The sequence below is a fragment of the Eubacterium sp. 14-2 genome, assembly GCF_000403845.2.
GTDB lineage: Bacteria > Bacillota > Clostridia > Lachnospirales > Lachnospiraceae > Petralouisia.
The window spans coordinates 174,007-223,971 of the sequence record NZ_KE159569.1; the positions used below are offsets into that span (position 1 = coordinate 174,007).

The window sequence follows — 49,965 nt, forward strand, 5'->3', positions numbered from 1 at the left end:
GATTCCACAGGTAATGCTTCCAACTCTTCTGGTCCTCATTTCATCAGCTCCTCCTGCTTTTCTTCTTTTTCCTCAAGTTCCCTTTTCTTGCCGCGAATCAGATAGATTCCGCCCAGTATCATCAATATGCTTACGCATACTCTGGGAACGCTGTCCATAATATTCCAGTAAAGTTCACCCGGAATCAGCCAGCGCAGGTAATCCATCATATATTCCCACAACATGGCTGCCCCGATAATAATCAAAGCTGCTGCCAGAATATTATTTCGCTTTCTGTCCCATTTTGCCATCGGTACCACTCTGTCCAGATGAAACAGATAATCATCTTCCAGTGCATAAAATTCCTCATCTGACATTCCCCGGATATTGTGAACATTGAAAAAGCTGTAGCACCACAGAATAGGCAGTATGAAAAGTACCGGCCCGATATTTAAAAATGCTGCCAGGAAAATCAGCATCCAGAACACTGCCATAATACTGACCCCCTGTTTCATAAACCCCATGTACATTTCTCCTGCTCCCGGTATCAGGGAAAAGCAAAAGGCTAAAAATCCGTTTCTTTTCTTTGTCATCTTGTTACCTCCTGATTTCTTTCATTTACAGAATCATCCATTTCTATGCGGAATAATCCGCTGCTGATATCATTTAACAGTCCTGTAATCTCTTTACTGTGCCGTTTCAGCCTGCCCACAACACTTTCTTCTCTCTCCTGGCTTTCCTGTGCCTGTTCTGTCCGGTAATTTTCCGAAAAGTCCCGATCCATATTCTGTACATTGGCTGTAACTGTCAGCAGAAAAATGGAAGCTGCCACTGCAAGCCCCACTTTCAGGCTGTAAATCATAAGCTGTACCTGCCTGGAAGTTTCCTTCAGCTTCACAGAAGCCTGTACATTAAGCTGTCGGGTTCTGCTCAGTATTTCTTCTTTCAGATACCGGGGCGGTTCTTCTGAAACAGTCTTTCTGAACAATTGGCATTCTTCTGATTCTCCGTCAGAAATCATCTGTCTGCCCGGTTCCTCATATTCCAAAAATCCTTCTTCCATCCAGCTTCCAAACTGTTCCGCACAGAAGGTACAGGCTCCGACATGGGTGAAAAAATCTGTCTCTTCCGGCTCTTTCAGTTTTCCCTCCTGCCAGTCGCAGAACAGGTCTCTGGTAATGTGAATCGTTCTGAGCCCAGGCTCCCTTTGTTCCGTCTGTTCGGTATAAGTTCTTTCTTCCGTATGGTTATTTTTCATCCGGCTGCCCTCCCTTCCACTATTTTACGAATCATGGCTTTGGCCCGGTAAATCTGAGTCTGGACTGTCCTGATTCCTTTCTCTGACTCCTGGGCAATTTCCCTGGCTGTTTTCTCCCGGTAAAAATGTTCTGTGGCAACTTCCTTATAGGGGCTTTTCAGACTCTGACAGACAGTGTAGACATACTCTTTGGATTCCCGTCTTAAATAAGCCTCCTCCGGACTTTCCCCGTGATCCTTTAGCTCTTCAAAATAAGTATCTTCTTTCGGTTCACTGCGCCGTTTTGCACTTTTCAGAAAATCAAGCCCTTTGTTTGTGGCAATTTTACAAATCCATGCCTTTTCATAATCTTTCTGAAAGGTGGCAAGATTTTTATAAACAGATAAAAAAGTTTCCTGTGTCAGATCTTCCGCGTCAAACTGGTTTCCTGTCATCTTAAAGCAAATGGAATATACCAGCCTTTCGTATGTATCCAGCAGGTAACCAAAATATGCTTCTTTATCGATTCTATCCGCCTCCTTTCGATTTCTCACTGTCTGTCATTTATCTATAACGAAGGTACAGGGCAGATGACTTCAATATTTTCAAAAGTTTTCAAAAAAGTTTTTTCAGATGTATTTCCGGTTCTGCATATCCTTCAAATGTTTTTTTCCATAATAACAGCAGTCAGGCTGCAAACCTGACTGCTGTTGTTTCTGATTGTTGTTACGTTCTGCTTTTCTGTCATTTTCCCCTCAGGTCTCTGTTCCTGTCAGACTTTCGGTATCCCGGCGTTCCTCTTTCTTCCTCCGGCCTCGCCAGTTCCTCCATAACTTTCAGCCCTGTGGGCGTTGCGGCAAGGCCTCCTTCTCCTGTCTCTTTCAGGGAACAGGGCAGGGCCATCCCTATGGTTCGCATGGCGTCGATTACTTCGTCCGGCGGTATCCGGCTGGTAATCCCGGCCATGGCCAGATCTGCGCTGGCAACAGCGTTCACAGCCCCAATCACATTCCGTTTCACACAGGGCACTTCCACCAGACCTGCCACCGGGTCGCAGACCAGCCCAAGAAGCCCCTTCAGCGCCATGGCGCTGGCATGGACAATTTCCTGTTCTCCGCCGCCCATCAGATATGCAAGGCCTCCGGCGGCCATGGCACTGGCACTTCCGATTTCTGCCTGACAGCCTCCTGTGGCCCCTGCAATAAATGCCCGTTCTGCGATAACGGTGCCAATACCTGCCGCGGTAAACATGGCTTCTGTCATCTTTTCGTCAGATACATCAAAATATTTCTGATAAGTGAGAAAAACTGCCGGCATCACACCGCAGGAGCCTGCTGTGGGAGCTGCCACAATCCGTTTCATGCAGGCATTGGACTCTCCCATTTTCAGCGCCCGTATCATGACCTCGCTCATAAAACTGCCGGAAATGGTTTTTCCGGCCTTTAAGGCTTCTTCCAGCTTCTGTCCGTCATTTCCCACCAGGCCGCTGGCAGATTTCATGGTTCCGTCATAGGATTCGTCTGCCCTTCCCATGGTGTCATACATGTGCCGCATGGCAGTAAAGGATTCCTCCTCTGATACCATGCGTTCTGACATGTCATCTTCCAGCACAATACGGAAAAAAGGCTTTTTCTGTTCTGCGGCAGCAGTTACAATTTCTTTCAGGGACTGAAAACTCATGATTCTTCTTCCTCTTCTTCCAGACTCAGATAGGTGACTTTATGGATTCCCTCTAATTTTTCCAGCCACTTTATGGATTCCCTGGGAACTTCCTTATCACATTCCAGCACCAGCACCGCATTTCCGCCCCGCTTGTCCCGGTAAAGCTGCATGGTTGCAATATTGACGGATTTATGGGCCAGCATGGAAGTAACCTCCGCCACATGCCCCGGCTGATCCTGATTCCGTACAATCAGCGTGGGATAGTCTCCGCAGAAATTAGCTTCCACTCCGTCAATCTCACAGACTTTAATCCTTCCGCCGCCCAGGGATGCTGCCACGACTTCCAGATATCTTCCTTTTGTTCCGGTCAGCTTCATCAGAACAGAATTGGGATGGGCATCCCTCAGTTCAATTCCTCCAAAGGAATATACAAGTCCCATCCTGTCCGCCCAGGCAAAACTGTCCGGTATTCTTTCATCATCCGTACGCATTTTCAATAATCCTGCTATCAGTGCACGGTCCGTTCCATGGCCTTTCCCCGTCGCAAGAAAAGAACCGTGCAGACAGATTTCCGCTTTTGCCACCGGTTCGTTCAGCAGCCGCCTGCCAATATGGCCGATTCTGACTGCTCCCGCTGTGTGAGAACTGGACGGGCCTACCATCACAGGTCCCACAATATCAAATAAATTCATAATTTCTCCTGTTCCCGCACCTGCAGCAAAATACTATTTTCCCATCAGTTCCTCTGCAAGGGCTTCCATTTCTGCAATATCAGCCTCTTTCATAACAGATTTAATGGAAACTACTTTATCACAGAGAGTAATTTCTTTCATCTGCTCCAGAACAGCTTTCATGGTTTTGGCTGCCACCGGAGCCCAGGTTCCGTTCTCTATCAGGGCAACCGTGCGCTTCTGGAAATTCTTGCTCTTTAAATGGTGCAGGAAGTCCTCCATACAGGGGAACACCCCACCGTCATAGCTGGCTGCTGCAAGAACCATTTTATCGTAGCGGAATGCATCCTCGATGGCCTCTGCCATGTCGTCTCTGGACAAATCGGTGATGGCCACCTTTTTTGCACCCCTGGACTCCAGGATTTCTTTCATTCTGATGGCCGCTTTTTTCGTATTTCCATGAATGGAAGCATAAGCCACCAGAATTCCTTCGTCTTCCGGCTGATAACTGCTCCATATATTGTATTTTTCAATATAATAAGAAAGGTTTTCTTTCAGAATCGGTCCGTGAAGGGGACAGATCATGGCAATGTCCAGTGCTGCCGCCTTTTTCAGCAGAGTCTGTACCTGAGCACCGTATTTTCCTACAATATTAAAATAGTATCTTCTGGCTTCGCAGGCCCAGTCTTCTTCCGCATCCAGCGCACCGAATTTACCAAACCCGTCTGCTGAGAACAGAATCTTCTCTGATTTTTCATAGGAAACCATTACTTCCGGCCAGTGTATCATAGGAGCCATTACAAAGGTCAGCTCATGGGTACCCAGATTCAGGGTATCTCCTTCCTTCACCACCACCGAGCGCTCAGACAAATCCAGTTCAAAGAACTGCTGAATCATCGGAAAGGTTTTGGCATTGCCCACTACCTTCATTTCCGGATATTTCTCTGCAAGCACCTGCACACTGGCCGCATGATCCGGCTCCATGTGGGAAACCACCAGATAGTCCACGGTTCTTCCTGCCAGAGCTTTTTCCAGATTTTCCAGCCATTCGTCCGTTCTTCTTGCGTCTACGGTATCCATAACGGTCGTTTTATCATCCAGAATTACATAGGAATTATAAGATACTCCATTTGGAATCACATACTGGCTCTCAAACAAATCCAGATCTCTGTCGTCTGCGCCAATATATACAATATTATCTGTGATTGTTACATCCTTCATACTTATTACTTTCCTCCTGATTTTTGTATGGATTCTCCCCTGCGGGAAACGGGGACTGCCAGTTCCTGGCAATCCCCATTCCGGCTATTCTATTTTACTTACCGGAAAGGTATTCGTCAATACCTTTTGCGGCAGCTTTTCCTGCGCCCATGGCAAGAATTACCGTAGCAGCTCCCGTTACCGCATCACCGCCGGCAAATACGCCGGGCTTGCTGGTGGCTCCGTTTTCCTCTTCTGCCACAATACACTTCCTGCGGTTCACATCCAGTCCTTTGGTGGTGGATGAAATAAGAGGATTGGGAGAAGTTCCCAGAGACATAATTACCGTATCCAGATCCAAATCAAATTCGGAACCGGGAATCTCCACAGGGCTTCTTCTTCCGGATTCGTCAGGCTCTCCCAACTCCATACGGATACAGGTCATGCCTCTTACCCAGCCATTATCGTCTACCAGAATCTCCACAGGATTGGTCAGCAGATCAAAAATAATTCCTTCTTCTTTCGCATGATGTACTTCTTCCACACGGGCCGGAAGTTCTGCTTCGCTTCTGCGGTATACCACATGCACTTCCGCTCCCAGCCTGAGGGCTGTTCTGGCTGCATCCATGGCCACGTTGCCGCCGCCCACTACTGCAACCTTCTTTCCTTTCATAATGGGAGTATCATATTCTTCCTTAAAGGCTTTCATAAGGTTATTTCTGGTGAGGAATTCATTGGCGGAAAAAACACCATTGGCCTGCTCACCGGGAATTCCCATAAATCTGGGAAGTCCTGCGCCGGAACCGATAAATACCGCCTCAAATCCTTCTTCTTCCATGAGTTCATCTATGGTTCCTGCTTTTCCAATTACCACATTTGTCTCAATTTTTACACCCAGGGATTTTACATTTTCAATTTCCTTTGCCACCACATCATTTTTGGGCAGACGGAATTCCGGAATTCCGTAAATCAGCACGCCGCCCGGCTCATGGAGGGCCTCAAATATGGTTACGTCATAGCCCATTTTTGCCAGATCCCCGGCACAGGTCAGTCCCGCCGGACCGGAGCCGATCACTGCCACTTTATGGTCTTTTTTCTCTGTTGCAGGCTGAGGTTTGATGTTATTCTCCCTTGCCCAGTCTGCGGTAAACCGCTCCAGCTTTCCGATGGAAACCGGCTCTCCCTTTACGCCTCGGACACATTTTCCTTCACACTGGCTTTCCTGCGGACAGACACGTCCGCACACTGCCGGAAGGGCGCTGGATTTACTGATGGTCTGATAAGCCTCCTCGAATCTGCCTTCTTTAATCTGGCCCACAAATCCAGGAATATCAATGGCTACCGGACAGCCTTTGACACACTGGGCATTTTTACAGTTCAGACATCTCTCTGCCTCTTCCATGGCTTCTTCTTTATTATATCCAAGGCACACTTCCTCAAAATTTGTGGCACGTACCTGTGGTTCCTGCTCTCTTACCGGAACTTTCTTCCATACATCCATTATCTGTCACCTCCGCAATGTCCGCATCCGCCGTGGTGGGTATCTCCCTCCGTGAGCTTCAGCATGCTTCTTCCTTCTTCTGTCTTATACATCTGCTGGCGTTTCATGGCCTGGTCAAAATCCACCAGATGGCCGTCAAATTCCGGACCGTCCACACAGGCAAATTTCACCTGGTCTCCCACCGTTACGCGGCAGGCGCCGCACATGCCCGTTCCGTCCACCATAGTGGGATTCAGGGAAACAATGGTGGGTATCTCCAGCTTTTTCGTCAGGAGGCAGACAAATTTCATCATAATCATAGGGCCGATTGCGATACACAAATCGTATGTATTTCCATTCTGAACCAGCTCTTCTAACTGATTGGTGCCCATTCCGTGGAATCCATAGCTTCCGTCATCGGTGGTCACATGGAGATTTCCCGCCACTGCTCTCATTTCCTCTTCCAGAATCAGCAGGTCTTTCGTCTTGGAGCCCATGATGACATCACAGCTTACGCCCTGTTCATGAAGCCATTTTACCTGAGGATACACCGGGGCAGTTCCCACGCCTCCGGCAATAAATACAATTTTTTTCTGTTTCAGTTCTTCTACAGGAGTTTCCGTCAGTTCGGAGGCACATCCCAGCGGCCCCACAAAATCCTGAAATACGTCTCCTTCTTCCAGCGTTTCCATCCGCTGTGTGGATGCTCCCACAATCTGGAAAACAATGGTAACGGTTCCTGCTTCCTGGTCATAATCACAGATAGTAAGAGGGATTCGCTCGCCTTCTTCATCCATTTTCACAATTACAAACTGTCCCGGCAGACAGGATCTGGCCACACGGGGCGCCTTAACATCCATAAGAAAAATCTTATCTGCCAGCTTTCTCTTCTTTACAATTGGGTACATACTTAAACCTCCGCCTGTTTCATCTTCTATGTGTGATGGAGGCAGCGAATCCACGTTTCGCTGCCCGCTGTCAGCTTTTATTCTAATATACTTCCTGAGAAATTTCAATTATTTTGTGCAACAGTTCAGCCATAGACTGCATTGTGGGCGAATCATACTGGTATGAATGAGCTCAAAATGCAGGCTATGAGCGGAACGCACCCAGGTCTCAGACAAGAGCTGCTTCGGCAGCGGTCAGCCTGCCTGTCAGGCGGTCCATGGCCTGTTTTTTGGGGAGCGCGGGATGAACTGTTACTGTTTTGTAAACTTACTGTCGTTCCACAATGGTCCCTTCCCGATATGCACACAGCAGTTTTTCCAGTTCTATGATATTTTCTTTGATTTCCTTGCCCACATCGGTGTCGGCTACGGTTCTTCGCAGATTCACATGCTGTACCAGCATCATATGGGAATGAATGTCGCTTCCGTTCTGCACTGCTTTTTCCACTGATTCAAAAGGCTCGTGGGCGGCAAGCAGCAGACCGTAGGAATTGTAAATCAGGGTATAGCCTGCAATTCCCGTTTTGGGCTGATAGGCCTTGGAAAAACCTCCGTCAATAATCAGCAGTTTTCCATTGCATTTCACCGGAGATTCTCCCCGCTTTGTCTCCACCGGCACATGGCCGTTGATAATATGGGAGTCCTCGTCTTCCAGTCCGAATTCATGCAGAATTTTGCTGACAATTTCCTCCTGCTCCAGCAGACGATAATAGGGATTTTTAGGCTCTTTATGGGTCTTTTTGTCTGCAATAAAATACCGTTCAAAGGTGGTCATTTTGGATTTTCCAAATACCGGGGAATTGGCGTTCTGCCAGATGAACCACAGAATGTCCAGCCCTTTCTGCTTCTCTGTTTTGTCTATGGAATAATATCCTTTCCTGGCATAGTGTTCCAGCACGTCATATAAAGCCTTACCGCTGTATTCTCCATCGTAAATGCGCACTTTCTTAAAGGTTCCGTCCTCATTGAAAGGAACGCAGCCATGATACAGAAGGTTTCCATTGTATACTTTATACAGGCTTCCCTTGGTAAACAGAAACCGGATGTGCTTCTGAAGTTTTTCACAGTTGATAAAAGCAGTCACCAGACGGTCCACCACATCTGCTTCCTCCGGAGACAGCTCATAGGGATTTTTCATATCTATGGTGGGGAAGCAGGTATCTTTCAGCGGATAGGTTTTTCCCTCCACCTCTACGGTTCCCTTCTCCAGATCCATTTTGTCCAGCAGCAGCCGGTGGTCCATCTGAAATTCCGGATGTTTTTTCATAAGCTGGCCTTCCAGTTTGAACTGAATTATGGCTATGGCCTTGTGCATTTTTTCATCTAACTGCACATCTTTCACATCGTATTCGTCTTCCCGATAATCCAGGTGGAAGACGTCACAGGGGTCTTTTGCATACTTGTCCAGCGCAAACCTTACCAGCGGAATCAGATTGATCCCATACCCGTCCTCTAACGTATTCAGGTTCCCGTATTTTGCTGAAATGCGGATGACGTTTGCAATGCAGGCAGGATTTCCTGCAGCCGCCCCCATCCACAGCACATCATGATTCCCCCACTGAATGTCCACGGAATGATGTTCCATCAGGGTGTCCATAATCAGATTGGGATAGGGGCCTCTGTCATAAATATCTCCCACCACATGCAGGTGATCCACAATCAGCCGCCGGATTAAATTGCAGAACGCAACTACCAGCTCCGAGGCTCTTCCGGTGCGGATAACGGAATTGATGATTTCGTTGTAATATGCTTCCTGGTCTGTCACATCCGGCCGCCCGGTGAGCAGTTCCTCGATTACATAGGCAAAATCCTTTGGCAGAGCCTTGCGTACTTTGGAACGGGTGTATTTGGAGGAAGCGCCCTTGCAGATGCGGATCAGGCGGTACAAAGTCACCTTATACCAGTCCTCCAGATTTTCCTCCTGTTTTAACACCTGCTTTAATTTTAATTCCGGATAATAAATCAGAATGGCAATGCTTTTTTTCTCTGCCACAGAAAGGCTGTTGCCGAATTCTTCTTCAATTTTCCGTTTGATTGCTCCGGAACCATTTTTCATTACATGCTGGAACTGGTCGTATTCCCCGTGAATGTCCGTAATAAAATGCTCTGTCCCTTTGGGCAGGCTGAGAATCGCCTGCAGATTCACGATTTCCGTGGCTGCTGCCGGAATCGTAGGATATTGTTTTGCCAGCCCTTTTAAATACCTGATTTCTCCTGTTTCCATTTACTGTTCTCCCTGTTTTCTCACTTTATCTGTTCTCTGTCCCTGCTGTCAGGCACAGTTTCCACAGAACCGTCTTACCGCCGCCTGTGCCTGACACGGGGTAAATTATCCTGCTTCAATCACATCTTTCATGTCATAATTTCCTGCCGGTTTTCCTGCCAGAAACTTTGCCGCTTCCACTGCGCCTTTTCCGAAAATTCCTTTGGAATAAGCAGTGTGGCGGATTTCTATGACCTCGTCCAGTCCGGCAAAAATCACTTCATGTTCCCCCACAATACTGCCGCCCCGGACTGCCTGAATGCCGATTTCATTTTTTTCCCGCTTCTTTCTTTCCTGTGTACGGTCATATTTATACTGATACGCATTTTCCAGTGCTTCGTTGATGGAATCTGCCAGTGCCAGCGCTGTTCCGCTGGGCGCGTCCACTTTCTGATTATGGTGCTTTTCCACAATTTCCATATCAAAACCTGCCGGCGCCAGTATCCTGGCTGCCTTTTGCAGCAGCTCCATCAGGACATTTACCCCCAGAGACATGTTGGCAGACTTCAGTACGGCAGTTTTCCTGCCTGCCTCTTCCACTTTCCTGTTCTGTTCCTCGCTTAACCCTGTGGTACATAAAACCACCGGAAGCTGATGCTGCACACAATACTTAAGCAGGCTGTCCACTGCAGAAGCTGCCGCAAAGTCCACCACCACATCGGCCTCCACTTTGCAGTCTTCAATCCTCTGAAACACCGGATAGGAATTTTCAATTCCATCATACGGGTCAATACCTGCCACAATCTGAATATCGCTGTCCTCCTGGCAGATGGAAGAAATTACCTGTCCCATCCTGCCGTTACAGCCATGCATAATCATTTTTACCATTTCTGTTTTCCTCCTGTGTATAGAACAAAGTGGGCAAGCCCACTTCAGCTCCCCTACCGCCTCGCGGCATTTTTCATATCCGCCTGAGCCTGGCCCCTTTGCGGCATAAAACTGAGCTGCCCTGCAAACGGACAGCTCTTAAAAATGTCAGGCCAGCGGAATGCCAAATTCTTTCATAGCCTTTGATAATTTTTTCACATTCTCAGGCTCCATCTCGCTTAAAGGTGCCCGCAGAGAACCTGTATTCCATCCCATCAGATTCATTGCTGCTTTTACCGGAATTGGATTCACCTCACAGAACAGGGCATCCACCAGGGGAAGAGCTTTTATCTGCATTTCCAGTGCCTCCTTGTGGTTTCCGTTCAGATAATTCATTACCATATCATGGGTGAATTTGGGGGCAATATTGGAGAGAACGGAAATTACCCCGATTCCACCGCAGGCAAGCAGAGGAATTACCTGCCCATCCTCACCGGAATAGACGTCAAAATCTCCCTGTGTCTGCTCCATCAGTTTCAGTGTATAGGAAATATCTCCTACGGCGTCTTTCATTCCCACAATATGCTCCACTTCCCGGTTCAGGAAAGCTGCTGTTTCCGCTTCAATCCTGCAGCCTGTTCTGCCCGGAATATTGTACATGATAATGGGAATATCCACATATTTTGCCACCCGGATATAATGTTCAATCAACCCTTTCTGGGTGGCTTTGTTATAATAGGGGGTTACCACCAGCAGTCCGTCCGCACCCACAAGCTGAGCCTGATAGGAAAGTTCCACGGCTGTCCGGGTACAGTTCGAACCGGTTCCCGCAATCACCGGAATCCGTTTATCCACAATGGCAACTGCAGCCCGTATTACTTCCAGATGTTCCTCCACGGTCAGGGTGGATGCCTCTCCGGTGGTTCCTGTAATAATAATACTGTCTGTTTCATTCTGAATCTGGTCTTCCAGAATTTCCGCCAGTTTATCGTAATCCACTTCCAGATTTTCCTTCATTGGTGTAACAAGCGCTACGCCTGCGCCTTTAAAAAGTGCCATATACTTTCCTCCTTAAATTGATGAAAAACTTCGTCTGCGGGATTCCCCCACTGAGTACGATAATTGTTTTTTATCTTATTAGGAAAATACTTTCACACGTTAGCGGAAAAGGTATTTCCTGTAAGATAAAGAAAGCCGACTGGACAAGTCGGCTTAAAGATTCTGACATTTGCAAAAAACCCTGTTCTCTGCTTATAATCCATGATAGCACTCCATCCACTGATGACAGTCATATAATTATTCACTATATGCCCAAGAATCTCTCTTCAGGAAAAGAACTTCTTTCGGCGTTCTTCCCTTTCAGTTATCATCCTCTGTGCCTGTCACATCCGATAAGCTACTCATGAATCACGCAACCTCTATCTATTCATATGTTCTGCTAACGCTAATATAGCATTTTCCAGTCATAAAGTCAACAGCGATGTCATCAATCTGCATGGATTTCATAAATTTTTTCCGCATATTTACGCAGCGCGTCGTTCATATGTTTTCCGGTAAACAGAATCTCCGTATCCTCCGAACTTGCGTTCATCAGATTATCCAGCTCTTCTGCGGAAATCATTCCGTTGTCCAGAAGTTCCAGAAAACTGTCCAGTATCAGCAGATTACACTCTCCTGTAACCAGAACTTTTCTGGCAAAATTAAACCCGTTGCGTATATTCATGCTCTCTTCCTGCTGCTCCTCACTGGAAAGTTCCGAAAAATCTTTCTCAAATCTTGCAAATGAGAAAAACTTTACTTCCGGTTCCAGCCGGCTCAGCAGCTGTTCTGTCTCTTTTTCTTTTTTTCCTTTCATAAACTGAATGATGATGGAATTTCTCCCCTGGCCTGCAGACTGTATGGCATATCCAAGGGCCGCTGCCGTTTTACCTTTCCCATTACCGCAATAAACAGTAACTTTTTTCTTACACATGTCATTTTCCTTTCTTACAATGCAAATCGTAACGGTGCAAAGCAGTTGCTCCAAATCTTTTCTTAAAATAACACAAACCACTGGAAAATGCAAATTTTTGTCAAATCTATGTCTGTTAATAACGTCTTTTCGTTATGTATAAACTGTTTTTTATTTTATATTTTTATCTTTTTTCAATTATTCTATATATTCCACTTTACTTACAGATACTTCATAGGCAACTCTGTGTTCCACTTCCGTCTCTGAAAGTTTCTTCACATATTCCCTGCTCTGAATCCTTCCGTATACCTGCACATGACCACCCACTTCAAATCCGGAGGCGTATCTGGCATTTCTTCCCCAGCAGATACATGGGATATAATCGGATTTCCCATAAGAGCGGTTCACTGCTATGAGTAAATCTGCAATCTCTCTTCCGAGAGGTGTTTTCCGGTAAATGGGATCTTTACAGATATATCCATCCAGAAAAATCTGATTGCTTTTCTCCCCCTCAGGAATCTCATCTACAAATTCCAGTTCTCTTACAAATACGGACAGTACCAGACGATTCTTTTTCTCCTCGTGTCTGTTGTAGGAGCGGAACTGTCCATCCACCCGGATGTACTGCCCTATGTAACTGCTCTGTGTGTCAATCAGGCGTTCGGAAATCATCATCGGGATAATGTCTGCAAAATTACTCAGCCTGTTTACCGATACTTCTACCATATAAAAGCCTTCCCCAAACACCTCGTGGCTATACTGGAAATCTGAAACGATTTCACCTGTGATTGTAACCTGATTGTTTTCAAATATTTTATCTGCCATGAGTATTAGTCCCCTTTCGTATATCGACGGCACATCGATGAAGTATAAATTTTTCTAAAAGAATACCATTGGCTTTCTGAAAATATTCGCACTTCTTGTCGACAGGATTTACTCTTTACGAAAACAGCAATTCCAGGTATAATATCAGATGTAAGACTGACAGATATACTATATTTCGAAAAGAGGTAACGACTATGGCTCAAAATCCAATTGTAACTTTTGAAATGGAAGACGGCGGCATTATGAAAGCGGAACTTTTTCCGCAGACTGCCCCCAACACTGTAAATAACTTTATCAGCCTTATTCAGAAGGGCTATTATGACGGTCTCTGCTTCCACCGTGTAATCAGAGGATTTATGATTCAGGGCGGATGTCCGGAAGGCACCGGAACCGGCGGCCCCGGCTACAGTATCCGGGGAGAATTTTCCCAGAACGGCTTTGACAATGATTTAAAACACAATGCCGGAGTCCTTTCCATGGCACGTACCATGGCTCCTGATTCGGCAGGTTCCCAGTTCTTCATCATGCACCAGAACTCTCCCCATCTGGACGGAGCCTATGCCGCATTCGGACAGATCACAGAAGGGATGGAAGTTGTCAACGGGATTGCGGAAACCGCAACAGATTATTCCGACCGGCCCATGGAACCCCAGGTGCTGAAAAAAGTTACAGTTGAAACCTTTGGAGAAACCTATCCGGAACCGGAAACCTGCTGATTCCTTCCGGGGCAGGAAATCAGTAACAGTGAGGACAGCCAAACTGTTACTGAATCACTCCCGCCAGTTTTAAAATCAGCCTGGTGGTTCTTATCAGCTCCTGCTCAAAAAACACGCTTTTTCCTCTGATATTTTTCCCCAGATATTTCTGAATCTCCGTTCCCGCTCTGCCGTTTTTTCCGGCAGCCTGCAATCCGGGATGATAGGGCACAGCTCCCACCACATCTGGGTCCACCCGATAAATCCGCTCCAGATTTTTTCTTGTATACAAACCGTTCTCAAAATAATTTCCCACCAGAAAAAAAGTTTTCCCCTGAAATTTCGGCGGATTCCTGTAATACTCTCCGATTAATTCCGACTCCTGATTCATGTTCAGCACACAGACGTCAGCCTCTGACAGAAGATTTCTGGCAACATCATCCTTCCTGCTTCCACAGTCCACAAACATTACATCAAAACAGTGTTCCACCTCATGGAGTACTTGTTTCAGCCCTGCAAAAAGAGGATCTTCCTGCCACCATTCCTGTTCCTTTTTCCGGCTTCCGGGCAGACAGTACAGACTGTCTTTGATAATCTGGCACATATTGTCCCGGATTACCGGTGCAGTCAGCTCCTCTTTCGGCCTGCCCAGCAGACTGTCCAGTCCGCCTGTCAGAAAATATTCCTGCTGATCGGCTGCCAGCAGGCTGTCTTCTGTCTGACTTCCTGTAAGAAAACTGCTGTCTTCAGACAGCTCTCCTCTCTTTCGTCTTCCTGCAAAGCCCTGCATCTGTTCCGGAAACCACTGTCTGCTGCTGTTTTCCCTGCACAGAAAATTTTTCTCCAGTTCTTCCCCGCTGTAACCGCCGGAAACCACCGCGACACACAGAGGATACCTTAATGCGGAGGCGCAGGCTACCAGTGCCGTATGGTAGGTAGTTGCTGTCCGTTCCTCTTCACTCCAAAACGCTATTTTCATTTTTTCTCTCCTTGTTTTTACAAAAGGGGAGAGTTGCTGCGTCAGGTATCTGAAATAAACGCGGAAACGAATCATGTTTTATCATAATATCTGGAAATTTCGTACAGGGACTCCGGTACGTTGAACAAAAGATATGTTTATCATACAAAAATCCACCGGAATTGTAAATACAGTTTCCCTGATTTTATAAAAAGTTAAGAATAACCGATTTCAGCTACTCCATATTGACTACCAGCGTGTCGTACCCATCCTGCCGAAGCCGGTTCTGAAGGTTCATAGCATCCTCAAGACTGTCTTCCCTTCCTGCAATCACCGCATAATACGGTCCTTCCCGGCGTATGGAGGCCAGATACCCCTGGCTTTCCAGCTGTTCTCTCATATATTCCGCATTGGATTCATAGCGGTACAGTCCCACCTGTACCCCGTATTTTCCGGAAGGCCTGGTCAGAGGAACTGCCTGTTCCACTCCGGTCACTATGGCGTCCACCATTTCATTAAAACGCTGGTCAAACATCTGGTTATCTCCGTCATGGTTGATAAATCCAAGTTCCATCAGCACAGCCGGCATCTGCGTTCTTCTCAGCACCACCAGTCCTGGCCGCTCCACCACTCCCAGATCCTTAAATCCAAACTTAACAAGCTGGTCATTGATGGATCTTCCCAGCCGCTCCGCCTCTGTACCTGTCTCATATACCAGCGCCTGCGTTCCGTTGTAAGTATTTGGCGTGGCCCCGGAATTGCGGTGGAAGGAAATAAAATAATCCGCTCCGGAACGGTTGGCAATCTGCGCTTTTTCAAAAGGCGAATCATAACGGTCTGTGGTTCTTGTATACAATACATTATATCCGGCGTTTTCCAGTTTTTCTCCCACTGCAAGAGCTACCCGCAGGGTATCGTCTTTTTCTCTTCTTCCATTGTAGGAAGCCCCGTTATCATAGCCCCCATGCCCGGCATCCAAAATAATTGTAACTGCCATGGTTTCTCCTTTCTGTACCCGTTCATTTCACGAACAGGTATTTTCCTCTATAGTATGCAGCCACAGGCAAAATGTGCCTGCAGAAACTGCAGGGCCTATGGCTGCCCGCAGCAGTTCCCATCCCATAAGCAGCCCGGAAAACGCTCTGAAACAGTTGCCTGAACTGTGTCCCCGCCCCGCTGAATCCGTAAAATTCCCATTGACAAATTTCCCTCAGACGTTTATAGTAATTGTATATTATTTTGATTATCAAACTATATGGATAAGGAAAAAACTATGAGAGCTAAAATTATCGGAACCGGAAGCTGTCTTCCGGAGAAAATTGTAACAAACGAGACTCTTTCCGCCATCATGGACACCAGCGATCAGTGGATTCGGAGCCGGACCGGCATCCGGGAACGCCATCTGGTATCTTCTGAGACGGAAACTACCCTGTCTATGGCTGTCCAGGCTGCCAGAGAAGCTCTGTCAGATGCAGATATCCTTCCCCAACAACTGGACTTAATCATAGTGGCTACCGTTTCTTCCGATTATATTACTCCGGCCGCTGCCTGTCTGGTGCAGAAAGAGCTGGGAGCCTGTCACGCTGCTGCCTTTGATATAAACGCCGCCTGCTCCGGTTTTCTGTTCGCCCTGAACACAGTGGATGCTTATATTCAGGCAGGCATTTATCAGACTGCCCTGATTATCGGTGTGGAAACGCTGTCCAAAATTCTGGACTGGTCTGATCGTTCCACCTGCGTTCTGTTTGGAGACGGGGCCGGAGCTGCAGTGATAAAAGCTGCGGAAGAAGGAATGATAGCTTCTCTTCAGGGCTCCGACGGGAACGGAAGCGATGTTCTGGTATGCAGAAACCGGACCAACAACAATCCCTGGATTTCCACGGACAAATCCCCGGACTATCTGTATATGAACGGACAGGAAGTTTTTAAATTTGCGGTAAAAAAAGAGACGGAATGTATTCAGATTCTTCTTGAAAAGGCCGGTATGGAGCCGGAAGAAGTAACGTATTTTCTTCTTCATCAGGCAAATTACAGGATTATCTCCTCCATTGCCCGTAAACTAAAACTTCCCCCGGAAAAATTCCCCACAAATGTAGACCACTGCGGGAATACTTCTGCTGCCAGCATTCCCATCCTGTTAGACGAAATTCGAAAAGACAGAAAACTGTCACCTGGAGATATACTTCTGCTGTCAGGATTCGGAGCCGGGCTCACCTGGGGAGCGGCTCTGCTGAGATGGTAAAAAAGAATGCGCCTGGCGCATTCTTTTTTGTCTTACAGGAAAGACCCTGCGAATCGAGGGTATTCTTGCATATCATATTCTGTCGCTAAAGCGACCGCACCCGGCGCAGCAAACTGTCCAGGTCTCTCATGAACGAAGGATTCAGGGAGTTGAAGTTTATTCCAACAGCCCCGTATCTTCCATGATGCTCTGAAACTCCCGTTCTGTCATAATCCGCTCATTCTCTTCAAGTATCTCCAGCTCCCGCAGCAGGTTTATGGTTTTCTCACATCCCCTGGTCAGAGACACCGTCACATACTCCGGGTATTTCCCATCATAAAACTTCTCCTCCATTCCCTGAAATATCCTGGTTCCTTCGGGCACCCTGTAATTAAAAGAAAGAGCATCCGTATAATTTTCCGTATCACGCTTCCGATATTCCCAGGGATAAATCCGAAAATTCCCTGACAGGATATCCTCTTTCAGAGCCTGATACAGTTTCTGTTCTTCCTCCTTTGACAGCTCCCGTCCCCGGTATTCTCCTTTTCCGTTTATATGGAGGAAACTGCCCTCCCCCGTCAGCGTTATCTGCTCCGGTTCAGCAGAAAAATAATATTCCAGATATTTTTCCGGATTGTATTCCAGGGCAAACAGTTTTCCTGTGGCACCCTCTGCATCTTCCACATGGCAATCCTCTAAAGGCAGATCATAGGAACGTTTCATGCTTCTGCCGTTTTTCAGTTTATATGTCAGGCTCCACTTCAAAACAGGAGGTTTCTCCTTTTTCCGGAAATTTTTCTGAAAATACTGCTCAAATTCTTTTTTGGACTGGATGACACTCTGATGCACCTCCATGCAGCGGCGGATTTCTTCCGGCTCTTCCAGATACATCTGGTAACTTCCCTCCAGATAAATACCTGCAATTTCATCTTCCTCTGGCATCTTCTGTTCCAGACCTGTTATATCCTTTTCCACACAGACCAGAAACAAAACCAGAACTGCCAGAAACAGACCGCTTTCCTTCATGCGTCTTCCGGTAAATACCATAAACTTTTTACGGATTATCATCTCGCACAGAAAAAATCCACCCATCCCTGTCAAACCGCCAAACAGCAGTACAAACCCGAACAGATTCCCAAACCGGTCAGGAAACAACGTTTCCCATACCATATAAGTGCAGAATCCTCCCGCAATAACTCCGCCGCACCAGCGAAATACCGGTTTCAGCCAGGAAATGGCAACTACGTCCGACGCTGTCTCCAGAGCCCGGCTCCGATATACTGCCAGAGCCGCTGCGGTCAGCAGACATGCCAGGAGTCCGTACCAGAGCAGACAATCCATTCCCTGAATCTCCGGTATGGGAAATTTCTGGTTTTTCTCTTCCATGGCCAACTGCACATTTTCCTGCAGAAAAGGAATGGGCGAAAGCCAGTCTCCCCAGGATTCTTCTGACCTGCGGTTCATTCCGTATACCAGCATTCCTCTGGTGGCGCTGACGATATTAACCATCCCTTTATAAAGATAATTCAGTCCCGCATAACAGATTACTCCCACAGCAGCCTGCCCCGTAAGCATGGCTGCAAACACCGCCAGGCTGTAAGCCAGAAAGGCTTCTCCTGCTGCCAGTCCCAGCCAGCGAAGCAGATATTCCAGGTGGGTAATCCCGTTTCCAAACCACACAAATACCGTTATCACAAATGCCAGGAACTGGGGCACCAGCAAAAACAGCAGACCTGAAATATAATTTGTCAGAAAAAGAGCTTCCCTCCGTACAGGCAGTGCATGAATCATATTCGCGCTCCTGGACTGATACAGATAGGAAAATACCGCAATTGCGCTGACCGCACCAAAGAAGAATACCGGCCAGGGAGAAATGGCCGGTGAAAGGCTCTCCACTGCAAACCGCAGTTTATCCGCCTGCTGGCGAGCCTGTTCCAGCGTACTTATCTCTGTATAATTATGCATCTGCAGCCAGGTATAAATTGGAAGCGTCCACAGACACACCAGAAACCAGGAGAACCAGACCGGCCAGAAACTTCTGACATTTTTACGGAATATGGTACTGTTAAAGCAGAATTTCCTGAATCCCATAATCGGCCCCTCCCATCTCATAAATGAAAATTTCCTCCAGAGTCAGAGGCAGTACATCCACAAACAGAGGATGCAGCTTTTCCAGCTCTTCCCTGGCTTTCCCGGAGTCCCCCTTTACAATCATGGTATACACCCGTCCCAGATTTGACATGTGAAGTACCTGAAACGTTTCCGGCAATACCGGAACTCCCTGTTCAAAAGCCGTCTGTATTTTGGATACTGTCCCCTGCAGCTCCTGCAGAGAACGCTCCATACGAATTCTGCCCTGATGCATGATTCCCACATAATCACACACTTCTTCCAGCTCCCGCAAATTGTGGGAGGACACCAGTACCGTCATTCCACGTTTCTTTCTTTCTGACAGAAGCAGATTCCAGATCTGACGCCTCATCACCGGATCCAGCCCGTCCACGGGCTCATCCAGAATCAGAATTCCGGGACTGCAGCACAGCCCAAGCCAGAAAGATACCTGCTTTTGCATACCTTTTGAAAGTTTGCGTATTCTCCGCTTTGTGTCAATATTCTGAAATACCTCCTTCAGCTTTTCAAACAGTTTTTCATCAAAACCAGGATAAATCCCTTTGTAAAACCGTTTCATTTCCATGGTATCTGCCTGCTGAAAATAAAACAGGTCGTCCGATATGAAAATCATTCTGTTTTTTACATCCGGCTGTTCATACACGAGTTTTCCCTCCACCAGAACTTTCCCCTCATCCTGCCGATAAATGCCCATAATGTGCCGCAGCAATGTGGTCTTTCCGGCGCCGTTCGGCCCTGCCAGCCCATAAATACTCCCCTTTGGCACATGCATGTCCACACCATCCAGTGCACGGAATTCTCCAAAATTTTTCCTCAGGTTTTCTACTCTAATCATGTCAGTCATCCCTTTTCTGCTTCAGAAATACATATGTATTTTTATCGGAAAATTCTTCTGCGTACTGATAGCCCAGTCCATGAAATTCTTTGATTTCTTCTTTATTTTCCACACAGTTCCCGGCCAGAAAACGTACCATTTCCCCGCGGGCCATCTTGACCTGCGTTCCTTTTTCCACTACTTTTCCATCCTTCAGTTCCCCAAACCGGCAGGTCAGAAAGGTATCCGGCAAAGTCAGGTGCTCTGACAGACAGCGGCTGTATTCCCTGGAAGCCAGATTCAGCACCAGGTCTGCTTCCCGGTATACTTCCTGAAAGATGTCCCGGCCCCAGTAATCATACAGATTCCGGTACTGTCCCATCTGAATCCTGGCCTGCATCTCCAGCCGGTAAGGCACAACCCCGTCAAAAGACTTTAACACTCCGTAAAAGCCTGACAGGATACAAAGATGATTTCTCACATATTCCCAGGACTGGTCCTCAAACACAGCCGGAGCCATATACTGATACTGAATGCCCTCATAGGCCAGCAGGGCAGGCGTCAGATTCTGTTCCAGCTCCATCCCGGCAAACCGCTCAAAATTCAGCTCTGCAATCCTGTCATTGCATTTCCACAGATTTTTCGCTTCCTGATATGTGAGACTCCGGATATAGGTTTTCAGCTGTTCTGCCCTGTTAAGAAATACCGGAAGTCCATGGTACGGAAGCGTATCCGTATCCCGTTTCATTTTCTTCGCAGGAGAGATGATGATTTTCATCATGGCTGCTCTCCGGCCTGAATCTCCGCTTCCTGAGTCTTCATGTTTTTCTCCAGATTCCGATACAGCTCTGCGGGCACAAATGCCTTCACATAAATGCCCTGCTCCCCATATTCCTCCTCCAGCAGTTCTCCGTATTTGCGGATAACCGTCAGCTGGCCGCCCTGGTCATAGGGAAAAATTCCTTCCAGAAGCTGCTTGTCCTCCCGCAGAATTTCCTCCAGCGCCTCTTTCAGTTCCTCCAGGCCCTGTCCGCTTCTGGCTGAAATTTTCAGGGATTTATCCGCCTGGAAATCCTTCTGTCCTTCCTGTTCTTCCACCTTGTCCTGCTTATTAAAAAGGGTTATGGTTTTCTTTCCTGACACACCCAGATTCTGCAGAGTCTCGTATACAATCTCCATCTGTTTTTCCCGCTGAGGACTGGAGGCATCCACCACATGCAGAATAATGTCCGCATATCTGGCTTCTTCCAGTGTACTCCGGAATGCTTCTATCAGATGATGGGGCAGCTTACGGATAAATCCTACCGTGTCGGTGAGAAGAATTTCCTGTCCGCTGTCCAGCTTCAGATTTCTGGTGGTGGGGTCCAGCGTTGCAAACAGCATGTCTTCTTCCAGTACGGAGGCATGGGTCAGACGATTCAGCAAAGTGGATTTTCCCGCATTGGTATATCCCACAATGGCGGCCACCCTGGTCTGATTATGCTCCCGCTGTCCTCTGGTAATCTCCCGGTGCTTCTGCACCTGTACCAGCTCCCGGTTCAGCTGCGCAATCCTGTTCTTAATCAGCCTGCGGTCCATTTCCAGCTTTTTCTCTCCCGGCCCTCTTGTGCCGATGCCGCCGCCCAGCCTGGACAGACTGATCCCCAGGCCCGTCAGGCGGCTCATCCGGTACTTTAACTGGGCAAGCTCCACCTGTATTTTTCCTTCGCTGGTGGAAGCCCTTGCTGCAAAAATATCCAGGATCACCAGAGTCCGGTCCATCACTCTGCACTCTAACACATCTTCCATGTTCCGAAGCTGGGCCGGCGAAAGCTCATCATCGCAGACAATTCCGTCAGCCTCCAGCTCTGAAATCATCTGCTGCAGCTCTTCAAGTTTTCCTTTTCCCACATAAGTTCCAGGATGAACGGATTCCCGATTCTGAATGGCAGTACCCACTACCAGCCCGCCTGCTGTTTCCACCAGTTCCGCCAGCTCTGTCAGGGAATCCTCCGTATCCTCATCATCCTGCCGGCTGACACCCACAAGAATGAGTTTTTCTGTTATTTCTTCTGTTTTGAATGGTTCTGGCATAATCTTCCTCCTGTTTCAATACGGAATCATAGTTTCGTTGAACAAAATATAATATCTCCCTGTTCTGTGACTGCATTGGTTAATGTTTTAATTTTAACAAATCAGGCTGGACAATACAACCAATACCGTTATTGACATATGTTAATAATTGTTTTATACTGTTTTTATCAGACAGTCATCAGGAGGAAATCGTTATGGCACGTCCCAGCAAACCAAGGCGCGTATGCCGCCTGCCGTCATGCACCTGTTTTTATGCAGGAAATCCCGGACATTCTGCAGACTGCCGGGGATTGCAGCTCAGTATCGAAGAATATGAGGTTATCCGGCTGCTGGATTACCAGGGCCTTACCCAGCAGGAAGCTGCCGCGCAGATGAATACCGGACGCACTACCATACAGGTACTGTATACACAGGCACGCCGGAAACTGGCGCGTTTTCTGGTGGAAGGATTTCCCCTTACCATTACAGGCGGATGCTACCAGCTCTGTTCCGGCCAGAACTGCCTGGAAAACTGTCAAAACAGAAAAAAAGGAGAATATATTATGAAAATTGCGGTTACTTATGAAAATGGACAGGTGTTCCAGCACTTTGGACATACCAGCCAGTTTAAAGTGTATGAAGTGGAAAACGGAGCGGTTATTTCTTCTGAAATCGTGGACACCAACGGACAGGGACATGGCGCTCTGGCAGGCTTTTTATTCGGAGGCGGCGTAGATGTGCTGATTTGCGGAGGAATTGGCGGCGGTGCGAGAAATGCCCTGGCGGAAGCCGGAATTGAGCTTTATCCCGGAGCCACCGGAGAGGCCGACGCTCAGGTGGAGTCTTTCTTAAAGGGACAGCTTGTTTATGATCCTGACACGGTATGCAGCCATCATTCCCACGAAGATGGACATGACTGCGGAAATCACGGATGCGGCTCTGAAAAATGTCACTGAACCTTTTTATAAAAAAGTCTGAGCAGCTTTATTTTTACTCTGCAGGAAAATCTTTCGTATTTTCTTCAGAATAAAATAAAACCCCCGCCGGTAAATGACGGGGGTTTTATGCCTCATATATTACGGTAAATGTTTCATCTCCCTGTTATCCGTTCAGGCTCTCTGTGAATTTATCAAAGGCTTTCCGTCCCTCTTCATTTCTCTTATAGACGCCTGCATGTTCCAGCACTTTACTGAATACCAGCGCAATTTCCTTCTGCAGAATATCCATTACATTGTCTTTTGTAATCTCTCCGTATGCGGGAAGGAATTCATCCACCCAGTCCGCATGTTTTTCAATGGTTTCATCTGCACGGATATCTTTTTTATTTACAATGGCATCTGCCAGCTGTTCCATTTCGTCTTTCAGACGTGCCGGAAGCACCGCAAGACCCATTACCTCAATGAGGCCGATGTTTTCTTTCTTAATATGGTGCAGTTCCCCATGGGGATGGTATACGCCCAGGGGATGCTCTTCTGTGGTGATGTTGTTGCGCAGCACCAGATCCAGTTCGTACAGATCTCCCCGTTTCCTTGCAATGGGCGTAATGGTATTGTGAGGTTCTCCCTCAGTCTCTGCAAAAATAAATGCATCCTCATCGGTATATCCTCTCCAGGATACCAGAATCTTATCCGCCAGCGCAATCAGACGTTTTGTATCTTCTCCGGCAATCCGGATCACGGACATGGGCCATTTTACAATACCGGCCTTTATATCCTCAAACCCTTTCACTGTAAATTCCCGTTCTACCGGAGCTTTGGCCATGGCAAATTCATAGCTTCCTCCCTGGAAATGGTCATGGCTTAATATAGAGCCTCCCACAATGGGCAGATCCGCATTGGAGCCCACAATATAGTGGGGGAACTGTTTTACAAAATCAAACAGTTTGCAGAAAGTGCCATGCTCAATTTTCATGGGAATATGCTGAGAATTAAACACAATACAGTGCTCATTATAGTATACATAGGGAGAATACTGGAAGCCCCAGCGGCTGTCCTGAATCGTCACCGGAATTATACGGTGATTCTGTCTTGCAGGATGGTTGATACGTCCGGCATATCCTTCATTCTCCACACACAGCAGGCATTTGGGATATCCGCTCTGCTTTGCATTTTTAGCCGCCGCAATGGCTTTCGGATCTTTCTCCGGTTTGGAAAGGTTTATGGTAATATCCATTTCTCCGTAAGGGGTCTGTGCTTTCCATTTTACATCTTTTACAATCCGGTAACGGCGGATATAGTCGCTGTCCTGGCTTAACTGATAGTAAAAATCAGTGGCTGCCTTTGGGCCGTCTTTGTGATAAATATCCCAGAATCTTCCAATTACTTCACTGGGCCTTGGCATCAGTTTTGCCATCAGTTTCGTATCAAACAAATCCCGGTACACCACACCGTTTTCTTTCAGAACACCACGGTCATACGCATAGTCCAGAAGCTCTTTTAACACCGGCTCCAACTCCACATTGTGGTAAATTTCCTGTGGTTCTTCATATTCTTCCATTTCCAGAGCTTCCAGTAACTGATTGGTGGTAAAAATAACATCTTCCTCCCCGATCAGTCCCCGCTCCAGTCCGTAACAAATCAATTTCTTAACCGCTTCATTTATCATAAGAATTCCCTCCTGATTTTCTGACAATATCCACAATTCCGTTTCAGGCCAAAACTTTAATTCCGCCGAAAGGCCTTACTTTCAGCACATGACAGGAGCCCTCTCCATACAGGCTGTCCAGTGCTTTCCGATATTCTTCCACAAAATCGTCCGCCACAAAGGCCTGAATCGTTCCGGCAAATCCTCCTCCATGCACCCGGCTGACTCCATGGCCAAAAAGAATGCTGTCACTGACTGCAAGCCCCATGGAAACACTCTGGTTCTGCACGTCCTTGTTGGTGTAGATATTCTGGAGATACTTGAAAGAAGAATTTCCCGAAGCCTGCACCGTATCCAGAAATCCCTGGAAATCTCCGTTTTTCAGAGCGGAAACTTCCTTCTCCACCCGTTTATCCTCCTCAAAGAAATGAAGGGCGCGCAGTACGGGACGGTCGCCGCATTTTTTACGGATCTGAGGAATATTTTTATAAAATTCTTCTGCTTTTACTTCCCGCAGAAATCCTTTTCCGAAAAAGTCTGCCACCTGTTTCATTTCCTGCGGAATCAGGGCGTAATCGTCTGTCAGATCCGCATGGGAGCCTTTGGTATCCGTAATGCAGAGACTGTGGTGATATGCACTGAAATCCACCTCCACTTTTTCCACAACGGGATGCTCCGGGTCTGCAAAATCAATATGTATCAGTCCTCCCACAGAACATGCCATCTGATCCATCAGGCCGCAGGGCTTTCCGAAATATACGTTCTCCGCATACTGAGCCACCTGCGCAATTTCCACCGGGCTGATGGCCATCTCATTGTACAGTCCGGAAATTATGGTTCCCACCAGAACCTCAAAAGCCGCAGAACTTGACATTCCCGCACCGTTTAACACATCGCTGGTCACATATGCCTGAAATCCTCCGGTTTTATGACCATTTTTCTTAAGTCCGTATATCATACCGCGGATCAGTCCTGCAGAGGTTCCTTCTTCTGTACTGTCCTTTTCCAGCCTGGAAAGGTCTACGGTAATCATGGGATAACCGTCAGACAGAAGTTTTATCACCGGCTCCTGTAATCTGCCTGCCACTGCAATGGCGTCCAGGTTAATGGAAGCTGCCAGCACTTCCCCGTGCTGATGATCGGTATGATTGCCTCCCACTTCGCTTCGTCCGGGTGCACTGAAGAGTTCTGCCGGCCCTGCCCCGTACAGTTCTTCATACTTGCGGACTGCGTCCTGATAACGCCGGTTCTGGTATTCCAGTACCCCTGTGTCCACATAAATCTCCTGCAGACGCTCCTGATGCTGTTTTGCTGAAAACTCTTCCAGTAATACTTTTGTTTCTTTCATGATAATGCCCCGCCTTTACTTATTATTTATTTTTCAGGTTGCTGTTTCTCTGATTCATCTCAGTGCAAACGCCGCAAAATGGTATCTTTTCCTCTGATGACGCCGGCGCCGCAAATATATTTTTTCACTGTCTTTTTCTATACTCATATTATATATGTTCTTTAGTAAACAGTCAATATATTTAGTAAATTTATTGCAAAAAATTACTGACAGGGCAGAAAACCGGGCAACCTGTGAATTTTTCTGCCGCCAGGGTCCTCTTTCTGAAAAAATCCGCAGCAATAAACTTTATCCCCGCGAGCTGCCCATATCATTTTAGTAAATTTACTAAAATTGTATTTCCCTTTTTACTGATTTTTTGTTATACTGATAACAGAATTACGATGAAGTACATTGGGAGGAATTTATGACAACCATCAAAGATATTGCAGCATCCGCAGGAGTTTCTCCTGCCACTGTTTCCAGAATACTCAACAACGACGCCACCCTGAACGTTTCTCCTGAAACGCGCCAGAAGGTGCTGGATACCGCTCACAGCCTGAATTACAAGAAAAAATCCCGTGCTTCCGGCAAATCCGTCTATACCCTGGGCATTGTTCAGTGGTTTTCTCCCCAGCAGGAAATGGAGGACAACTATTATCTGCTGATTCGCCAGGGAATTGAAGATTTCTGTATGCAGAACTGCATTCACGTGGTGCGCACCTACAAAGCAGATTTAAACTATATGGACGCCCTGAAAAATGTGGACGCCCTGATTTGCGTTGGAAAATTCAGTAAAGATGAAATTCACCGCTTCCGTGAAATGACTTCCAGTATCATTTTTCTGGACATGCCTGTGGAAAATATTGCCATCTCTACCATTACACTGGATTTTGAACATGCCATGCAGACAGGTCTTGACTATCTCACCGCCCTGGGTCATACCAGAATCGGATTTCTGGGAGGTAAAGAATACCTGGCAGACGGCTCTCTGTTCCCGGATGTTCGCAAATCCCTTTTTATCAATTACTGCAGAACGCACAGTCTGGACTGTGAATCTTATATTCTGGAGGATTCTTTCACCATCGAATCCGGCTACCGGATGATGAACCGTCTGCTGGACCAAAATACCCTGCCAAGCGCCATCATTGCTTCCAGTGATCCTATCGCCATCGGTGCGCTTCGGGCTCTGACAGCCAGAAATATCCATGTGCCGGAGGATATTTCTCTCATGGGCTTTGACGATACCAGTCTGTCCGCATTTACCGCACCGCCTCTGACCACCATCCATGCTCCGGCTTATGATATGGGCAGTTTCGGCGCTAATATTGTGTTCAATATCCTGAAACTGCAGCCGGCAACAGCCATGAAAATACAACTTCCCTGCCGGCTGGTGGAGCGTCAGTCCTGCAGAAGAATATAAAAAAGAATGCGCTATGCGCATTCTCCGCGCGCGAGCAGATTGCGCAGCAATAAACATCACCCCCGCGAGCTGCGCATCATTGTTTTTTCTTCTATAGGAAATCCAGAGGAATTTCCTATAGAAGAAAAAATATGCCGCAGTTCCTGATTCCTAAACATCAGGAGCTGCGGCCCTCTTTAAAACTTCCACTTTACAGCTGTGCTTTTTCTGCTCTTTTTCATATCCGATTCCCACAGCCAGAATTCTTCCCGTATACTCCGTTCTTCCTCCTGGTTTTGCCTGGAAACGCAGAGCGTATTTTCGATCTTTTATCTGCTGTATGGCCTCTTCCGGACTGTGATTTACTTTCAGTTCCAAAAGAATACAGTCTGCACTCCTGTCTGTTACCGGATAAAAAATAAAATCCACATATCCAATGCCTGCCTTGTCCTCCCGCTCTACCCGGTACTGGTCTCTCGCAGCCAGATATGCCAGATTTACTACTGCTGTCAGCTCTGTTTCATGATTATAACGCAATAATGGTGTTTCCATGTCATGAACAGCCTCCAAAATCTCTGACATGGTATCCGTATCACCTGCCAGCGTAGCGCTCAGCATCCGGTCTGACTCTTTTGCCAGGCGATATACATATCCCAGAGAGCTTTCTTTCTGCAGCATTTCCGAAAACCGGTCCATAAGTTCTTTATTCGGAATCAGGACTTTTCCATTCTCATAACTCAGGAATCCGTACACAACCATTGCAGAAAAAATCTCATCTTTTGTCTGAAGTTTCATGGAAACTGCCGAATATTCCCTGACTTTCACGGGAACAGCCGTACCTGCCATCATCAATGCAAGTTCTTCCCGGACAGCTGCCACATTATTTCTGATATAATAAAAAATCTCATCATAAGGACCGGAGCTGGTCCAGTAATTGCCCGGATTATTATTGGAAAGGGAAATCACAACAGAACGGGGATTATACAGGCGTTCACCGGATTTTGTATGATACCCATCATACCATTCCCGCAGTCCCTCTCTGGTAACATTCTGTTTTCCTGTCGTATTCTTCCGATACCGTTCAAACAGCTCGTCTGTTTCTTCTTCCGTAAACCCAAAATATTCGGAAAATCTCTGTTCCGTCACCATTGTAAATTCCGAAAACATATTCAGTTCGGAGCCGCTGGAATATTTTGCAATGGGAAGAATGCCTGTCATATATACAAGCAGCACATAAGGCCGGTCCTTTAACAGACTTCGTAAAAATGTGAGATACAGTCTTTTTTCATTTTCCGACACAAAAGGCTGATGAAACAGAAAATCCCACTCATCCAGTACAAAAATAAAGCGAACGCTGCTGTCCTGTGCATAAACATTCAGCAGTGCATCCACCGCTGATTCCTCCTGTTCCAGTTCCACGTCAGGATATGATTTCCTTATATCTTTTACCAGGCGCTTTTCAATCTTTCCAATATACTCCCTGTAGGAAACACACTGGCCGGAAATATCACTGAATGAAATATGAATAACCGCATAACGATTTCTGTAATTCTCATATCCATTTTTACTGCTGATTTCCAGAGAGTCAAAAATATCTGCTGTGTCACACGCCTTTGAAAAAAAGGATGCTATCATATTTGCCATCACGGTTTTTCCAAACCGGCGGGGACGTGTAATACAGATATAATTTGTCCCCTCCTCCACCAGCGGAAACAGTTCCTCCAGTAACCGTGTTTTATCTACAAAATATGGTTTTTTCGTCTCATTTTTATATAAGGTACAGGCTGCTTCACTGTTCAGATAAACACCCATCCGCGCCTCCTCTCACCGGGTCTGCAGAAATATATATTCCTTCTGAGCCTGTTCATCCTCCGGGTAATCTTTCAGATAGGCCAGCATTTTCTCTCTGGCTGCCTCAAAATCCAGCATCCCTTCACAGGCGATGATTTCATTGCGCCGAATCTGCTGTTCGTTAGGAGGATTTTTTACAGACAGCGCCTGCTGGTAAAACTCCAGCGCCTGGCTGTAATTTCCGGCTTCCATCTGGGTATCTCCAAGGGAAACCAGTGTGGATGTATCAGAATTATTTTTGGAAATATAGCTTTCATACAGGGCGTCGGCCTGACTGGAATTGCCTTCTGCATCGTAAACCTGCGCCATATAAAGCAGCGCTTTCACATCTTCCTGGTTGATGGCCTGGTCCAGCTCCTTTTTTGCCTGGGCATAATCCCCCTGCAGCAGGTAGATATGGCCCCGTTCCCGGTAATCCGCTGCTTTTTTTGGTTTCTCTTTCAGAGCTTCCTTCATAACCTCCTCTGCCTCCGGAGCATACCCCGCATTCATGAGATTCTCCCAGGCAGAAACATAAATTTCATAGCCGCCGCTGTTCTCAAAGGCATTCCGGTAATCCTTCATGGCCTTTTCTTTCTCTCCCTCTTTCAGATAGATACAGCCCCGCAGATAACTGGCTTTGGCGTCTTTTTTATCGTAATCCAGCAAAGCCCCGCAGGTAGTCAGGGCCCCTTTGGTATCTCCGGCCTGATACTGGGCCGTGGCCTTATAGTAACAGATATCAATTTCCATATCTCCTACCACTGCCTGGGACTGATCCAGCGCTTTCTGAAAAGCCTCCGCTGCTTCTTCATAATTTCCTTCGCCCAGCTTATTAATGCCAAGCTGCCGGTACGCCTGCTGGTTTTCCAGAGCTTCTTTATCCTGACATCCCGTTAAACCCGTACTTCCCAGCAGGAAAACTGCCAGCAGCAGGGAAAACTTCTTCTTCACTCTCTCTGATTTCATCTGTTCTGCCCTTTCTTTCCGTCTGTTTTTCACCTGCTCTGTCGTTCCGGAACCTTCAGACAGTTCCTGCTCCCCTGCGCTTTTCCTGTGCCGAAGTTCCGGGAATCTGTGCCAGAATAATGGCCGCAAACATCAGCACACATCCAATGGTTTCCTGCAAAGTCATGCGCTGTCCTAACAGTACCAGTCCTGCCAGCACGGAAATCACAGACTCCAGGCTGAGTATCAGTGCCGCCACTGTGGGGTTCATTCCTTTCTGTCCCACAATCTGCAGGGTGTAGGCTACTCCGCAGGACAATACGCCAGCATAGAGAACAGGCTGCCATGCCGCCAGAATATCCGTAAGACATGGTTCCTCAGCAAGGAACATCCCAATTCCGGACAGCAGGCCGGAAACCCAGAACTGAATACAGGACATTTTTACTCCGTCCACCCGTTCCGTAAAATAATCAATCACCAGAATATGCACTGAAAACAGAAGAGCCCCGATAAATACCAGAAAATCTCCTTTTCCAATGGGAATGTCCGTAATCAGCCGTTCCTGTACCTTTTGTCCGGCGGAACCTGACATGCACAGAAAATACAGTCCTGTCAGCGCCAGAACTACACCGGCCCACAGAGTCCATCCGCATTTCTTATGAAAAAACAGCCCCAGAATGGGAACCAGCACAATATAAAAGGCAGTGATAAATCCTGCTTTTCCCACTGTGGTATAAGCAATTCCCACCTGCTGGAAATTGGTGGCCAGGCACAGCAGAATCCCGCAGAGGATTCCTCCTGCTGCCAGTGTTCTGCTGTCAGATTTTTTTTCTGTAATGCCTGACCGTACCTTACTTTTCCATGGCTGTCCCGGCCGGCACATCTCTCTGTTTTCAGACTTTCTGCCCTGGCTGCCGTATTTTTCCAGAAACCAGATACAGGGAATCAGCACCGCGCCGCCCAAAAGGGACCGGACGCAGTTAAAGGTCAGGGGTCCCACATAATCCATTCCCACGCTCTGAGCCACAAAAGCAACGCCCCAGATAAAGGCAGTCAGCAACAGCAGCAGGGAATGTTTTATCTGTAATTTATCCATATATTTCCTTATTTCGGCAGTTCAACTTTTATTTTGTCCAGATGCCAGATATCGTCCACATACTCCTGAATGGTACGATCGGAAGTGAACTTGCCGGAATGGGCTGTATTCAGCATGGCCATCTTCGCCCATCTCTTTTCATCCCGGTATGCCTGCTCCACCTTTTCCTGCGCCTGTGCATAGGAACGGAAATCTTTCAGAATGAAATAGGTATCTGCATACTGAGTATCCAGCTTATTCAGCAGAGAATTATACAGGGGACGGAACAGCTCCGTATCATTATGGGAATACATTCCGTTAATCAGCTGCATCAGTACCTGACGGATATCCTGGTCTGTGTTGAAAATATGCATGGGGTCATAATCACGTTTCTGCTCATGATCAATGACTTCCTGAGAACTCATTCCGAAAATAAAAGCATTTTCCTCGCCTACTTCTTCCACAATTTCCACGTTCGCACCATCCATGGTTCCCAGTGTAACAGCTCCGTTCAGCATAAATTTCATGTTACCGGTTCCGGATGCTTCCTTGCTGGCAGTGGAAATCTGTTCAGACACATCTGCCGCTGCAAAAATCCATTCTGCAGTAGATACTTTATAGTCTTCAATAAACACCACTTTGAGTTTTCCATTGATGGAAGCGTCATTGTTGATTATCTCTGCCACGCTGTTAATCAGCTTGATGGTAAGTTTGGCAATGCGATAGCCTGCCGCTGCTTTTGCTCCGAAAATAAAGGTTCTCGGATAGAAATCCATTTCCGGATGTTCTTTGATTTTATTGTACAGATACATCACATGCAGAATATTCAGAAGCTGGCGTTTGTACTCATGGAGACGTTTTACCTGTACGTCAAAAATGGAACGGGGATCCACATTGATCCCGTTGTGTTCACGGATATAAGCTGCCAGGCGCAGTTTGTTCTGGTATTTGATGTTCATGAACTCCTGCTGCGCTTTTTCATCTTCCGCATAAACAGCCAGTCTGGACAGATGGGGCAGATTGGTTACCCAGTCATCGCCAATATATTTGTTGACCCATTCCGCCAGCAGAGGATTGCCATGGTACAGGAATCTTCTCTGGGTAATTCCGTTGGTCTTATTATTAAATTTCTCCGGGAACATCTGGTAGAACTCATGCAGCTCCTGGTTTTTCAGGATTTCCGTATGCAGTCTTGCCACACCGTTGACAGAGCAGCCTGCTGCAATGGCAAGATGAGCCATTTTTACCTGGCCATCATAAATAATCGCCATCTTCTGGACTTTATAACGGTCTCCTGGGAATTTCTTTTCAATATCCAGAATAAACCGGCGGTTAATTTCCTCGATAATCTGATAAATTCTGGGAAGCAGTCTGGAGAAAATCTCAATGGGCCATTTTTCCAGTGCTTCAGACATAATGGTATGGTTGGTGTATGCACATGTTTTTGTGGTGATTGCCCATGCTTCTTCCCATTCCATATTTTCCTCGTCCAGAAGGATCCGCATCAGCTCTGCCACTGCCACGGTTGGGTGGGTATCATTTAACTGAATCGCCACTTTTTCCGGCAGCTTATGCAAATCCGTATGATATTTTTTGTAGCGGGCCACTGCACGCTGTACACTGGCAGATACAAAGAAATACTGCTGCTTTAAGCGCAGTTCTTTTCCCTGAATATGATTGTCATTGGGATAGAGCACTTCCACCAGATTCCGGGCAAGATTTTCCTGCTCCACTGCCTTTTTATAATCGCCCTTGTCAAATGCGTCCAGCTCAAAATACTTTTCCGGCTCCGCATCCCATGCAATCAGCACATTGACCATATTGTTGTTGTAACCTACCACCGGCATATCGTAGGGAACCGCACGGACAGACTGGTATCCTTCATGGATAAATCTGGTTTTTCCGTTGGCGTCTCCTTCTGAGCGCACATAGCCTCCGAATTTTACCTGGAAGGTATGCTCCGGCCGGCGCATTTCAAAGGGATAACCGTCTTTCAGCCAGTTATCCGGCTCTTCCATCTGAAATCCGTCTTTGATTTTCTGGCGGAACAGTCCATAGCGATAACGAATGCCGCATCCGTATGCTCCATAGCCCAGAGTTGCAAGAGATTCCATGAAACATGCTGCAAGCCTTCCCAGACCGCCGTTTCCCAATGCCGGATCCGGCTCCTGGTCTTCGATTACATTCAGATCAAATCCGATTTCTTCCAGTGCTTCTTTTACTTCCTTGTATGCAGTCAGGTTTATCAGGTTATTTCCCAGAGCCCGGCCCATCAGAAATTCCATGGACATGTAATACACAATCTTCGGGTCTTCTTTTTCAAAAGTCTTCTGTGTTGCCAGCCACTGGTCGATAATAACTTCCTTCACTGCCTGAGATACCGCCTGATATACCTCCTGCTGAGAAGCCTCCTCCAGCGTCTTGCGGTAAAGATTCTTTACGTTGTCCTTAATCTCCTGAATAAACTTTTCCTTTTCAAACATCTTGTTCTGCATTGTTATCTCCTTCCTCTCTGGTGCCTCCGTCTTAAAAGTCACACCTTTTCCACTCCAAGTACCACAGATTCTCCATTGATATCCCATGTTTCCGAATGGCCTTTTATCTCAGACCCGGTAATATCCACAGCCAGCACCTCGGACTGGATCTGTCCGCCGAACTCTCTGAAGATTTTATCTATGGTTTCTTCTGCCTGGTAGAAAACGTGAATCTTATCCATTACTTCAAACCCTGCCTTTTTGCGCATGGTCTGAATCTTACTGATCAGCTCCCGGACAAAGCCCTCTGCTATCAGCTCCGGCGTCAGGCTGGTGTCCAGTACAACAGTCACCTCATTGTCTCCTTCTGTCACATAGCCTTCCTGCTGAGTCATAGTAATAAGAAGGTCCTCCTCACATAATACAACGTCTGCATTTACGCTGTCAAGGGTAATACTTCCTTTGGATTTCAGTTCCGCCATGGCCTGATTGCCGTTTAATTCTCCCAGAGCCTGCTGAATCTGCTTCAAATATTTCCCGTACTTTGGTCCTACGGTGCGAAGCTGAGGCTTGAACGTATAATCTGTGAAGCTGCTCACATCCTCTGTAAAGGCCACTTTTTTGATGTTCAGCTCATCTTTTATAATATCCGTAAACAGCTCCGGAAGTTCCTGAGACGCTTTTACAAACATGGTGCCGATGGGCTGGCGGTTTTTGATATTTGCGGTATTTCTGCAGGCCCTTCCCATCACCACAATTTTCAGTACAGCTTCCATATTTTTCTCCAGCTCCGTATCCATCAGAGCTTTCTCTGCCTCCGGAAAATCACACAGATGGACGCTTTCCGGCGCGGAACTGTCAATGCTGCATACCAGATTCCGGTAGATATCCTCTGACATAAAAGGAATCATGGGCGCCGCTGCCCTGCTGACCGTTACCAGAGCGGTGTACAGTGTCATATACGCATTGATTTTATCCTGTTCCATGCCTTTTGCCCAGAACCGCTCCCGGCTTCTGCGCACATACCAGTTACTCATATCATCCGTAAATTCCTGCAATGCCCTTGCTGCCTCCGGAATACGGTAATTTCCAAGATGACCGTCCACCTGGGCCACCATGGTATTCAGTCTGGACAGAAGCCATTTGTCCATTACAGACAGTTTTTCATATTCCAGTGCATATTTTGTGGCGTCAAAGTTATCAATGTTGGCATACAGTACAAAAAACGCATAGGTATTCCACAGAGTTCCCATAAATTTACTCTGTCCTTCCTGCACCACTTTTCCATGGAACCGGTTGGGCAGCCAGGGTGCGGAGTTGATGTAGAAATACCAGCGGATGGCGTCTGCACCGTAAGTTTCCAGCGCCTCGAAGGGGTCAACGGCGTTTCCTTTGGACTTGCTCATTTTCTGACCGTTTTCATCCTGTACATGACCCAGAACAATTACATTTTCATAAGGGGCTTTGTTAAACAGCAAAGTAGACTCTGCCAGCAGAGAATAAAACCATCCCCTGGTCTGATCCACCGCTTCGGAAATAAAATCTGCCGGGAACTGCTGTTCAAATACTTCCTTATTTTCAAATGGATAATGATGCTGGGCAAAGGGCATGGCTCCGGAGTCAAACCAGCAGTCAATCACTTCCGGTACACGATACATTTCCTTCCCGCATTCGGGGCATTTGATGGTCACTGCGTCAATATAAGGACGGTGCAGTTCTATTTCTTCCGGACAGTTTTCTGACATCTCTTTTAATTCCGCAATGCTTCCGATGGAATGCATATGGCCGCATTCGCATTCCCAGATGTTCAGAGGAGTTCCCCAGTAACGGTTTCTGGAAATTCCCCAGTCCTGTACATTTTCCAGCCAGTCTCCGAACCGGCCTTTGCCGATATTTTCCGGAATCCAGTTGATGGTATTGTTATTGCGGATTAAATCCTCCTTCACTTCGGTCATTTTGATAAACCAGGATTCTCTTGCATAGTAAATCAGCGGCGTATCACAGCGCCAGCAGTGAGGATACTCATGCTCAAACTTCGGCGCGTCAAATAACAGTTTCCGGTCTTCCAGATCCTGTAAAATCATGGGGTCCGCTTTTTTGCAGAAAGTACCTGCAAAGGGCGCTCCCTCTGTCAGTTCTCCCTTTCCATTGACAAACTGTACGAAAGGCAGGTCATATTTCCTTCCCACTTTGGAGTCATCCTCACCGAAAGCCGGGGCAATATGCACGATTCCCGTACCGTCTGTCATGGTAACGTAACTGTCGCAGGTTACAAAATGGGCTTTCTTATGCTGCTTTTCGGCTGCCTCTTTCGCTCCTTCATACAGAGATTCATATTCCCGGTATTCCAGATCCGTTCCTTTGAAAGTTTCCAGTATTTCATACGCTTTTGCTCCGGACTCCTGCTGTTCTTTATTCAACAGTGTTCCCATCACTTTATCCAGTAGTGCCTCTGCCATATAATATACCATACCGTCAGCAGCCTTAATCTTACAGTAGGTTTCCTCCGGATTTACACAGAGCGCAAGATTGGAAGGCAGCGTCCAGGGGGTGGTGGTCCATGCCAGGAAGTAAGCATCTTCCTCTTTTACCTTAAACCGTACAATGGCAGAACGCTCTTTTACGGTTTTATAGCCCTGGGCCACTTCCTGGGCAGAAAGAGGCGTACCGCATCGGGGACAGTAAGGCACAATTTTGAAACCTTTGTACAGTAATTTCCGGTTCCAGATTTCTTTTAACGCCCACCACTCTGATTCAATAAAATCATTGTGATACGTTACATAGGGGTCGTCCATATCGGCCCAGAATCCCACGGTGCCGGAGAAATCCTCCCACATCCCCTTGTATTTCCAGACACTTTCTTTACATTTATCTATAAAAGGCTCTAACCCGTATGCTTCTATCTGGTCTTTTCCGTCCAGTCCCAGCAGTTTCTCCACTTCCAGCTCCACCGGAAGCCCATGGGTGTCCCATCCTGCTTTCCGGGGTACCATCTTTCCTTTCATGGTCTGATATCTGGGAATCATATCCTTGATTACACGGGTCAGTACATGGCCGATATGAGGTTTTCCATTGGCAGTGGGAGGCCCGTCATAAAAGGTATAGATCTCCCCTTCCTTCCTGTTTTCCATACTTTTTCGGAAAATATCATGGTCTTTCCAGAACTTTTCCGTCTGTTTCTCTCTTTCCACAAAGCTCATATTTTTTTCTACTTTGCTGTACATGAGTCATTTCTCCTTTCGATAAAAAAGAATCCTGCTTTGCAGGATTCTCCGCGCGCGAGCGGATTGCGCAGCAATAAACATAAACCCCGCGGGCTGCGCATCTTACTTTTATCTTATAGGAAGACACTTTCACGCTTTAGCGTGGCAAGGTCTTTCCTATAAGATAAAAAAGCCCCGTCCTGTAAAAGGACGAGGCCATTGCATCGTTTACCACCTGTTACATCATACTTTGACCGGAAAACAATATGACCGGCCAGCATACGCGATTCCCGTAACGGGGGAATATTCCGGCTCTGCCTACTGTTCTCTCACGGACTGTCTGTCCCGCAGCGGAAGTTCAGCAAAGCGACTGGAAGTGATATTCAGACAGCTTCTACTGATACCGGCTCACACCCGCCCGGCTCGCTGTAACGTTGGAATGCTGTCCTACTGTCTTCGTCATCGTCTTTAAATATCATGTTCCACAAAACCGTAATTATTATAAAGGCTGCCTGTTTTCCTGTCAATACCAAAGTATATATTCCACTGACACAGAAGTGTATCTTATTTTTATTCTACATTCCCTGCATCTGCTGTATCTGCTGCACATACTCCTGCATAAATTCCTGATAGAATCCGGTACTCTCAAGATAGCTGCCCCACAGGGTCAGTGCAATAAACAGAATCAGCCCGATGGAAGAACATACAATACCTGCAATTGCCATTCCTTTGGCTGTACCCTTCTGAATCTGCAGAATACCAAGCACAATGGATACTACCGCCAGCGGAATACAGGTGCACCATATGCAGCAGGTAATCAGTGCAATGATACCACAGACCATGGATGCAATTCCAAATCCGGAACCAGGCGGCTTATAATCCGGCGCCTGAAAGTCGTTATTAAATGTGTTATTTTCGTCACTCATGTCAAATCCTCCTCTATATCTGAGTGCAGCTTTCCTCTCTCTGAGGAAAACCTGATTTTCATACAGGAAATTCTTTCAGATTTCCCATACAAACAGTGGCCGGCGGTGATGAGATTTGCTGCTCCCGGCCGCCCGCACACAGAATGCTCACAGAGCATTCACTCGTATCATGCTTTATTATACCAGACCCAATTTTACAATACAAGAAAAATTTATATGGATTCCCTGGTTCTTTTCGCAGCTTTCATTCTGGCTATCATCATCAGTTCTTCCTGGTCCTCTGCCCCCATAATATTGAAATATTCCAGCAGCAGTTCTTCTCTCCTGGAAAAATCTGCGGACACGCAATTCTCCTGGGCAGAAATATCCCCGGTCAGGAGATATTCCATGGTCACATTAAAATATTGGGCAAATTTATACAGCGTATCACTGGCAGGCATCTGGGTGCCTTTCAAAATCCTGCTGACAGTAGACGTATTAACAGCGACTGCCTGTGCAAGCTCCACTGCTTTTATATTTTTTCTTTTCATTAAACAGGACAATCTATCTGTTATTGATTCCATAATATGCTCCAGATTCCACAAAATATATGCGTACACGCAATTTTATGTTGACATTTTGCGTTTGCGCAACTATAATATTTGTATAAAAGGACAAATTCTCAGGAAAGGAAGTATCATCTATGAAGCAACGCAAACCATTCTGGCGAGTTCTTTTCTTCTGCTTTGCGCTTGTTCTGGCAGTACCCGTTGTTTCCCTGCTTCAGAATCCCATGGAAGCAGAGGCTGCCGCTCCAAAGCTCAGCAAAAAGAAAGCAACTGTCAAAGAAGGAAAAACCATTACTCTGACCGTGAAAAATCCAACCCAGAAGGTAACCTGGAAATCCAGTAATTCCAAAATAGTTAAAATTACAAAAAAAACCGGCTCCAACAAATCCAAAGCCACATTAAAAGGGTTGAAGAAAGGCACAGCCACAATTACCGCCAAAATCGGAAAAAAGAAGCTGACTGCCAAAATCACGGTGAAACATGTACATAAATGGAGAGGCTACGCCACCTGTACCGAACCCGACACATGCAAAACCTGCGGCGCCGGCCGGGGATCTGCTCTGGGTCACAGCTGGTCGCCTGCTACCTGTCTGAGTCCCGCTGCCTGTCAGCGATGCGGTATAACCCAGGGCGGACCAGGCGCCCATGTGTGGGATCAGAATGAAATCTGCACAGTGTGCAACACACTGAACATATCCAGAATTCTGAATATGCGTATTACAAATGTGGGCAGTTTTACTGATAATGCCAAAGTAAGGGTTGAAAACCGCGGAAATCAGCAGTATATGTTATCCAGCGCAGGTTCTTCTTTCCCGGTTCCCGCTACCCTGACCACAGGTGGAAAGATTTATAAAACCTACCTGTGGAATAACAACCTGAGCAGTTTTGTTTCTTCTGCCATGGGCAGCACCGATACTACTCTCTGGTTTGCCATTGAATCCTATAACCCGGACGATTTCTTCACCGTCACCTTTGACTCGTCCATTGTATTTGATATTTCATATTTCAATCAGAACCTTCATCGGTTCGAAACTTATAAAGCTACTGTCACACCATCCGGCTGCAGCTTTACAAAATACTGATATTCCTGTTCCATTAAAATGTTCAGATCAGATATTTTAACTCCTCTGCAAAAGGCAGAGGAGTTTTATCTGCTGTGGCTGCAGAATATTTCATCAGGATCCCGCTCCATCAAAACGTTGGGATATAATTTCATATTACCGCCATTTCTTTTTCATTATACCCATTTTACCCAATTTTCTCAATATAAATAAAAAAGAATATGTATGGTGATTTCTGCACTCTTTTCAGGAAAAACCTTGCCAAATACAAATTATATGGTAAAATAGCGAGAGACATTTTATGTGCCAGAAGGCGCGTTAAACAATAAGAAAGAAGGATTAATTTATGAAAACGACACGAGAGGACATCCGTAACATCGCCATTATTGCTCATGTAGACCATGGCAAGACCACCCTGGTGGATGAACTGCTCAAACAAAGCGGCGTATTTCGGGCCAACCAGGAAGTCCAGGAACGGGTTATGGATTCCAATGATATTGAGAGAGAGCGTGGCATTACCATTCTCTCCAAAAATACCGCTGTTTTTTATAAGGATACCAAAATCAACATTATCGACACCCCAGGCCATGCAGATTTTGGCGGCGAAGTGGAACGTGTGCTGAAAATGGTAAACGGAGTGGTTCTTGTGGTGGACGCCTTTGAAGGGGCTATGCCCCAGACCAAATTTGTGCTGATGAAGGCACTGGCTCTGGATCTTCCGGTAATTGTCTGCATCAATAAAATTGACCGGCCGGAAGCAAGGCCTGATGACGTCATTGATGAAGTCCTGGAACTGTTTATGGACCTGGACGCTTCCGATGAACAGCTTGACTGTCCTTTCATCTACGCTTCCGCCAGAGACGGCTATGCGGTAAAAGACTTAAACGATGAAAAAAAGGATATGACCGCATTATTTGAAACCATTCTGGAGTATATCCCGGCGCCGGAAGGAGACCCGGATGCCAGCACACAGGTTCTGATCAGTACCATTGATTACAATGAATATGTGGGACGTATCGGTGTGGGCAAAGTAGACAACGGCTGTCTGAAAGTCAATCAGGACGCTGTGGTTGTGAATCACCACGAACCGGACAAGCTGCAAAAAGTGCGGATCAGCAAACTGTATGAATTTGACGGACTGAACAAAACAGACGTTACGGAAGCAAAAATCGGCTCTATTGTGGCTATTTCCGGTATTGCGGACATCCACATCGGAGATACCATCTGCGCACCGGAAAATCCCTGCGCCATTGATTTTCAGAAGATTTCCGAACCTACCATTTCCATGAACTTTATTGTAAACGACAGCCCTCTGGCCGGTCAGGAAGGAAAATTTGTCACCTCCCGCCATATCAGAGACCGGCTGTTCCGGGAACTGAATACGGACGTGTCCCTGCGGGTAGAAGAAACAGACAGCCCGGACAGCCTTAAAGTCTCCGGCCGGGGAGAACTGCATTTATCCGTACTGATCGAAAACATGCGCCGGGAAGGTTACGAATTTGCAGTGAGCAAAGCAGAGGTTTTATATCACAAGGACGAAAACGGAAAGAAACTGGAACCCATGGAACTGGCCTATGTGGATGTTCCGGACGAATTCACCGGAGCTGTCATTGAAAAATTAAGCCAGCGAAAAGGGGAACTTCAGAATATGGGCCCCATCAGCGGCGGTTACACAAGGCTGGAATTCAATATCCCCTCCCGCGGTCTGATTGGCTACCGCAGCGAATTTCTGACGGACACAAGAGGAAATGGTATCATCAATACCATTTTCAACGGATATGAGCCTTACAGAGGCGACATTGCCTACCGGAAACAGGGCTCTCTCATTGCCTTTGAATCGGGAGAATCCGTTACTTACGGCCTGTTCAGCGCACAGGACCGGGGTACACTCTTTATCGGCCCCGGTGAAAAAGTCTATGCGGGCATGGTGATCGGCCAGAGCGCCAAACCAGAAGATATTGAGCTGAATGTCTGCAAAAAGAAACACCTTACCAATACCCGCTCCTCCAGTGCGGATGAAGCCCTGACTCTGACGCCGCCCAGAATTTTAAGTCTGGAACAGGCGCTGGAATTTATTGAAACCGATGAACTTCTGGAAGTCACACCGGAAAGCCTGCGTATCCGCAAACGGATTCTGGATCCTACCTTGCGGAAACGGGCCGGATTCCGAAAATAGACAGACATAGAATTTCCGCCCCTCTGCCGGCAGAGGGGCGGAAATTCTGCTTTTTAACTGTTCAAATCCCATATCAGTCTGTCCTACCTGCCTCTGAGTTTCAGACGGTGAACCAGAAGCCCTGCTGAGAAAAAGACCAGAGAAAACATCAGCACCATCAAATACGAACGGTATACCGTTCCTGCCCCGGAAAGGGACGTCACATTCAGAATCTCCTCATTGGCTTTCACATACCAGTAGGAAGGAATAAACCTGGCTATCTGTCTGGCACGTTCTCCCATCATATCCAGCGACACAAACACGCCGCCCAGAAAACTGAATCCCAGGCCAAAAATATTACTCAATACATTTAATGCCGCCGCATTCCTGGCAAACTGTACTGCAAACCAGGCCACACACAACGCACAGACTCCAAACACCAGTGCATTGACAGCCCTTAACAATCCCTGCGGGGTGAAAAGAGAGCCTCCTGTATTCAGGCATGCCATTCCCAGAAATACAACATATACCAGAGCCATGTAGACCATGCATCCCAGAAAAATCTGCATATTCTGTTTCAGAAAAGACATGGAAGAACATTTATTTCTGGCGGCCAGATCTTTATTTTTAAAGGCTTTCATGGCATTTCCCACCCCCAGAATCATCATAATCAGAAATACATAGGGAATATACTGGAAAAAGTAATATTCAGAAGGTATGGTCCTGGTTCCGTCTTTTTCCAGAAACTCCACCTGGGCTTTCTTTTCCAGATCTCTGATACTCCACTGCGCTGCCTGCTGTACATCACTGCCTGCTCTCAGATACATGGAAACCGTTTTCAGAAAGCTGTCCACTTCCTGTTCAATCAGACAGGCACTGCTGCTTTTTGGCACCATGGTTCCCTCCAGCACCCCCTCCTGCGTTCCGTTCTGAAGTTTTTCCGTAAAATCTTCCGGTATTACCAGAACATAATCCAGCTCCTGATAGTACATGGCATCCTGCAAATCTTCTTTCTGCTCCGGAATATCCGTAATGTGATGTCTGGCTTCCAGCCAGGTTTCCAGTACCTTTCCAAGGCTTCCCCTGTCCCGGTTTTCCAGAGCCACATCCAGAGAAATCCCGGAAAATTCTGTCTGGCTCTTTTCGTTCAGCACATTGCTTATAAGCAGGGTCAGGGCCAGATAAATGGCAATATACATAAAAAGCGACGTTTTATTTTTGTATAAAATCCGGAAAAATGCTTTAAATACCTGCATATCGTTCCCTCCTTACCATCATAAAAGAGCCTGCGGCCAGAATCAGAATCATTATCAGCATGGTTCCCACAGATTCCATATATCGCCCGTAAGTATCATAAATATTCAGACTGTTAAAAGCACCTGCAATCAGAGAAGCGGGATTGATACGGGCAAAAAACGGAACATACCGTTCTACTACCCTCTGTATCCCGTCTATCATCAGACCGCTGAAAAAGCTGGACACCATCATAATCAGAATACAGAGCGCTTCTTTTGTGTTATACTGCATTTTTCCAGCCACTCCGATAAAAAATCCCAGAAAAATTCCCATCACACTTCCCACAAACTCTGTCAGCAGCAGAAAGCCCCACTGTTCTCCCAGAGGCACTTTCAATATAAACATCAGATACCCCGTGGAAAAGACAATGTACACAAACTGAACTGTTATTTTTGCCGCCAGATCCGGCCAGAGCATACGGAACCGGCCGCTTCCTGCCACCATTCTTCTGGCTGCCAGAGGGCTGAGACTCGCCTTAAATTCCACCGCACACATAAGACCCATGGTAGATCCCATCAGGCAGCTCATGGCAAGGAGAGAATAAAAATAATCCATAACGCTGTTGGCAGATGCAGCTCCCAGACTCCCTTTTTTCAGATAATCGCAGTCTTCTTCCAGAAGGGCTGCCGCCGCCTGAATACCGTCAGGATATTCCGTTCCAATGGTAGTCAGTGTGGCAAAGGTTCTCTCATACTGCTCCAGTATGGAACTTAAAATGGTCTGATTTATCCCCTCTTCGGTCACCACCAGAGAGATTCCCCTTTCCTCCTGTCCTGGAGCTCCTTTGTTAAGAAAAATGCCTTCCACCTGTTCGTCCCGTAAAAGCTGCTCTGCTTTTTCCTTTTTTACCTTCTGCACCTTTATCAGTTCATTGTCGCTTTCCAGCACTTTAAGCAGTTCTGAAAAGTTCTGGTCCGCCCCTTCTTCCTCCACACAGGCCACGGGAATCTGATGGAACAGTACCTCCTTTTCCGTATAGTTTCCAAAAGCCAGCTGGAACAGACTTCCCAGCATAATGGGAAATAACAGGTTCCAGAAGATGGTCAGCCTCTCCCGTGACGACCGGAGCAGGCTGTATTTGTATAATCTGAAAAACATTTTGCTCTCCTTTCTGACTGCTATGACTGATGTGTCTCCGCGGAATCCCGCAGTTGTTTTCCTGTAATTTCCAAAAACACATCGTTCAGAGTCGGAAGCTCCGAATACACTCTTCCAAATCCGATATTCCGGCTGCCAAAATATTCCAGAATGTGTACCAGATTATGCTTTCCGCCGCTGCAGCGGATTTCCAGCATTCCATCCTGATATTCCACCTGATACACATGGCGCAGCTCTTTGATTTCTTCTATCTGGAAAGGCTGAAGCTCCAGCACTTCCATGTGAATCTTTTCTCCCATCCGAATCATGGCCTTTAATTCATCTCTGGTTCCTGTGGCTACGCATCTGCCTTTGTCCAGAATGGCAATCCGGCTGCAGATCTGCTCTACCTCTTCCATATAATGAGAGGTGTAAATAATCGTGGCTCCCTCCCGGTTCAGCTTCTGAATCCCTTCCAGAATCCTGTTGCGGCTCTGAGGGTCCACAGCCACCGTAGGCTCATCCATGATAATCAGTCTGGGCTTATGGGCAATTCCACAGGCTATATTCAGCCTTCTGAGTAATCCTCCTGAGAGTTTTTTCGGATAAAATTTACGGAAATTCTCCAGACCGGAAAAAACAATCGCTTCATCCACATACTGCTTTCTGGTCCCCTTATCCTGTATGTACAGACCGCAGAAATAATCAATATTTTCCTGTACGGTCAGTTCCTCAAATACTGCCACATTTTGCAGCACCACGCCAATCTGCTTCTTAATCTCATAGCTGTCCGGCTGCATTTCCTGTCCAAAAACCTTCACGCTGCCCTTGTCAAAATACAAAAGAGCCAGAATACAGTTAATGGCAGTGGTTTTCCCGGAACCATTAGGCCCCAGCAGACCAAAAATTTCACCTTCCTCCACCGCAAGATTCAGATGATCCAGAGCAATCAGCTCCCGGTACCGTTTTACCAGATTTTCTATTTCCACCACTGTTTTTCCCATCATCATTTCCTCCATAAATATGCCTGCATTGTCAGATTCTGTATGGATACTTTCTTTCCACAGTCTTTATTCTAGCAGACCTTCCTGTCATACAGTAGTGTCTCCTGTCATCTCTTTCCATGACAAATGTAACATTTTTCTCCTGTGCCCTGTAAAATCCCGGCGGAATGTAGTATAATCAAAAAAACCTTACAACTTCCCGGTCTGCTTCAGGCCAGACTGCTGAAAGGAACTATTATGACCACACTTTCTGATAAACTGATTCTTTTTGCCGGCTGTACCCTGCTTTTGTATTTTCACTGGCCCCTGGAACGCACCCCCTCCCTACTGGCGCTGCTGACCGCGCTGAGTTTTATCTGTCTCTGCAGTTTCTGCAACCTGGACTGCCTGATTCCATCCCGGCTTCCGGCACATCTGCACTTCCTGCTGGTGCTGCTCTGGCTGATACTGGGAATCCTCAGTCTGATTCATCCTGCCTTTGGCTGTTTTCTTCCCCTGTTGTTCTATGAACTGGCGGTATCCCTGCATCACACGTTTTTCATTTTTGCCGCCGGTCTGCTGCCTGTTCTCTCCTTTCGAGAAGAGCCTGCCAGGCTTTCCTGGACCGCGCTCCTTTTATTTCTGATTGCATGGCTTCTGGCCCGCAAAACTGCCAGGCTTCTGGAGCTGGAACAGGAATTTCGCCTGCTGCGGGATTCCTCTGCCGAATACCACCTGCTGCTTCAGCAGAAAAACAGAGATCTGATTGAAAAACAGAACCATAAAATACACATTGCCACTTTAAAGGAACGAAATCGAATTGCCAGAGAAATCCATGACAATGTGGGACATATGCTTTCCCGCTCTATTCTCCAGTCCGGTGCGCTGTCTGCCATTAATTGCCAGGAAAATCTGAAAGAACCTCTGAAAGAATTAAGCAGCACCCTGTCTCTGGCCATGACCTCCGTACGAGAAAGCGTCCATGACCTTCATGACGATTCCATCGACCTGGAAGCCTCTGTTTCCGGTCTGATTTCGGATTTTCCCGATTATCAGATCAGCCTGAACTATGATATGGGACCCTTTGTTCCCGCCCAGGTAAAATACTGTTTTATTTCTGTTATCAAAGAAGCCCTGTCCAATACTGCCCGGCACAGCAACGGCAGGGAAATTTCCATTATACTGCGGGAACATCCCAGCCTGTATCAGCTTATGGTAAAGGATAACGGCACAAATGCCAGAACAGGCAGTTCCGGTATTGGAATCTCAAATATGCAGGAGCGGGTAAAAAACCTGAACGGAAATTTTTCCATTTCCACTGAAAACGGATTTCGGATTTTTGTCTCTCTGCCACGGGTACCGTAACATGTTCTGACTGAAAACAGAAAGGAGTTCTTTATGAATATTTTAATTGTAGATGATGACCAGTTTGTTTCTCTGTCTCTGAAAACCATTCTGGAAGCCTCCGGAGAAATTCAGGTGCTGGGAATCGGTAACAACGGAAAAGAAGCGGTAACTTTGTATAAAAAATATCACCCGCAGGTACTGCTCATGGACATCCGTATGGACGAAATGACCGGCCTTGAGGCCGCAGAACTGATTTTGAAAGAGGATCCGGACGCAAAGATTTTATTCCTGACCACTTTTCTGGACGATGAATACATTGTCCGTTCCTTAAAACTGGGTGCCAAAGGTTATATTCTGAAACAGGATTTTGAAAGTTTGCTGCCCTCTCTGAAAGCAGTGGTAAAAGGCCAGAATGTGTTTGGAAATGAAATTGTCACCCGTTTTCCCGATTTTATTTCCAGAACAAAATCCTCTCACTACAATTACGCTGCAAAGGGAATTACCGGCAAAGAACTGGAAATTATTGAACTGGTGGCCCAGGGATGCAGCAACCGGGAAATTGCCGATCAGCTCTGCCTGAGCGAGGGAACCACGCGGAATTATTTAAGTTCCATCCTGGAAAAGCTGGATCTGAGGGACCGGACCCAGCTTGCAGTTTTCTACTACAAAAACTGACAGGAATCCTGTTTATTCCTTCAGCAGTTCCTGCAAAATCATAATATGATATTCCTCATCTTTTATGATACGCTCCAGAACTCTGTTGACACAGTCATCACTGATAACCTTTACATGCATTCTGTACTGATTAATTGCCGACTTTTCCGCCTCAATATCAGCCATCAGCATTTTCCTTCTGTTTTCCGGTATGTTCAGATATCCCGGCGTCCACATCACATTTTTACCGTTGGGGTGCCGGGCTACAAAATCCACATTTCCGCCCAGAAGAAAAATCAGTTCTCCCAGTTTCTGCAAATGCATCATTTCCGCCATGGCAATTCCCAGAATAGTCCTGGCAAGGGGGCAGTTCCTGCCGGATAACCGATTTTCATTGTTGATGTACTGGGTAATGGCCGACATTTCAGAAGTAGCTCCGCAATAATCGGCACTCAGCAGATTTGCATAAATCTGATTCTGGCTTTTGACCTGAATGTCCGGCCAGGGTAAGTCCACCATAATCGGCCTGATACCTGCAAAATCACAGGTGTTTTTTATCACATCTTTTTCTTTTTCCATAACTTTTCTTCTCTCCTGCTTTTTATAAGTAGTATATTACGGAAAAGAAATATTGTGAAAAATCTTTCTTTGAAATCCAAAGGAATTTCCCTGTAATGATAAAAATAAAAAAATTCTATATATTCAGGCGCCAAAATAAGCCCATAACCAGATCATAATCACTGAAATGGTCAGGACTTACAAAAATGTCCCAATATTTAATTTTAAAATATCAGATTCAGAAACAGGGGAAGAGGGATTCGAACCCCCGTGAACGGTTTTGGAGACCGCGATACTGCCGCTGTATGATTCCCCTTTATTTATATAATATTCCACGTAACAATTATTATACGTGGAACACCATGTTTTTATCAATTTTTTTCTGTACCTTCAAAAACCCATACAGTATACAGCCATCCATCTTCTTCCTTCCCGTCTTCCTGAAGGTCAAGCCCTCGACCGATTAGTAGCAGTCAGCTCCATCCATTGCTGCACTTCCACTCCTGCCCTATCTACCTCGTACTCTCCAAGGGGTCTTACTTCTTTCGAATGGGACATCTCATCTTGAGGGGGGCTTCACGCTTAGATGCCTTCAGCGTTTATCCCGTCCGGACTTGGCTACCCTGCCATGGCACTGGCGTGCCAACAGATGCACCAGTGGTCCGTCCATCCCGGTCCTCTCGTACTGGGGACAGCTCCTCTCAGATCTCCTTCGCCCGCGCCGGATAGGGACCGAACTGTCTCACGACGTTCTGAACCCAGCTCGCGTACCGCTTTAATGGGCGAACAGCCCAACCCTTGGGACCTGCTGCAGCCCCAGGATGCGATGAGCCGACATCGAGGTGCCAAACCACTCCGTCGATGTGAACTCTTGGGAGTGATAAGCCTGTTATCCCCAGGGTAGCTTTTATCCGTTGAGCGATGGCAATCCCACGTTCTGCCACCGGATCACTAAGTCCTACTTTCGTACCTGCTCCACCCGTCGGTGTCGCAGTCAGGCTCCCTTCTGCCTTTGCACTCTTCAGATGGTTTCCGTCCATCCTGAGGGAACCTTTGAGCGCCTCCGATACCCTTTCGGAGGCGACCGCCCCAGTCAAACTCCCCGCCTGGCATTGTCCCACCGCCGGCTTACGGCGGCTGGTTAGAAACCCGGTACTGCAGGGGTGGTATCCCAACAGCGGCTCCGGAAAAACTGGCGTCCTTCCTTCTCAGCCTCCCACCTATCCTGTACATGCAGCACCAGATCCCAGTACCAGACTGGAGTAAAGCTCCATGGGGTCTTTCCGTCCTGGCGCGGGTAGCCAGCATCTTCACTGGCACTTCAATTTCACCGGGTGCATTGTCGAGACAGTGCTCAAATCATTACGCCTTTCGTGCGGGTCGGAACTTACCCGACAAGGAATTTCGCTACCTTAGGACCGTTATAGTTACGGCCGCCGTTTACCGGGGCTTGGATTCAGAGCTTCGCTTGCGCTAACCCCTCCTCTTAACCTTCCGGCACCGGGCAGGCGTCAGCCCATATACTTCACCTTCCGGTTTTGCATAGACCTGTGTTTTTGCTAAACAGTTGCTTGAGCCTTTTCTCTGCGGCCTGCTTTCGCAGGCACCCCTTCTCCCGAAGTTACGGGGCCATTTTGCCGAGTTCCTTGACAATGCTTCTCCCGTCGGCCTTGGGATTCTCTCCCCATCCACCTGTGTCGGTTTACGGTACGGGTACAGGATAAACAATAGCGGCTTTTCCCGGTACGCGCTCCCCATGCTTCGCTACTTCTTCTTCGCTCCGCGTCACAGCCTCGGCTTGACGGGGGGATTTGCCTCCCCGCCACCTCTTCTGCTTGCACCGGGCTTTCCGTTCCCGGCTCATGGTTCCCGCATACGTCCCCACAGTTCTGTTATCCCGCAGTACAGGAATATCAACCTGTTGTCCATCGGCTACGCCTTTCGGCCTCGCCTTAGGTCCCGACTTCCCCAGGGCAGATCAGCTTTACCCTGGAAACCTTGGATATTCGGCCGGAAGGATTCCCACCTTCCTCTCGCTACTCATTCCGGCATTCTCTCTTCCCGTCGCTCCACAGCTCCTTCCGGTACTGCTTCTTCGCGGCGGCAATGCTCCTCTACCGATGTATTTACATACATCCCGCGGCTTCGGCGGCGTGTTTCAGCCCCGGACATTTTCGGCGCAGGACCTCTCGACCAGTGAGCTGTTACGCACTCTTTGAATGCATGGCTGCTTCTGAGCCAACATCCTGGTTGTCTTTGAAATCCCACATCCTTTCCCACTTAACACGCACTTGGGGGCCTTAGCCGGCGGTCCGGGCTCTTTCCCTTTTGACTGTCCAACTTATCTCGTACAGTCTGACTCCCATGAATCATCTGGCCGGCATTCGGAGTTTGATATTCTTCGGTAAGCTTTGACGCCCCCTAGGAAATTCAGTGCTCTACCTCCGGCAGACTCTCATGAGGCTAGCCCTAAAGCTATTTCGAGGAGAACCAGCTATCTCCGGGTTCGATTGGAATTTCTCCCCTATCCACACCTCATCGCCACCCTTTTCAACGGATGTGCGTTCGGCCCTCCACTCCCTCTTACAGAAGCTTCAGCCTGGACATGGATAGATCACCCGGTTTC

General features: G+C 47.1%; 41 protein-coding genes, 1 tRNA gene, 1 rRNA gene and 1 riboswitch (2 of these 44 cut by a window edge). Of the genes, 8 read left to right on the top strand and 35 right to left on the bottom strand.

The genetic code is table 11. The features are described 5' to 3' along the window. The 14 genes from C805_RS24690 to C805_RS24755 form a co-directional block, all read right to left on the bottom strand. Positions 1-39: the beginning of a LiaI-LiaF-like domain-containing protein gene (locus C805_RS24690; protein WP_016216795.1), read on the bottom strand. The gene continues 276 nt to the left of window position 1, outside the view; the window shows 39 of its 315 coding nt (coding positions 1-39); the start codon lies at positions 37-39; its stop codon lies off the left edge, out of view. Beyond that, positions 36-572 carry a hypothetical protein gene (locus C805_RS24695; RefSeq protein ID WP_016216796.1) on the bottom strand — a complete coding sequence of 179 codons (537 nt, stop codon included), beginning with the start codon at positions 570-572 and terminating at the stop codon, positions 36-38. The genes C805_RS24690 and C805_RS24695 overlap by 4 nt, the downstream gene beginning before the upstream one ends. Further along, on the bottom strand, positions 569-1,237 hold the full coding sequence (locus tag C805_RS24700; protein WP_016216797.1) for a hypothetical protein: 669 nt from the start codon (positions 1,235-1,237) through the stop codon (positions 569-571). The genes C805_RS24695 and C805_RS24700 overlap by 4 nt, the downstream gene beginning before the upstream one ends. Next, positions 1,234-1,770: an RNA polymerase sigma factor gene (locus C805_RS24705; protein WP_016216798.1), complete on the bottom strand. Its 537-nt coding sequence runs from the start codon at positions 1,768-1,770 to the stop codon at positions 1,234-1,236. Before C805_RS24705 ends, C805_RS24700 begins: the two co-directional genes overlap by 4 nt. 190 nt (positions 1,771-1,960) lie before the next feature. After that, positions 1,961-2,896, bottom strand: coding sequence for an L-serine ammonia-lyase, iron-sulfur-dependent, subunit alpha (gene sdaAA, locus C805_RS24710; protein WP_016216800.1), 936 nt, complete (start codon positions 2,894-2,896; stop codon positions 1,961-1,963). Beyond that, complete coding sequence (gene sdaAB / locus C805_RS24715) at positions 2,893-3,570, bottom strand: L-serine ammonia-lyase, iron-sulfur-dependent subunit beta (RefSeq protein ID WP_016216801.1); 678 nt, start codon at positions 3,568-3,570, stop codon at positions 2,893-2,895. Before sdaAB ends, sdaAA begins: the two co-directional genes overlap by 4 nt. A 33-nt stretch (positions 3,571-3,603) precedes the next feature. Then, positions 3,604-4,770, bottom strand: coding sequence for an FprA family A-type flavoprotein (locus tag C805_RS24720; protein WP_016216802.1), 1,167 nt, complete (start codon positions 4,768-4,770; stop codon positions 3,604-3,606). Between the two features lie 94 nt (positions 4,771-4,864). Continuing rightward, a complete protein-coding gene (gene gltA, locus C805_RS24725; protein ID WP_016216803.1) occupies positions 4,865-6,250 on the bottom strand; it encodes an NADPH-dependent glutamate synthase in 1,386 nt (461 codons plus the stop codon). After that, the gene (locus C805_RS24730; protein ID WP_016216804.1) at positions 6,250-7,137 is read right to left on the bottom strand and encodes a sulfide/dihydroorotate dehydrogenase-like FAD/NAD-binding protein; all 888 of its coding nucleotides are present in this window, start codon (positions 7,135-7,137) and stop codon (positions 6,250-6,252) included. The genes gltA and C805_RS24730 overlap by 1 nt, the downstream gene beginning before the upstream one ends. A gap of 307 nt (positions 7,138-7,444) precedes the next feature. Continuing rightward, positions 7,445-9,400 carry a fructose-bisphosphatase class III gene (locus tag C805_RS24735; protein WP_016216805.1) on the bottom strand — a complete coding sequence of 652 codons (1,956 nt, stop codon included), beginning with the start codon at positions 9,398-9,400 and terminating at the stop codon, positions 7,445-7,447. Between the two features lie 105 nt (positions 9,401-9,505). Beyond that, positions 9,506-10,267 (bottom strand): 4-hydroxy-tetrahydrodipicolinate reductase, encoded by a 762-nt coding sequence (dapB, locus tag C805_RS24740; protein ID WP_016216806.1) that lies wholly within the window; start codon positions 10,265-10,267, stop codon positions 9,506-9,508. 147 nt (positions 10,268-10,414) lie between these two features. Then, complete coding sequence (gene dapA, locus C805_RS24745; RefSeq protein WP_016216807.1) at positions 10,415-11,305, bottom strand: 4-hydroxy-tetrahydrodipicolinate synthase; 891 nt, start codon at positions 11,303-11,305, stop codon at positions 10,415-10,417. 197 nt (positions 11,306-11,502) lie between these two features. Beyond that, a riboswitch (Lysine riboswitch) is annotated at positions 11,503-11,675 on the bottom strand. A gap of 57 nt (positions 11,676-11,732) precedes the next feature. After that, the gene (locus C805_RS24750; protein ID WP_016216808.1) at positions 11,733-12,218 is read right to left on the bottom strand and encodes a cob(I)yrinic acid a,c-diamide adenosyltransferase; all 486 of its coding nucleotides are present in this window, start codon (positions 12,216-12,218) and stop codon (positions 11,733-11,735) included. 177 nt (positions 12,219-12,395) lie between these two features. Continuing rightward, on the bottom strand, positions 12,396-13,022 hold the full coding sequence (locus C805_RS24755; RefSeq protein ID WP_016216809.1) for a single-stranded DNA-binding protein: 627 nt from the start codon (positions 13,020-13,022) through the stop codon (positions 12,396-12,398). Positions 13,023-13,216: 194 nt separating this feature from the next. On the opposite strand from C805_RS24755, the gene C805_RS24760 reads away from it, so the two are divergent. Continuing rightward, positions 13,217-13,738: a peptidylprolyl isomerase gene (locus C805_RS24760; RefSeq protein ID WP_016216810.1), complete on the top strand. Its 522-nt coding sequence runs from the start codon at positions 13,217-13,219 to the stop codon at positions 13,736-13,738. Between the two features lie 46 nt (positions 13,739-13,784). On the opposite strand, the gene C805_RS24765 is transcribed toward C805_RS24760, so the two are convergent. Both C805_RS24765 and C805_RS24770 read right to left on the bottom strand, forming a co-directional pair. After that, the gene (locus C805_RS24765) at positions 13,785-14,696 is read right to left on the bottom strand and encodes a hypothetical protein (protein WP_016216811.1); all 912 of its coding nucleotides are present in this window, start codon (positions 14,694-14,696) and stop codon (positions 13,785-13,787) included. A 214-nt stretch (positions 14,697-14,910) separates the two neighbouring features. Then, a complete protein-coding gene (locus C805_RS24770; RefSeq protein ID WP_016216812.1) occupies positions 14,911-15,672 on the bottom strand; it encodes an N-acetylmuramoyl-L-alanine amidase in 762 nt (253 codons plus the stop codon). Between the two features lie 276 nt (positions 15,673-15,948). On the opposite strand from C805_RS24770, the gene C805_RS24775 reads away from it, so the two are divergent. Then, entirely contained in the window at positions 15,949-16,917 is a 969-nt protein-coding gene (locus C805_RS24775; protein ID WP_016216813.1) for a beta-ketoacyl-ACP synthase III, read from the top strand. Positions 16,918-17,073: 156 nt separating this feature from the next. Here C805_RS24775 and C805_RS24780 read toward each other — a convergent pair whose 3' ends face one another. From C805_RS24780 to hflX, 4 genes are read right to left on the bottom strand one after another with little or no spacing between them, the layout of a single operon-like run. Next, positions 17,074-18,987, bottom strand: coding sequence for an ABC transporter permease (locus C805_RS24780; RefSeq protein ID WP_016216814.1), 1,914 nt, complete (start codon positions 18,985-18,987; stop codon positions 17,074-17,076). Beyond that, positions 18,962-19,861: an ABC transporter ATP-binding protein gene (locus C805_RS24785; RefSeq protein WP_016216815.1), complete on the bottom strand. Its 900-nt coding sequence runs from the start codon at positions 19,859-19,861 to the stop codon at positions 18,962-18,964. The genes C805_RS24780 and C805_RS24785 overlap by 26 nt, the downstream gene beginning before the upstream one ends. Position 19,862: 1 nt before the next feature. Beyond that, the gene (yaaA, locus tag C805_RS24790) at positions 19,863-20,618 is read right to left on the bottom strand and encodes a peroxide stress protein YaaA (protein ID WP_031201949.1); all 756 of its coding nucleotides are present in this window, start codon (positions 20,616-20,618) and stop codon (positions 19,863-19,865) included. Further along, positions 20,618-21,913, bottom strand: coding sequence for a GTPase HflX (hflX, locus tag C805_RS24795; RefSeq protein ID WP_016216817.1), 1,296 nt, complete (start codon positions 21,911-21,913; stop codon positions 20,618-20,620). The genes yaaA and hflX overlap by 1 nt, the downstream gene beginning before the upstream one ends. A gap of 194 nt (positions 21,914-22,107) precedes the next feature. Here hflX and C805_RS24800 point away from each other — a divergent pair, with 194 nt between their 5' ends. Further along, positions 22,108-22,848 (top strand): NifB/NifX family molybdenum-iron cluster-binding protein, encoded by a 741-nt coding sequence (locus tag C805_RS24800; protein WP_016216818.1) that lies wholly within the window; start codon positions 22,108-22,110, stop codon positions 22,846-22,848. A 145-nt stretch (positions 22,849-22,993) separates the two neighbouring features. Here C805_RS24800 and galT read toward each other — a convergent pair whose 3' ends face one another. Then, on the bottom strand, positions 22,994-24,496 hold the full coding sequence (gene galT / locus C805_RS24805; RefSeq protein ID WP_016216819.1) for a UDP-glucose--hexose-1-phosphate uridylyltransferase: 1,503 nt from the start codon (positions 24,494-24,496) through the stop codon (positions 22,994-22,996). Positions 24,497-24,539: 43 nt separating this feature from the next. Then, positions 24,540-25,823 (bottom strand): galactokinase, encoded by a 1,284-nt coding sequence (locus C805_RS24810; RefSeq protein ID WP_016216820.1) that lies wholly within the window; start codon positions 25,821-25,823, stop codon positions 24,540-24,542. A 406-nt stretch (positions 25,824-26,229) separates the two neighbouring features. On the opposite strand from C805_RS24810, the gene C805_RS24815 reads away from it, so the two are divergent. After that, positions 26,230-27,225, top strand: coding sequence for a LacI family DNA-binding transcriptional regulator (locus C805_RS24815; RefSeq protein ID WP_016216821.1), 996 nt, complete (start codon positions 26,230-26,232; stop codon positions 27,223-27,225). Between the two features lie 150 nt (positions 27,226-27,375). Here C805_RS24815 and C805_RS24820 read toward each other — a convergent pair whose 3' ends face one another. From C805_RS24820 to C805_RS24845, 7 genes are all read right to left on the bottom strand, one after another. Then, positions 27,376-29,016, bottom strand: coding sequence for an AAA family ATPase (locus C805_RS24820; RefSeq protein ID WP_016216822.1), 1,641 nt, complete (start codon positions 29,014-29,016; stop codon positions 27,376-27,378). Between the two features lie 12 nt (positions 29,017-29,028). Further along, entirely contained in the window at positions 29,029-30,003 is a 975-nt protein-coding gene (locus C805_RS24825) for a tetratricopeptide repeat protein (protein ID WP_016216823.1), read from the bottom strand. A 55-nt stretch (positions 30,004-30,058) separates the two neighbouring features. Beyond that, the gene (locus C805_RS24830) at positions 30,059-31,078 is read right to left on the bottom strand and encodes a DMT family transporter (protein ID WP_016216824.1); all 1,020 of its coding nucleotides are present in this window, start codon (positions 31,076-31,078) and stop codon (positions 30,059-30,061) included. 8 nt (positions 31,079-31,086) lie between these two features. Then, positions 31,087-33,552 (bottom strand): glycogen/starch/alpha-glucan phosphorylase, encoded by a 2,466-nt coding sequence (locus C805_RS24835; protein WP_016216825.1) that lies wholly within the window; start codon positions 33,550-33,552, stop codon positions 31,087-31,089. Positions 33,553-33,590: 38 nt separating this feature from the next. Beyond that, positions 33,591-36,755, bottom strand: coding sequence for an isoleucine--tRNA ligase (ileS, locus tag C805_RS24840; protein WP_016216826.1), 3,165 nt, complete (start codon positions 36,753-36,755; stop codon positions 33,591-33,593). Between the two features lie 554 nt (positions 36,756-37,309). After that, positions 37,310-37,660: a DUF4190 domain-containing protein gene (locus C805_RS25630; protein ID WP_016216827.1), complete on the bottom strand. Its 351-nt coding sequence runs from the start codon at positions 37,658-37,660 to the stop codon at positions 37,310-37,312. 212 nt (positions 37,661-37,872) lie between these two features. Continuing rightward, entirely contained in the window at positions 37,873-38,223 is a 351-nt protein-coding gene (locus C805_RS24845) for a helix-turn-helix domain-containing protein (protein WP_016216828.1), read from the bottom strand. A gap of 119 nt (positions 38,224-38,342) precedes the next feature. On the opposite strand from C805_RS24845, the gene C805_RS24850 reads away from it, so the two are divergent. Together C805_RS24850 and typA are read left to right on the top strand one after the other, a co-directional pair. Beyond that, on the top strand, positions 38,343-39,290 hold the full coding sequence (locus C805_RS24850) for an Ig-like domain-containing protein (protein ID WP_016216829.1): 948 nt from the start codon (positions 38,343-38,345) through the stop codon (positions 39,288-39,290). Positions 39,291-39,615: 325 nt separating this feature from the next. After that, positions 39,616-41,445 carry a translational GTPase TypA gene (gene typA, locus C805_RS24855; RefSeq protein ID WP_016216830.1) on the top strand — a complete coding sequence of 610 codons (1,830 nt, stop codon included), beginning with the start codon at positions 39,616-39,618 and terminating at the stop codon, positions 41,443-41,445. A gap of 83 nt (positions 41,446-41,528) precedes the next feature. On the opposite strand, the gene C805_RS24860 is transcribed toward typA, so the two are convergent. From C805_RS24860 to C805_RS24870, 3 genes are read right to left on the bottom strand one after another with little or no spacing between them, the layout of a single operon-like run. After that, positions 41,529-42,680, bottom strand: coding sequence for an ABC transporter permease (locus C805_RS24860; protein WP_016216831.1), 1,152 nt, complete (start codon positions 42,678-42,680; stop codon positions 41,529-41,531). Beyond that, a complete protein-coding gene (locus C805_RS24865) occupies positions 42,667-43,818 on the bottom strand; it encodes an ABC transporter permease (protein ID WP_016216832.1) in 1,152 nt (383 codons plus the stop codon). Before C805_RS24865 ends, C805_RS24860 begins: the two co-directional genes overlap by 14 nt. Before the next feature lie 20 nt (positions 43,819-43,838). Continuing rightward, positions 43,839-44,816 carry an ABC transporter ATP-binding protein gene (locus tag C805_RS24870; protein WP_022751517.1) on the bottom strand — a complete coding sequence of 326 codons (978 nt, stop codon included), beginning with the start codon at positions 44,814-44,816 and terminating at the stop codon, positions 43,839-43,841. Positions 44,817-45,038: 222 nt separating this feature from the next. Here C805_RS24870 and C805_RS24875 point away from each other — a divergent pair, with 222 nt between their 5' ends. Further along, positions 45,039-46,145 (top strand): sensor histidine kinase, encoded by a 1,107-nt coding sequence (locus C805_RS24875; protein ID WP_016216834.1) that lies wholly within the window; start codon positions 45,039-45,041, stop codon positions 46,143-46,145. 33 nt (positions 46,146-46,178) lie between these two features. After that, a complete protein-coding gene (locus tag C805_RS24880; protein WP_016216835.1) occupies positions 46,179-46,802 on the top strand; it encodes a response regulator transcription factor in 624 nt (207 codons plus the stop codon). A gap of 12 nt (positions 46,803-46,814) precedes the next feature. Here C805_RS24880 and C805_RS24885 read toward each other — a convergent pair whose 3' ends face one another. The 3 genes from C805_RS24885 to C805_RS24895 all read right to left on the bottom strand — a co-directional run. Then, positions 46,815-47,360 carry a ferritin-like domain-containing protein gene (locus tag C805_RS24885; protein ID WP_016216836.1) on the bottom strand — a complete coding sequence of 182 codons (546 nt, stop codon included), beginning with the start codon at positions 47,358-47,360 and terminating at the stop codon, positions 46,815-46,817. Between the two features lie 224 nt (positions 47,361-47,584). Next, positions 47,585-47,655 (bottom strand) — tRNA-Trp (locus tag C805_RS24890). A gap of 127 nt (positions 47,656-47,782) precedes the next feature. Next, positions 47,783-49,965, bottom strand: a 23S ribosomal RNA gene (locus C805_RS24895); it runs 703 nt beyond the window's last position.

What these genes read in the sequence shown, in the direction of transcription:
- C805_RS24695 (WP_016216796.1), bottom strand. Translation starts at nt 572, where the DNA reads ATGACAAAGAAAAGAAACGGATTTTTAGCCTTTTGCTTTTCCCTGATA.
- C805_RS24700 (WP_016216797.1), bottom strand. Translation starts at nt 1,237, where the DNA reads ATGAAAAATAACCATACGGAAGAAAGAACTTATACCGAACAGACGGAA.
- sdaAA (WP_016216800.1), bottom strand. Translation starts at nt 2,896, where the DNA reads ATGAGTTTTCAGTCCCTGAAAGAAATTGTAACTGCTGCCGCAGAACAG.
- sdaAB (WP_016216801.1), bottom strand. Translation starts at nt 3,570, where the DNA reads ATGAATTTATTTGATATTGTGGGACCTGTGATGGTAGGCCCGTCCAGT.
- C805_RS24720 (WP_016216802.1), bottom strand. Translation starts at nt 4,770, where the DNA reads ATGAAGGATGTAACAATCACAGATAATATTGTATATATTGGCGCAGAC.
- gltA (WP_016216803.1), bottom strand. Translation starts at nt 6,250, where the DNA reads ATGGATGTATGGAAGAAAGTTCCGGTAAGAGAGCAGGAACCACAGGTA.
- C805_RS24730 (WP_016216804.1), bottom strand. Translation starts at nt 7,137, where the DNA reads ATGTACCCAATTGTAAAGAAGAGAAAGCTGGCAGATAAGATTTTTCTT.
- C805_RS24735 (WP_016216805.1), bottom strand. Translation starts at nt 9,400, where the DNA reads ATGGAAACAGGAGAAATCAGGTATTTAAAAGGGCTGGCAAAACAATAT.
- dapB (WP_016216806.1), bottom strand. Translation starts at nt 10,267, where the DNA reads ATGGTAAAAATGATTATGCATGGCTGTAACGGCAGGATGGGACAGGTA.
- dapA (WP_016216807.1), bottom strand. Translation starts at nt 11,305, where the DNA reads ATGGCACTTTTTAAAGGCGCAGGCGTAGCGCTTGTTACACCAATGAAG.
- C805_RS24750 (WP_016216808.1), bottom strand. Translation starts at nt 12,218, where the DNA reads ATGTGTAAGAAAAAAGTTACTGTTTATTGCGGTAATGGGAAAGGTAAA.
- C805_RS24755 (WP_016216809.1), bottom strand. Translation starts at nt 13,022, where the DNA reads ATGGCAGATAAAATATTTGAAAACAATCAGGTTACAATCACAGGTGAA.
- C805_RS24760 (WP_016216810.1), top strand. Translation starts at nt 13,217, where the DNA reads ATGGCTCAAAATCCAATTGTAACTTTTGAAATGGAAGACGGCGGCATT.
- C805_RS24765 (WP_016216811.1), bottom strand. Translation starts at nt 14,696, where the DNA reads ATGAAAATAGCGTTTTGGAGTGAAGAGGAACGGACAGCAACTACCTAC.
- C805_RS24770 (WP_016216812.1), bottom strand. Translation starts at nt 15,672, where the DNA reads ATGGCAGTTACAATTATTTTGGATGCCGGGCATGGGGGCTATGATAAC.
- C805_RS24775 (WP_016216813.1), top strand. Translation starts at nt 15,949, where the DNA reads ATGAGAGCTAAAATTATCGGAACCGGAAGCTGTCTTCCGGAGAAAATT.
- C805_RS24780 (WP_016216814.1), bottom strand. Translation starts at nt 18,987, where the DNA reads ATGGGATTCAGGAAATTCTGCTTTAACAGTACCATATTCCGTAAAAAT.
- C805_RS24785 (WP_016216815.1), bottom strand. Translation starts at nt 19,861, where the DNA reads ATGATTAGAGTAGAAAACCTGAGGAAAAATTTTGGAGAATTCCGTGCA.
- yaaA (WP_031201949.1), bottom strand. Translation starts at nt 20,618, where the DNA reads ATGAAAATCATCATCTCTCCTGCGAAGAAAATGAAACGGGATACGGAT.
- hflX (WP_016216817.1), bottom strand. Translation starts at nt 21,913, where the DNA reads ATGCCAGAACCATTCAAAACAGAAGAAATAACAGAAAAACTCATTCTT.
- C805_RS24800 (WP_016216818.1), top strand. Translation starts at nt 22,108, where the DNA reads ATGGCACGTCCCAGCAAACCAAGGCGCGTATGCCGCCTGCCGTCATGC.
- galT (WP_016216819.1), bottom strand. Translation starts at nt 24,496, where the DNA reads ATGATAAATGAAGCGGTTAAGAAATTGATTTGTTACGGACTGGAGCGG.
- C805_RS24810 (WP_016216820.1), bottom strand. Translation starts at nt 25,823, where the DNA reads ATGAAAGAAACAAAAGTATTACTGGAAGAGTTTTCAGCAAAACAGCAT.
- C805_RS24815 (WP_016216821.1), top strand. Translation starts at nt 26,230, where the DNA reads ATGACAACCATCAAAGATATTGCAGCATCCGCAGGAGTTTCTCCTGCC.
- C805_RS24820 (WP_016216822.1), bottom strand. Translation starts at nt 29,016, where the DNA reads ATGGGTGTTTATCTGAACAGTGAAGCAGCCTGTACCTTATATAAAAAT.
- C805_RS24825 (WP_016216823.1), bottom strand. Translation starts at nt 30,003, where the DNA reads ATGAAATCAGAGAGAGTGAAGAAGAAGTTTTCCCTGCTGCTGGCAGTT.
- C805_RS24830 (WP_016216824.1), bottom strand. Translation starts at nt 31,078, where the DNA reads ATGGATAAATTACAGATAAAACATTCCCTGCTGCTGTTGCTGACTGCC.
- C805_RS24835 (WP_016216825.1), bottom strand. Translation starts at nt 33,552, where the DNA reads ATGCAGAACAAGATGTTTGAAAAGGAAAAGTTTATTCAGGAGATTAAG.
- ileS (WP_016216826.1), bottom strand. Translation starts at nt 36,755, where the DNA reads ATGTACAGCAAAGTAGAAAAAAATATGAGCTTTGTGGAAAGAGAGAAA.
- C805_RS25630 (WP_016216827.1), bottom strand. Translation starts at nt 37,660, where the DNA reads ATGAGTGACGAAAATAACACATTTAATAACGACTTTCAGGCGCCGGAT.
- C805_RS24845 (WP_016216828.1), bottom strand. Translation starts at nt 38,223, where the DNA reads ATGGAATCAATAACAGATAGATTGTCCTGTTTAATGAAAAGAAAAAAT.
- C805_RS24850 (WP_016216829.1), top strand. Translation starts at nt 38,343, where the DNA reads ATGAAGCAACGCAAACCATTCTGGCGAGTTCTTTTCTTCTGCTTTGCG.
- typA (WP_016216830.1), top strand. Translation starts at nt 39,616, where the DNA reads ATGAAAACGACACGAGAGGACATCCGTAACATCGCCATTATTGCTCAT.
- C805_RS24860 (WP_016216831.1), bottom strand. Translation starts at nt 42,680, where the DNA reads ATGCAGGTATTTAAAGCATTTTTCCGGATTTTATACAAAAATAAAACG.
- C805_RS24865 (WP_016216832.1), bottom strand. Translation starts at nt 43,818, where the DNA reads ATGTTTTTCAGATTATACAAATACAGCCTGCTCCGGTCGTCACGGGAG.
- C805_RS24870 (WP_022751517.1), bottom strand. Translation starts at nt 44,816, where the DNA reads ATGGAGGAAATGATGATGGGAAAAACAGTGGTGGAAATAGAAAATCTG.
- C805_RS24875 (WP_016216834.1), top strand. Translation starts at nt 45,039, where the DNA reads ATGACCACACTTTCTGATAAACTGATTCTTTTTGCCGGCTGTACCCTG.
- C805_RS24880 (WP_016216835.1), top strand. Translation starts at nt 46,179, where the DNA reads ATGAATATTTTAATTGTAGATGATGACCAGTTTGTTTCTCTGTCTCTG.
- C805_RS24885 (WP_016216836.1), bottom strand. Translation starts at nt 47,360, where the DNA reads ATGGAAAAAGAAAAAGATGTGATAAAAAACACCTGTGATTTTGCAGGT.